General features: G+C 67.8%; 59 protein-coding genes and 1 pseudogene (1 of these 60 cut by a window edge). 48 read left to right on the top strand and 12 right to left on the bottom strand.

All coding sequences use genetic code 11. The annotated features are described in order from the left end of the window. The 30 genes from FHW73_RS08485 to FHW73_RS08340 form a co-directional block, all read left to right on the top strand. Nucleotides 1-576, top strand: a 576-nt coding sequence (locus tag FHW73_RS08485; RefSeq protein ID WP_255492850.1) for an EF-Tu/IF-2/RF-3 family GTPase, incomplete at its 5' end; no start/stop codon positions are given. A 444-nt stretch (nucleotides 577-1,020) separates the two neighbouring features. Further along, nucleotides 1,021-1,332, top strand: a complete 312-nt coding sequence (gene rpsJ / locus FHW73_RS08480; protein WP_047137645.1) for a 30S ribosomal protein S10 — start codon at nucleotides 1,021-1,023, stop codon at nucleotides 1,330-1,332. 11 nt (nucleotides 1,333-1,343) lie between these two features. Then, nucleotides 1,344-1,997, top strand: a complete 654-nt coding sequence (gene rplC / locus FHW73_RS08475; protein ID WP_183426254.1) for a 50S ribosomal protein L3 — start codon at nucleotides 1,344-1,346, stop codon at nucleotides 1,995-1,997. An 11-nt stretch (nucleotides 1,998-2,008) separates the two neighbouring features. Beyond that, on the top strand, nucleotides 2,009-2,614 hold the full coding sequence (rplD, locus tag FHW73_RS08470; RefSeq protein ID WP_183426253.1) for a 50S ribosomal protein L4: 606 nt from the start codon (nucleotides 2,009-2,011) through the stop codon (nucleotides 2,612-2,614). Further along, nucleotides 2,611-2,910, top strand: coding sequence for a 50S ribosomal protein L23 (rplW, locus tag FHW73_RS08465; protein ID WP_183426252.1), 300 nt, complete (start codon nucleotides 2,611-2,613; stop codon nucleotides 2,908-2,910). Before rplD ends, rplW begins: the two co-directional genes overlap by 4 nt. Before the next feature lie 10 nt (nucleotides 2,911-2,920). Further along, nucleotides 2,921-3,748: a 50S ribosomal protein L2 gene (rplB, locus tag FHW73_RS08460; RefSeq protein ID WP_047137641.1), complete on the top strand. Its 828-nt coding sequence runs from the start codon at nucleotides 2,921-2,923 to the stop codon at nucleotides 3,746-3,748. 6 nt (nucleotides 3,749-3,754) lie between these two features. Continuing rightward, nucleotides 3,755-4,027: a 30S ribosomal protein S19 gene (gene rpsS / locus FHW73_RS08455; protein ID WP_047137640.1), complete on the top strand. Its 273-nt coding sequence runs from the start codon at nucleotides 3,755-3,757 to the stop codon at nucleotides 4,025-4,027. A gap of 10 nt (nucleotides 4,028-4,037) precedes the next feature. Then, nucleotides 4,038-4,430, top strand: a complete 393-nt coding sequence (gene rplV / locus FHW73_RS08450; protein ID WP_047137639.1) for a 50S ribosomal protein L22 — start codon at nucleotides 4,038-4,040, stop codon at nucleotides 4,428-4,430. Continuing rightward, nucleotides 4,431-5,168 (top strand): 30S ribosomal protein S3, encoded by a 738-nt coding sequence (gene rpsC / locus FHW73_RS08445; RefSeq protein WP_047137638.1) that lies wholly within the window; start codon nucleotides 4,431-4,433, stop codon nucleotides 5,166-5,168. 2 nt (nucleotides 5,169-5,170) lie between these two features. Further along, nucleotides 5,171-5,584 (top strand): 50S ribosomal protein L16, encoded by a 414-nt coding sequence (gene rplP, locus FHW73_RS08440; RefSeq protein ID WP_183426251.1) that lies wholly within the window; start codon nucleotides 5,171-5,173, stop codon nucleotides 5,582-5,584. After that, nucleotides 5,584-5,772: a 50S ribosomal protein L29 gene (gene rpmC / locus FHW73_RS08435; protein ID WP_047137636.1), complete on the top strand. Its 189-nt coding sequence runs from the start codon at nucleotides 5,584-5,586 to the stop codon at nucleotides 5,770-5,772. The genes rplP and rpmC overlap by 1 nt, the downstream gene beginning before the upstream one ends. Before the next feature lie 10 nt (nucleotides 5,773-5,782). Further along, complete coding sequence (gene rpsQ, locus FHW73_RS08430; RefSeq protein WP_047137635.1) at nucleotides 5,783-6,043, top strand: 30S ribosomal protein S17; 261 nt, start codon at nucleotides 5,783-5,785, stop codon at nucleotides 6,041-6,043. Between the two features lie 13 nt (nucleotides 6,044-6,056). Then, nucleotides 6,057-6,425, top strand: coding sequence for a 50S ribosomal protein L14 (gene rplN / locus FHW73_RS08425; protein WP_047137634.1), 369 nt, complete (start codon nucleotides 6,057-6,059; stop codon nucleotides 6,423-6,425). Between the two features lie 15 nt (nucleotides 6,426-6,440). Next, on the top strand, nucleotides 6,441-6,758 hold the full coding sequence (gene rplX, locus FHW73_RS08420; protein ID WP_047137633.1) for a 50S ribosomal protein L24: 318 nt from the start codon (nucleotides 6,441-6,443) through the stop codon (nucleotides 6,756-6,758). A gap of 11 nt (nucleotides 6,759-6,769) precedes the next feature. Further along, complete coding sequence (rplE, locus tag FHW73_RS08415) at nucleotides 6,770-7,312, top strand: 50S ribosomal protein L5 (RefSeq protein ID WP_047137632.1); 543 nt, start codon at nucleotides 6,770-6,772, stop codon at nucleotides 7,310-7,312. Between the two features lie 9 nt (nucleotides 7,313-7,321). Next, nucleotides 7,322-7,627 (top strand): 30S ribosomal protein S14, encoded by a 306-nt coding sequence (gene rpsN / locus FHW73_RS08410; RefSeq protein ID WP_183426250.1) that lies wholly within the window; start codon nucleotides 7,322-7,324, stop codon nucleotides 7,625-7,627. Nucleotides 7,628-7,771: 144 nt separating this feature from the next. Then, nucleotides 7,772-8,167 carry a 30S ribosomal protein S8 gene (rpsH, locus tag FHW73_RS08405; RefSeq protein ID WP_183426249.1) on the top strand — a complete coding sequence of 132 codons (396 nt, stop codon included), beginning with the start codon at nucleotides 7,772-7,774 and terminating at the stop codon, nucleotides 8,165-8,167. Between the two features lie 15 nt (nucleotides 8,168-8,182). Continuing rightward, on the top strand, nucleotides 8,183-8,710 hold the full coding sequence (rplF, locus tag FHW73_RS08400; RefSeq protein WP_183426248.1) for a 50S ribosomal protein L6: 528 nt from the start codon (nucleotides 8,183-8,185) through the stop codon (nucleotides 8,708-8,710). Between the two features lie 134 nt (nucleotides 8,711-8,844). Continuing rightward, complete coding sequence (rplR, locus tag FHW73_RS08395; protein WP_183426247.1) at nucleotides 8,845-9,201, top strand: 50S ribosomal protein L18; 357 nt, start codon at nucleotides 8,845-8,847, stop codon at nucleotides 9,199-9,201. 165 nt (nucleotides 9,202-9,366) lie between these two features. Next, a complete protein-coding gene (rpsE, locus tag FHW73_RS08390; protein ID WP_183426246.1) occupies nucleotides 9,367-9,906 on the top strand; it encodes a 30S ribosomal protein S5 in 540 nt (179 codons plus the stop codon). Beyond that, a complete protein-coding gene (gene rpmD / locus FHW73_RS08385; RefSeq protein WP_047137627.1) occupies nucleotides 9,899-10,096 on the top strand; it encodes a 50S ribosomal protein L30 in 198 nt (65 codons plus the stop codon). Before rpsE ends, rpmD begins: the two co-directional genes overlap by 8 nt. Before the next feature lie 4 nt (nucleotides 10,097-10,100). Next, nucleotides 10,101-10,535, top strand: a complete 435-nt coding sequence (rplO, locus tag FHW73_RS08380) for a 50S ribosomal protein L15 (protein WP_183426245.1) — start codon at nucleotides 10,101-10,103, stop codon at nucleotides 10,533-10,535. Between the two features lie 6 nt (nucleotides 10,536-10,541). Next, on the top strand, nucleotides 10,542-11,891 hold the full coding sequence (gene secY, locus FHW73_RS08375; protein WP_183426244.1) for a preprotein translocase subunit SecY: 1,350 nt from the start codon (nucleotides 10,542-10,544) through the stop codon (nucleotides 11,889-11,891). 478 nt (nucleotides 11,892-12,369) lie between these two features. Further along, a complete protein-coding gene (rpsM, locus tag FHW73_RS08370) occupies nucleotides 12,370-12,726 on the top strand; it encodes a 30S ribosomal protein S13 (protein WP_183426243.1) in 357 nt (118 codons plus the stop codon). A gap of 12 nt (nucleotides 12,727-12,738) precedes the next feature. Continuing rightward, nucleotides 12,739-13,131, top strand: a complete 393-nt coding sequence (gene rpsK, locus FHW73_RS08365) for a 30S ribosomal protein S11 (RefSeq protein ID WP_047137623.1) — start codon at nucleotides 12,739-12,741, stop codon at nucleotides 13,129-13,131. 15 nt (nucleotides 13,132-13,146) lie between these two features. Continuing rightward, complete coding sequence (rpsD, locus tag FHW73_RS08360; protein WP_183426242.1) at nucleotides 13,147-13,779, top strand: 30S ribosomal protein S4; 633 nt, start codon at nucleotides 13,147-13,149, stop codon at nucleotides 13,777-13,779. Between the two features lie 55 nt (nucleotides 13,780-13,834). Beyond that, nucleotides 13,835-14,833, top strand: a complete 999-nt coding sequence (gene rpoA, locus FHW73_RS08355; RefSeq protein ID WP_047137621.1) for a DNA-directed RNA polymerase subunit alpha — start codon at nucleotides 13,835-13,837, stop codon at nucleotides 14,831-14,833. A 187-nt stretch (nucleotides 14,834-15,020) separates the two neighbouring features. Further along, nucleotides 15,021-15,398 (top strand): 50S ribosomal protein L17, encoded by a 378-nt coding sequence (gene rplQ, locus FHW73_RS08350; protein WP_183426241.1) that lies wholly within the window; start codon nucleotides 15,021-15,023, stop codon nucleotides 15,396-15,398. A 174-nt stretch (nucleotides 15,399-15,572) separates the two neighbouring features. Beyond that, on the top strand, nucleotides 15,573-16,097 hold the full coding sequence (locus tag FHW73_RS08345; RefSeq protein ID WP_183426240.1) for a disulfide bond formation protein B: 525 nt from the start codon (nucleotides 15,573-15,575) through the stop codon (nucleotides 16,095-16,097). 48 nt (nucleotides 16,098-16,145) lie between these two features. Continuing rightward, nucleotides 16,146-17,540, top strand: a complete 1,395-nt coding sequence (locus FHW73_RS08340) for a 3-deoxy-7-phosphoheptulonate synthase class II (RefSeq protein WP_183426239.1) — start codon at nucleotides 16,146-16,148, stop codon at nucleotides 17,538-17,540. A gap of 400 nt (nucleotides 17,541-17,940) precedes the next feature. Here FHW73_RS08340 and FHW73_RS08335 read toward each other — a convergent pair whose 3' ends face one another. The 3 genes from FHW73_RS08335 to typA are packed head-to-tail and all read right to left on the bottom strand — an operon-like array spanning nucleotide 17,941 to nucleotide 20,809. Next, entirely contained in the window at nucleotides 17,941-18,399 is a 459-nt protein-coding gene (locus FHW73_RS08335; RefSeq protein WP_183426238.1) for a DUF2127 domain-containing protein, read from the bottom strand. Beyond that, nucleotides 18,399-18,983 carry a 2'-5' RNA ligase family protein gene (locus FHW73_RS08330; RefSeq protein WP_183426237.1) on the bottom strand — a complete coding sequence of 195 codons (585 nt, stop codon included), beginning with the start codon at nucleotides 18,981-18,983 and terminating at the stop codon, nucleotides 18,399-18,401. The genes FHW73_RS08335 and FHW73_RS08330 overlap by 1 nt, the downstream gene beginning before the upstream one ends. Beyond that, nucleotides 18,980-20,809, bottom strand: a complete 1,830-nt coding sequence (typA, locus tag FHW73_RS08325; RefSeq protein WP_183426236.1) for a translational GTPase TypA — start codon at nucleotides 20,807-20,809, stop codon at nucleotides 18,980-18,982. The genes FHW73_RS08330 and typA overlap by 4 nt, the downstream gene beginning before the upstream one ends. 154 nt (nucleotides 20,810-20,963) lie before the next feature. On the opposite strand from typA, the gene FHW73_RS08320 reads away from it, so the two are divergent. The 5 genes from FHW73_RS08320 to prpE all read left to right on the top strand — a co-directional run bounded on the left by FHW73_RS08320 (nucleotide 20,964) and on the right by prpE (nucleotide 26,822). Then, the gene (locus FHW73_RS08320) at nucleotides 20,964-21,458 is read left to right on the top strand and encodes a peptidylprolyl isomerase (protein ID WP_183426235.1); all 495 of its coding nucleotides are present in this window, start codon (nucleotides 20,964-20,966) and stop codon (nucleotides 21,456-21,458) included. A gap of 52 nt (nucleotides 21,459-21,510) precedes the next feature. Next, on the top strand, nucleotides 21,511-22,290 hold the full coding sequence (locus tag FHW73_RS08315) for a hypothetical protein (protein WP_183426234.1): 780 nt from the start codon (nucleotides 21,511-21,513) through the stop codon (nucleotides 22,288-22,290). A 152-nt stretch (nucleotides 22,291-22,442) separates the two neighbouring features. Next, on the top strand, nucleotides 22,443-23,642 hold the full coding sequence (locus tag FHW73_RS08310) for an aminotransferase class I/II-fold pyridoxal phosphate-dependent enzyme (protein ID WP_183426233.1): 1,200 nt from the start codon (nucleotides 22,443-22,445) through the stop codon (nucleotides 23,640-23,642). Nucleotides 23,643-23,711: 69 nt separating this feature from the next. Then, nucleotides 23,712-24,698: a malate dehydrogenase gene (locus FHW73_RS08305; RefSeq protein WP_183426232.1), complete on the top strand. Its 987-nt coding sequence runs from the start codon at nucleotides 23,712-23,714 to the stop codon at nucleotides 24,696-24,698. 222 nt (nucleotides 24,699-24,920) lie between these two features. Then, entirely contained in the window at nucleotides 24,921-26,822 is a 1,902-nt protein-coding gene (gene prpE / locus FHW73_RS08300; RefSeq protein ID WP_183426231.1) for a propionate--CoA ligase, read from the top strand. Between the two features lie 68 nt (nucleotides 26,823-26,890). On the opposite strand, the gene FHW73_RS08295 is transcribed toward prpE, so the two are convergent. Next, nucleotides 26,891-28,105: a citrate synthase family protein gene (locus tag FHW73_RS08295; protein WP_345776164.1), complete on the bottom strand. Its 1,215-nt coding sequence runs from the start codon at nucleotides 28,103-28,105 to the stop codon at nucleotides 26,891-26,893. Nucleotides 28,106-28,209: 104 nt separating this feature from the next. Between FHW73_RS08295 and prpB the strand changes: the two genes are divergently transcribed. From prpB to prpF, 5 genes and pseudogenes are all read left to right on the top strand, one after another. After that, a complete protein-coding gene (gene prpB, locus FHW73_RS08290; protein WP_183426230.1) occupies nucleotides 28,210-29,097 on the top strand; it encodes a methylisocitrate lyase in 888 nt (295 codons plus the stop codon). Between the two features lie 33 nt (nucleotides 29,098-29,130). After that, entirely contained in the window at nucleotides 29,131-30,294 is a 1,164-nt protein-coding gene (gene prpC / locus FHW73_RS08285; RefSeq protein WP_183426229.1) for a 2-methylcitrate synthase, read from the top strand. A 98-nt stretch (nucleotides 30,295-30,392) separates the two neighbouring features. Next, the gene (gene acnD, locus FHW73_RS08280; protein ID WP_183426228.1) at nucleotides 30,393-33,005 is read left to right on the top strand and encodes a Fe/S-dependent 2-methylisocitrate dehydratase AcnD; all 2,613 of its coding nucleotides are present in this window, start codon (nucleotides 30,393-30,395) and stop codon (nucleotides 33,003-33,005) included. A gap of 147 nt (nucleotides 33,006-33,152) precedes the next feature. Continuing rightward, nucleotides 33,153-33,461, top strand: a pseudogene (locus tag FHW73_RS17365) (DUF559 domain-containing protein); the annotation flags it as partial. Nucleotides 33,462-33,551: 90 nt separating this feature from the next. Beyond that, nucleotides 33,552-34,751 carry a 2-methylaconitate cis-trans isomerase PrpF gene (prpF, locus tag FHW73_RS08275; RefSeq protein ID WP_221187490.1) on the top strand — a complete coding sequence of 400 codons (1,200 nt, stop codon included), beginning with the start codon at nucleotides 33,552-33,554 and terminating at the stop codon, nucleotides 34,749-34,751. Between the two features lie 25 nt (nucleotides 34,752-34,776). Here the strand turns inward: prpF and FHW73_RS08270 are convergent, their stop codons facing one another. From FHW73_RS08270 to FHW73_RS08245, 6 genes are all read right to left on the bottom strand, one after another. Beyond that, complete coding sequence (locus FHW73_RS08270) at nucleotides 34,777-35,391, bottom strand: glutathione S-transferase N-terminal domain-containing protein (RefSeq protein WP_183426226.1); 615 nt, start codon at nucleotides 35,389-35,391, stop codon at nucleotides 34,777-34,779. A 59-nt stretch (nucleotides 35,392-35,450) separates the two neighbouring features. Beyond that, a complete protein-coding gene (locus tag FHW73_RS08265; RefSeq protein WP_183426225.1) occupies nucleotides 35,451-35,936 on the bottom strand; it encodes a cell wall hydrolase in 486 nt (161 codons plus the stop codon). 487 nt (nucleotides 35,937-36,423) lie between these two features. Beyond that, nucleotides 36,424-38,472 (bottom strand): NADPH-dependent 2,4-dienoyl-CoA reductase, encoded by a 2,049-nt coding sequence (locus FHW73_RS08260; protein ID WP_183426224.1) that lies wholly within the window; start codon nucleotides 38,470-38,472, stop codon nucleotides 36,424-36,426. A gap of 137 nt (nucleotides 38,473-38,609) precedes the next feature. Continuing rightward, nucleotides 38,610-39,629, bottom strand: coding sequence for a zinc-binding alcohol dehydrogenase family protein (locus FHW73_RS08255; RefSeq protein ID WP_183426223.1), 1,020 nt, complete (start codon nucleotides 39,627-39,629; stop codon nucleotides 38,610-38,612). After that, complete coding sequence (locus FHW73_RS08250; RefSeq protein ID WP_183426222.1) at nucleotides 39,626-40,684, bottom strand: aldo/keto reductase; 1,059 nt, start codon at nucleotides 40,682-40,684, stop codon at nucleotides 39,626-39,628. The genes FHW73_RS08255 and FHW73_RS08250 overlap by 4 nt, the downstream gene beginning before the upstream one ends. Nucleotides 40,685-40,726: 42 nt before the next feature. Then, nucleotides 40,727-41,923: an MFS transporter gene (locus FHW73_RS08245; RefSeq protein WP_183426221.1), complete on the bottom strand. Its 1,197-nt coding sequence runs from the start codon at nucleotides 41,921-41,923 to the stop codon at nucleotides 40,727-40,729. A 99-nt stretch (nucleotides 41,924-42,022) separates the two neighbouring features. Here FHW73_RS08245 and FHW73_RS08240 point away from each other — a divergent pair, with 99 nt between their 5' ends. The 4 genes from FHW73_RS08240 to FHW73_RS08225 all read left to right on the top strand — a co-directional run bounded on the left by FHW73_RS08240 (nucleotide 42,023) and on the right by FHW73_RS08225 (nucleotide 45,910). Then, entirely contained in the window at nucleotides 42,023-42,967 is a 945-nt protein-coding gene (locus FHW73_RS08240; RefSeq protein ID WP_183426220.1) for a LysR family transcriptional regulator, read from the top strand. A 244-nt stretch (nucleotides 42,968-43,211) separates the two neighbouring features. Then, entirely contained in the window at nucleotides 43,212-44,285 is a 1,074-nt protein-coding gene (locus FHW73_RS08235; protein WP_183426219.1) for an OmpA family protein, read from the top strand. Nucleotides 44,286-44,579: 294 nt separating this feature from the next. Beyond that, entirely contained in the window at nucleotides 44,580-45,059 is a 480-nt protein-coding gene (locus tag FHW73_RS08230; protein ID WP_183426218.1) for a hypothetical protein, read from the top strand. After that, nucleotides 45,056-45,910, top strand: a complete 855-nt coding sequence (locus FHW73_RS08225; protein ID WP_183426217.1) for a pseudouridine synthase — start codon at nucleotides 45,056-45,058, stop codon at nucleotides 45,908-45,910. The genes FHW73_RS08230 and FHW73_RS08225 overlap by 4 nt, the downstream gene beginning before the upstream one ends. Nucleotides 45,911-45,941: 31 nt before the next feature. Here the strand turns inward: FHW73_RS08225 and kbl are convergent, their stop codons facing one another. Then, a complete protein-coding gene (gene kbl / locus FHW73_RS08220; RefSeq protein WP_183426216.1) occupies nucleotides 45,942-47,135 on the bottom strand; it encodes a glycine C-acetyltransferase in 1,194 nt (397 codons plus the stop codon). Between the two features lie 108 nt (nucleotides 47,136-47,243). Continuing rightward, entirely contained in the window at nucleotides 47,244-48,278 is a 1,035-nt protein-coding gene (tdh, locus tag FHW73_RS08215; protein ID WP_183426215.1) for an L-threonine 3-dehydrogenase, read from the bottom strand. 256 nt (nucleotides 48,279-48,534) lie between these two features. Here tdh and FHW73_RS08210 point away from each other — a divergent pair, with 256 nt between their 5' ends. The 4 genes from FHW73_RS08210 to folC all read left to right on the top strand — a co-directional run. After that, complete coding sequence (locus FHW73_RS08210) at nucleotides 48,535-50,619, top strand: S46 family peptidase (protein ID WP_183426285.1); 2,085 nt, start codon at nucleotides 48,535-48,537, stop codon at nucleotides 50,617-50,619. A gap of 125 nt (nucleotides 50,620-50,744) precedes the next feature. Then, on the top strand, nucleotides 50,745-51,353 hold the full coding sequence (locus FHW73_RS08205) for a hypothetical protein (protein WP_183426214.1): 609 nt from the start codon (nucleotides 50,745-50,747) through the stop codon (nucleotides 51,351-51,353). Nucleotides 51,354-51,492: 139 nt separating this feature from the next. Further along, a complete protein-coding gene (locus tag FHW73_RS08200; RefSeq protein ID WP_183426213.1) occupies nucleotides 51,493-52,137 on the top strand; it encodes a histidine phosphatase family protein in 645 nt (214 codons plus the stop codon). Further along, nucleotides 52,134-52,182, top strand: partial view of a bifunctional tetrahydrofolate synthase/dihydrofolate synthase gene (gene folC / locus FHW73_RS08195; RefSeq protein WP_183426212.1) — the start only. Its footprint extends 1,226 nt past the window's final position; 49 of the gene's 1,275 nt are visible here — the first part of the coding sequence; the start codon lies at nucleotides 52,134-52,136; its stop codon lies beyond the right edge, outside the window. The genes FHW73_RS08200 and folC overlap by 4 nt, the downstream gene beginning before the upstream one ends.

The raw sequence follows: 52,182 nt of genomic DNA, 5'->3' as shown, positions 1-52,182 counted from the left end.
GAGCGCGACATCGACAAGGCGTTCCTGATGCCGGTCGAGGACGTGTTCTCGATCTCGGGTCGCGGCACGGTGGTCACGGGCCGTATCGAGCGCGGCATCATCAAGGTCGGCGACGAAATCGAAATCGTCGGTATCCGTCCGGTGCAGAAGACGACCGTCACGGGCGTGGAAATGTTCCGCAAGCTGCTCGACCAGGGTCAGGCGGGCGACAACGCCGGTCTGCTGCTGCGCGGCACCAAGCGTGACGACGTCGAGCGCGGCCAGGTGCTGGCCAAGCCGGGTTCGATCAAGCCGCACACCGACTTCGAGGCCGAGGTCTACGTGCTGTCGAAGGATGAGGGTGGCCGTCACACGCCGTTCTTCAAGGGCTACCGTCCGCAGTTCTACTTCCGCACCACCGACATCACCGGTGCGGTCGAGCTGCCGGAAGGCACCGAGATGGTGATGCCGGGCGACAACGTGAAGATGGTGGTCACGCTGATCAACCCGGTGGCGATGGACGAAGGTCTGCGCTTCGCGATCCGCGAAGGCGGCCGGACCGTCGGCGCCGGCGTGGTGGCCAAGATCCTCAAGTAAGCGCAAGGCCCGCGCGCTCACGCGTGTCGGGCAGCGGCACGAGCGAGCGGACCGGCCCTGCCGGTCCGTTCGCTTTTCCGCAGGGCAGGGCTTGCGCCGGCCCAGCGGGACCCGCTAGAATGCAAGACCCTCGCGGGTTGGTCGATTCAAGGCCGCCCGCGAAATCGCGAAATGAGGTGCAGGATGCCCTCGTCTTCGCCAGACACGGAAATGTCGCGAGGCTGCGCTCCACCCGTTCCGAAGGTCTTCGGAGCACGATGGGATGGAGCGGGTCATTGCGTCTGCAATTCCAGGTCTGGGCGGATCGGGCAACCGGTCTGCCTTTCGTTTTTCCAGGGAAAGGCCCCGGGGCGCGGGTGAATGCTCCGGCCAGCCACGATTTCACAGGGGTTCCGCGCACCCAGCCGCGGGCCCGTCGCTCTTTTAACGAAGGATATTTCCGTCATGACGGACCAAAAGATCCGGATCCGCCTCAAGGCGTTCGATCATCGTCTGATCGACCGTTCGGCCAGCGAGATCGTCGAAACCGCCAAGCGGACGGGCGCCCAAGTGCGCGGCCCCATCCCGCTGCCGACCAAGATCGAGCGTTACACCATCCTGACGTCGCCGCACGTCGACAAGGATGCGCGTGACCAGTACGAGACCCGCACGCACAAGCGCGTGCTCGACATCGTCGACCCCAACGACAAGACCGTGGACGCGCTGATGAAGCTCGAGCTCGCGGCTGGCGTCGACGTCCAGATCAAGCTGACCTGAGGGCCGCCACCATGACCGCGAAGATTCATTCGTTGGGCATCGTCGGCCGCAAGGCCGGCATGAGCCGCGTGTTCACCGAAGACGGCAAGTCCGTGCCGGTGACGCTGATCGAAGCTACCCCCAACCGTATCACCCAGGTGAAGACCCCCGAGACCGACGGCTACAGCGCCGTGCAGGTCACCGCCGGCAGCAAGCGTGCCGTGCTGGTCAACAAGCCCGAAACCGGTCACCTCGCCAAGGCGAAGGTCGAAGCCGGCCGCGGCCTGTGGGAACTGCGCGTGGCCGACGACAAGATCGCCGACTTCAGCGTCGGCGGCGAGATCCGCGCCGACATCTTCGAAGTGGGCCAGCTCGTTGACGTCCAGGGCGTCACCAAGGGCAAGGGCTTCCAGGGCACGATCAAGCGCTGGAACTTCAAGATGGGCGACGCCACGCACGGCAACTCGCTGTCGCACCGCCAGCCCGGTTCGCTGGGCCAGCGCCAGACGCCGGGCCGCGTGTTCCCGGGCAAGAAGATGTCCGGCCACATGGGCGCCGATCAGCAGACCACGCAGCGCCTGCAGATCGTCAAGGTCGACGCCGAGCGCGGCCTGATCGCGGTCAAGGGCGCCGTGCCGGGCGCGCCGGGCGGCGACGTGATCGTGCGTCCGTCGAGCAAGGCATAAGGAGTAGCACGATGGAACTCGCAATCAACAACAGCAGCAACAAGCTGTCGGTCTCCGACGCCGTGTTCGGCCGCGATTTCAGCGAGGATCTGGTTCACCAGGTCGTCGTCGCCTATCGCAATGCCGGCCGCGCCGGCACCAAGGCCCAGAAGACCCGTTCGGAAGTCAACGGCACGACCAAGAAGTCGAAGAAGCAGAAGGGTGGCGGTGCACGTCACGGCGCCCTGACCGCTCCGATCTTCGTCGGTGGTGGCGTGACCTTCGCGGCCAAGCCGCGCAGCTTCGAGCAGAAGGTCAACCGCAAGATGTACCGCGCGGCGATGTCGGCGATCCTGTCCGAACTCAACCGCCAGGGCCGTCTGACGATCGTCGAGGCGTTCGACCTGACCGAGACCAAGACCAGCGGCATGGTCGCCAAGCTCAAGGAATTCGATCTGGGCAAGCGCCCGCTGATCGTGACCGAGGACGCGTCCGAGCACCTGTACCTGTCGGCACGCAACCTGCCGTACGTCGAGATCCGCGACGTGCAGGGCCTGGATCCGGTCGCGCTGGTCGGCGCCGATTCCGTGCTGATCACCACCGATGCGGTGAAGAAGATCGAGGAGTGGCTGGCATGAACGACGCCAAGCTCTATGAAGTGATCCGTGCGCCGCGCGTGTCCGAGAAGACCGCGCGCCTGCAGGAACTGTCCAACCAGTACGCGTTCGAAGTGTCGACGGTCGCCACCAAGGCCGACATCAAGGCCGCGGTCGAGAAGCTGTTCGACGTCAAGGTCGAGGCGGTCAACGTCGTCAACGTGAAGGGCAAGAACAAGTCCTTCCGTCAGCGTCAGGGCAGCCGCGGCGACTGGCGCAAGGCCTACGTGAAGCTGGCCGACGGCCAGTCGATCGACGTCATGAACGCGAAGGTCTGAGGAAGCCCCGATGCCATTGATGAAATTCAAGCCCACGTCCGCCGGTCGCCGCTCCGCGGTCCGCGTCGTGCACCCCGAGCTGCACAAGGGTGCGCCGCACGCCGCGCTGGTCGAGAAGAAGAGCAAGTCGGGTGGTCGCAACCACCACGGCCGGATCACCACGCGCCACATTGGCGGCGGTCACAAGCAGCACTACCGCATCGTCGACTTCAAGCGCGACAAGGAAGGCATTCCGGCGCGCGTGGAGCGTATCGAGTACGACCCCAACCGCACCGCGCACATCGCGCTGCTGGTGTACGTCGACGGTGAGCGCCGCTACATCATCGCCCCCAAGGGCCTGAAGGCCGGCGACCAGGTGATCGCGGGTTCCGATGCGCCGATCAAGACCGGCAACACGCTGCCGCTGCGCAACATCCCGGTCGGCTCGACGATCCACTGCATCGAGATGAAGCCGGGCAAGGGCGCGCAGATCGCGCGTGCCGCCGGCGCCGCCGTCCAACTGATCGCGCGCGAAGGTGTCTACGCCACCGTGCGTCTGCGTTCGGGCGAAGTGCGTCGCGTGCCGTCGGAGTGCCGCGCCACGATCGGCGAGGTCAGCAACGACGAGCACAGCCTCGAGAAGCTCGGCAAGGCCGGCGCCAAGCGCTGGCGCGGCGTCAAGCCCACCGTCCGCGGTGCGGCGATGAACCCGGTCGACCATCCGCACGGCGGTGGTGAGGCCCGCGCCGGACAAGGCAACCCGCACCCGGTCACCCCGTGGGGCGTGCCGACCAAGGGTTACAAGACCCGCCATAACAAGCGGACGCAGCAGTTCATCGTGCGCGACCGTAGGAGCTGATAGACCATGGCACGTTCACTCAAGAAGGGTCCGTTCGTCGACCACCACCTCATCAAGAAGGTCGAGGCCGCCGGCACCAACACCAAGAAGCCGATCAAGACCTGGTCGCGCCGCTCGATGGTCCTGCCGGAAATGGTCGGCTTCACGATCGCCATCCACAACGGCAAGAACCACATTCCGGTGCTCGTCAACGAGAACATGGTTGGCCACAAGCTCGGCGAGTTCGCCCTGACCCGGACGTTCAAGGGTCACGGCGGCGACAAGAAGTCGGGCAGGTAAGGAGCGCACAATGGACAAGGCAACGAAAGCCCGCCTCGAAGAGCAGAAGCGCGCTCGCACCGAGGTCAACAAGCGCACCGCGATCCTGCGGACCGCGCGCATCTCGCCCCAGAAGGCCCGTCTGGTCGCCGACCAGGTCCGCGGTCTGCCGGTCGAGCGCGCCGTCGGCCTGCTGAAGTTCTCGGACAAGAAGGCCGCGCACCTGATCAAGAAGGTCGTCGAATCGGCCATCGCCAACGCCGAGAACAACGCTGGCGCCGATGTCGACGAGCTGAAGATCGCCACCATCACGGTCGACGAAGGTCCGACGCTGAAGCGCTTCATGGCGCGCGCCAAGGGACGCGGTACCCGCATCCTCAAGCGCACCAGCCACATCACCGTCGTCGTGGGAGAGGGCAAGTAAATGGGTCATAAAGTTCATCCCACCGGTATCCGCCTGGGCATCGCCAAGGACTGGAACTCCAAGTGGTACGCCGGCAAGAAGGAATACGCCGAGTACCTGGCTGCCGACCTGAAGGTCCGCGAGATGCTGCGCAAGCGCCTGGCGCAGGCCGGCATCAGCAAGATCCTGATCGAGCGTCCGGCCAAGACCGCGCGCGTGACGATCCACACCGCCCGCCCGGGCGTGGTGATCGGCAAGCGCGGCGAGGACATCGAGAAGCTGCGTAAGGACGTGAGCCAGATGATGGGCGTTCCGGCGCACATCAACGTGACCGAGGTCCGCAAGCCGGAGCTCGACGCGCAGCTGGTCGCCGAGTCGATCGCCCAGCAGCTCGAGCGTCGCATCATGTTCCGCCGTGCGATGAAGCGTGCGGTCGGCAATGCGATGCGTCTGGGCGCGCTGGGCATCAAGGTCAACGTCGCCGGTCGCCTCAACGGCGCCGAGATCGCACGTTCGGAGTGGTACCGCGAAGGTCGCGTGCCGCTGCACACGCTGCGCGCCGACGTCGATTACGGCTTCGCCGAGGCCAAGACGACCTACGGGATCATCGGTATCAAGACCTGGATCTACAAGGGCGAGATCTTCGATTTCTCCCAGGTCGGCCAGGAGAAGCAGGACGACACGCCGCGCGGCGAGCGTGGTGACCGCGGAGACCGCGAGCGCCGTGGTCCGCGTCGTGAACGCGAGGCGAGGGACTAATCATGCTGCAACCCAAGCGAACCAAATACCGCAAGATGCACAAGGGCCGTAACGAAGGCCTGTCGTGGAGCGGCAACGCTGTCAGCTTCGGCGAGTACGGCCTGCGGGCGACCGCGACCGGCCAGCTGACCGCGCGTCAGATCGAAGCCGGTCGCCGGACCATCAGCCGTCACGTCAAGCGCGGCGGCAAGATGTGGATCCGCGTGTTCCCGGACAAGCCGATCACCAAGAAGCCGATCGAAGTCCGAATGGGCTCGGGCAAGGGCGGCGTGGAGTACTGGGTCGCCCAGATCCAGCCCGGCCGCATGATCTACGAGATCGAGGGCGTCGAGGAGACGGTGGCACGCGAAGCGTTCCGCCTGGCTGCCGCCAAGCTTTCGGTCACCACCCAATTCGTGACCCGGACGGTGCGCTGATGGCTACGACCAAGGAACTCCGCGAGAAGTCGGCAGAAGAACTGCAGTCGCATCTGCTCGAGCTGCACAAGGAGCGTTTCTCGCTCCGCATGCAGAAGGCGACCGGTCAGCTGACCAAGACGCACGAAGCCCGTCGGGTGCGCCGCGAGATTGCGCGCGTCAACACCCTGATCGGCCAGAAGAAGTAAGGACCCGACCATGAATACCGAGAAGAAGCAGCGCACGGTCCAGGGCCGCGTGGTCAGCAACAAGATGGACAAGACCGTCACGGTGCTGGTCGAGCGTCAGGTCAAGCACGCCCTGTACGGCAAGTACATCAAGCGTTCGACCAAGCTCCACGCCCACGACGCCGAGAACGCCTGCCAGGAAGGCGATCTGGTGAAGGTCGTCGAGATCGCGCCGATGTCCAAGACCAAGAACTGGCGTGTGACGGAAATCGTCGCGCGCGCGGCCGAATAACGAGGAGCTCGAAATGATCCAGATGCAGAGCCACCTCGACGTGGCCGACAACAGCGGTGCCAAGGAAGTGATGTGCATCAAGGTGCTCGGCGGCTCCAAGCGCCGCTACGCCGCGATCGGCGACATCATCAAGGTGTCCGTGAAGGAAGCGATTCCGCGCGGCAAGGTCAAGAAGGGCGAGGTCTATGACGCCGTCGTGGTGCGTACCCGCAAGGGTGTGCGCCGTCCCGACGGTTCGCTGATCCGCTTCGATGGCAACGCCGCGGTGTTGCTCAACAACAAGCAGGAGCCGATCGGCACCCGCATCTTCGGGCCCGTGACCCGTGAGCTTCGTTCCGAGAAGTTCATGAAGATCGTGTCGCTCGCTCCCGAAGTGCTCTGAGCGGAGAGAACGAACATGGCCAATCGAATCAAGAAGGGCGACCACGTCATCGTGATCGCCGGCAAGGACAAGGGCAAGCGCGGTGATGTGGTGCGCGTGGTCGGCGACAAGGTCGTCGTCTCCAACGTCAACCTCGTCAAGCGCCACACCAAGCCCAATCCGCAAGCCGGCCAGGCCGGTGGCGTGATCGAGCGCGAAGCTCCGATCCACGCTTCGAACGTGATGCCGTTCAACCCTGCCACTGGCAAGGGCGAGCGCATCGGAACCAAGAAGCTCGAGGATGGACGCACGCTGCGCGTGTTCCGCTCGAGCGGTGAGGCGCTCGACGCCTGAGGATGCCCAAAATGACGACCCGTCTGGAACAGTTCTACAAGGATGAAGTGGTGCCGAAGCTCATGGAGCAGTTCGGCTACGACAACATCATGCAGGTCCCGCGCCTGACCAAGATCACGCTCAACATGGGCGTGGGCGAGGCAGCCGCGAACAAGAAGATCCTCGAGAACGCCACCGCCGACATGGCCAAGATCAGCGGCCAGAAGCCGCTGGTGACCAAGTCGCGCGTGTCGGTCGCCTCGTTCAAGATCCGCGACGGCTGGCCGATCGGCTGCAAGGTCACGCTGCGCCGCAACCGGATGTACGAGTTCCTCGACCGTCTGGTGAACGTCTCGCTGCCGCGCGTGCGCGACTTCCGTGGCGTGTCGGGCCGTTCGTTCGACGGCCGCGGCAACTACAACATGGGCGTGAAGGAGCAGATCATCTTCCCGGAAATCGACTTCGACCAGGTCGACGCGATCCGCGGCATGGATATCGCCATCACCACCACCGCACGCACCAACGAAGAAGCCAAGGCACTGCTCGAAGCCTTCCGCTTCCCGTTCCGCAACTGAGGAAAGCACATGGCAAAGACGTCCATGGTCAACCGCGAGGTCAAGCGGACCAAGCTGGCCAAGCAGCACGCCGAGAAGCGTGCGGCGCTGAAGAAGATCATCAGCAGCCAGACCGCGAGCTACGAGGACAAGATCGAGGCCGCGACCAAGCTGCAGAAGCTGCCGCGCGACTCGTCGCCCTCGCGTCAGGTCAACCGTTGCGCCCTCACGGGCCGCCCGCGTGGCGTGTACAGCAAGTTCGGCCTGGGCCGCAACAAGCTGCGCGAAGCCACGATGCGCGGCGACGTGCCGGGTCTGCGCAAGGCCAGCTGGTAATCGAGCGGGCGGGGTACGGGTCTGGCGTTCCGGCGCCGGGCCTGTACAATACCGCCCCTCACGCTGTACCCCGGCCGGGCCACCGGTCGGTTCAAAACTAGAATTCGCGAAAGCGGATATCGGTGCACTCAGAAGGTAATCATCATGAGCATGACTGATCCCATCGCCGACATGCTGGTCCGCATCAAGAATGCGGCAGCGGTCGGCAAGCAGACGGTGAAGATGCCGTCCTCCAAGATCAAGGTCGCCATTGCCACCGTCCTCAAGGACGAGGGGTACATCGGCGATTTCCGCGTGACCGAGAACGGCGCCAAGGCCGAGCTCGAGATCGTCCTCAAGTATTACGAAGGCCGCCCGGTGATCGAGCGCCTGCAGCGCTTCTCGCGTTCGGGCCTGCGTCAGTACCGCGGCAAGGATGCGCTGCCCAAGGTCCTCAACGGGCTTGGCATCGCCATCATCTCCACGTCGAAGGGCATCATGACCGATGCGCAGGCGCGCCAGCAGGGCGTCGGCGGTGAAGTCCTGTGCTTCGTGGCCTAAGGGAGTAAGCGCACAATGTCCCGCGTCGCCAAGAAGCCCATCGCCCTGCCCAAGGGCGTCGAACTCAACATCCAGCCCGAGCTGGTCAGCGTCAAGGGCCCGAAGGGCACTCTGTCGCTCGCCAAGCCGGCGTCCATCGAGGTCAAGGTCGAAGACGGCACTGCGCTGCTGTCGGCCGCCGACCCGTCGCAGATCGCCCTGACCGGCACCCTGCGCGCGATCGTCGCCAACATGGTCCACGGCGTGTCGGAAGGTTTCGAGCGCAAGCTCGAGCTCGTCGGCGTCGGTTACCGTGCCGCAGTGCAGGGCAAGGACCTGAACCTCTCGCTCGGGTTCTCGCACCCGGTCGTGTTCCAGGCGCCCGAAGGCATCACCCTCAGCACCCCCACCCAGACCGAGATCCTGGTCCAGGGCGCGGACAAGCAGATGGTTGGCCAGGTCGCCGCGAAGATCCGCGGATTCCGTCCGCCGGAGCCCTACAAGGGCAAGGGCGTGAAGTACTCCGACGAAACCATCATCCGTAAGGAAGCCAAGAAGGCGTAAAGGCCGGGAATCGGGATGGGGAAATCCGGATGCATGCGAGCCACCGTCAGGTGCGCGCCTGCCCCGCCGCGGTTTCCCGGTCCTCACCCCCGACTTCTGTGTCCAGGCCGATCCGCTTCCACGAGGTCACCATCATGAGCATCAAGAACACCGCCCGCCTGCGTCGCGCCAAGTCGACCCGTGCGCGCATCCGCGAACTGGGCGTGCCGCGCCTGTCGGTGCTGCGCACCGGTCAGCACATCTACGCCCAGCTGTTCAACTCGGACGGTTCGAAGGTCCTGGCTTCGGCCAGCACCACCCAGAGCGACGTCCGCGAAGGTCTGAAGAACGGCAAGAACGCCGATGCCGCAGCCAAGGTTGGCCGCGCCATCGCCGAGAAGGCCAAGGCCGCGGGCATCGAGCGCGTTGCGTTCGACCGTTCGGGCTACCGCTACCACGGTCGCATCAAGGCGCTGGCCGACGCTGCGCGCGAAGGCGGCCTGCAGTTCTGATTCACGCTGTCGGCGTCGCGCGCGAGCGCGGCGTCGCCTGACGCGCCGGCACGCGATGTGTCGGACGCCCGCGGCCTTCTGCGCCGCGTCCGCGTTCCACCGCACCAGACCACAACTCCAAGCGGCCTGAAGCCGTACATCATTTCTCCACTACAGGCATCCAAGATGGCAAACGAAAGGGAAAACCGCGGGCGCGACCGTAATCGCGACCGCGAAGAACTCGACGACGGCATGATCGAGAAGCTGATCACGGTCAACCGCGTCAGCAAGACCGTCAAGGGCGGTCGCCAGTTCACGTTCACCGCGCTGACGGTGGTCGGCGACGGCAACGGCAAGGTCGGCTTCGGTTACGGCAAGGCGCGCGAAGTGCCGGTCGCGATCCAGAAGTCGATGGAGCAGGCCCGCAAGAACCAGAAGGCCGTCGATCTCAACGGCAGCACCCTGTGGCACACGGTCAAGTCGCGCCACGGTGCGGCGAACGTGTTCATGCAGCCCGCCTCCGAGGGTACCGGCGTGATCGCCGGTGGCGCGATGCGCGCCGTGCTCGAGGCCGTCGGCGTCAAGGACGTGCTGGCCAAGGCCGTGGGTTCGCGCAACCCGATCAACCTAGTGCGCGCGACGATCCGCGGCCTGTCGGAGATGCATTCGCCGGCGCAGATCGCGGCCAAGCGCGGCAAGAAGCTGGAGGACATCACCCATGGCTAAGAACGAAGCCGCTGGCGGCACCGTCAAGGTGCGCCTGGTGAAGGGTCTGCGCGGTTCGCAGGCCAAGCACCGTCTGTCGGTCAAGGCGCTGGGCCTCAACAAGCTCAACGACGTGCGCGAACTGAAGGACAGCCCCCAGGTCCGTGGCCTGATCAACAAGGTCCACTATCTGGTCCGGGTCGAGGAGTAATCACATGAAGCTCAACACTCTCAAGCCCGCACCGGGCGCCCGCACCGAGCGCACCCGCGTCGGTCGCGGTATCGGCTCGGGCCTCGGCAAGACCGCTGGCCGCGGCCACAAGGGTTCGTTCGCGCGTTCGGGCAAGGGCAAGATCAAGGCCGGCTTCGAAGGCGGCCAGATGCCGCTGCGCAAGCGTTTGCCGAAGGTCGGCTTCCGTTCGCGCCTGAAGAACGACACCGCCGAGGTTTTCCTGTACCAGCTCGAGAAGCTCGAAGGCACGGTCGATTTCGCCGCGCTGCGCGCCGCCAAGCTGGTCCCGGCGACCGCCAAGCGCGCCAAGATCGTCAAGAACGGCGAGATCGGCAAGGCGCTGACCTTCAAGGGCCTGCTGGCCACCGCTGGCGCCCGTGCGGCGATCGAAGCGGCCGGCGGCAAGGTCGAGGAGTAATCGCCGATGTCGCGGAGCGGCAGCGCAATGGGTGGGGTTGGCGCCGGGCTCGGTAAGTTCACCGAGCTCCGCCAGCGCCTGCTGTTCGTGCTCGGGGCCCTGATCGTCTATCGCATCGGGTGCTTCATCCCGGTCCCGGGCGTCAATCCCGAGGCCATGCTGCAGCTGATGGAGCAGCAGGAAGGCACGATCGTGGACATGTTCAACATGTTCTCCGGTGGTGCGCTGTCGCGCTTCAGCCTGTTCGCGCTGAACGTGATCCCGTACATCTCCGCGTCCATCGTCATGCAGCTGCTGGTGCAGGTGGTGCCGAGCCTGAAGGCCATCCAGAAGGAAGGCGAGTCGGGCCGGCGCCGCATCACCCAGTGGTCGCGCATCGGTGCGATCCCGCTGGCAATCTTCCAGTCGGCGGGTATCGCGGTGGCGCTGCAGAGCTCGGGCGCCAACAACGGCATCCCGGTCGTCTATTCGCCGGGCATGGGCTTCGTGCTGACCGCGATCGTCGCGCTCACCGCCGGCACCATGTTCCTGGTCTGGCTGGGCGAGCAGGTCACCGAGCGCGGTATCGGCAACGGCGTGTCGCTGATCATCTTCGCGGGCATCGTTGCTGGCCTGCCGGGTGCGGTGTTCGGCACGATCGAGTCGCTGCGCAATGGCGACATGAGCCCGATTGCGGCGATCCTGCTGGTGGCGGTGGTGCTGGCGGCGACGTTCTTCGTGGTGTTCGTCGAGCGTGGCCAGCGTCGGATCACGGTCAACTACGCGCGCCGCCAGGGCGGTCGCAATGCGTACATGAACCAGACCTCGTTCCTGCCGCTCAAGCTCAACATGGCGGGCGTGATCCCGGCGATTTTCGCGTCGTCGATCATCATGTTCCCGGCGACGGTCTCGACCTGGTTCGGTGAGGCCGGATCGGCGACCTGGCTGCAGCGCCTGGCACAGGCGATGTCGCCCGGCGAGCCGCTGTACGTGCTGCTGTTCGGTGGTCTGATCGCCGGTTTCGCGTTCTTCTACACCGCGCTGGTGTTCAACTCGCAGGAAACCGCCGACAACCTGAAGAAGTCCGGCGCGCTGATCCCGGGCATCCGTCCGGGCAAGGCGACCGCAGACTACATCGATGGCGTGCTGACCCGTCTGACCGCGGTCGGCGCCGGCTATCTGGTGCTGGTCTGTCTGCTGCCGGAGTTCATGCGCGCCGAGTTCGGCAGCTCCTTCCACTTCGGCGGCACGTCGCTGCTGATCGTGGTGGTGGTGGTGATGGACTTCATCGCCCAGGTGCAGTCGCATCTGATGTCGCACCAGTACGAGAGCCTGCTCAAGAAGGCCAACCTCAAGGGCGGCTCGCGCCCCCGCTGACGGTTCGGCGTTCGGCGCCGCCCCGCAGTCCGGGGCGGTGCGTGGTACCGCCCTGCGCCGATGGCGTGCGGCGGGCGCCACTTGGTGGTATGCTGTTCTGCTGCCGCCGGTTGCCTCGTGCGCCGGCACAGAATTCTTCGCGGTCCGGGACTCTCCCCGGTATCGCACGTCTCGCCCGGCAGGGTGGGGCACGGGGTCCGGACACACGCGCCGGACACCAGGATGGGCGACTCGCGCGGCGGTCTCGGGCGCGAGTGGTACAGGGTGATCCGCACGCCAGAGTAGCGCGCGGGGCTTTCGGGGAGTCGTCCCCGGTTGCCGCCCCGGTACCGTCGCCGGAGCATGGGCACACTCCCCATGCCGGGTCGAGCCGCTTGTTCGGGGCGCGACTGCAAGCTGTCCGAGGCCTTGCTATCATTTCATGTTCCCTTTTGTCGGGATTGAACCCCCGGCAGCCCCAACAGTTGGAGATCCGCGCATGGCGCGTATTGCAGGCGTGAACCTGCCTGCCCAGAAGCATGTCTGGGTCGGGCTTCAGAGCATCTACGGCATCGGCCGTACCCGGTCGAAGAAGGTCTGCGAATCCGCGGGCGTCGAGGCCACCACCAAGATCCGCGACCTGTCGGAGCCGGAAGTCGAGCGCCTGCGCGCCGAAGTCGGCAAGTTCGTGGTCGAGGGCGACCTGCGTCGTGAGGTCGGTATCGCGATCAAGCGTCTGATGGACCTGTCGTGCTACCGCGGCCTGCGCCATCGTCGCGGCCTGCCGCTGCGCGGCCAGCGCACCCGGACCAATGCTCGTACCCGCAAGGGTCCGCGCAAGGCCATCAAGAAGTAAGGAATCCTATTCATGGCCAAGCCGTCCGCAACCAAGACCAAGAAGAAGATCAAGCGCGTCGTCACCGACGGCATCGCGCATGTCCACGCTTCGTTCAACAACACGATCGTCACGATCACCGACCGCCAGGGCAATGCGCTCTCGTGGGCGACCTCCGGCGGTGCCGGCTTCCGCGGTTCGCGCAAGTCGACCCCGTTCGCAGCCCAGGTGGCTGCCGAGAAGGCCGGCAAGGCCGCGCTCGACTACGGCGTCAAGTCGCTGGAAGTTCGCATCAAGGGCCCGGGTCCGGGTCGTGAGTCGGCCGTGCGTTCGCTCAACAACGTGGGCTACAAGATCATCAACATCATCGACGTGACGCCAATCCCGCACAACGGGTGCCGTCCGCCGAAGAAGCGTCGCGTCTAAAGGAGCGATCAAGAAATGGCTCGTTATATCGGTCCTACCTGTAAGCTCGCGCGCCGCGAAGGCGCCGACCTGTCGCTCAAGAGCCCGACGCGCGCGTTGGATTCCAAGTGCAAGCTCGAGCAGAAGCCCGGCCAGCACGGCGCCGGCAACACCCGTCGCGGCAAGCTGTCCGACTACGCCACTCAGCTGCGCGAGAAGCAGAAGGTCAAGCGTATCTACGGTCTGCTGGAGCGTCAGTTCCGCAACTACTACAAGAAGGCCTCGACCAAGAAGGGCAACACGGGTGAAAACCTGCTGCAGCTCCTCGAGACCCGCCTCGACAATGTCGTCTACCGCATGGGCTTCGCCGTCACCCGCCCGGCCGCGCGCCAGCTGGTGTCGCACCGCGGCGTCACGGTCAACGGTCAGCCGGTCAATCTGCCGTCGTACCAGGTCAAGGCCGGCGACGCGATCGCGCTGTCGGAGAAGGCCCAGAAGCAGCTCCGCGTCCAGGAGGCTCTGACCGTCTCCTCGTCGATGGACCTGTCGCCGTCGTGGGTCGAGGTCGACTCGAAGAAGTTCAGTGGTGTGTTCAAGGCAGTGCCCGATCGTGGCGACCTGCCGGCGGACATCAACGAAGCGCTGATCGTCGAGCTGTACTCGAAGTAATTCATTCAGGCCTCCGCGCCCCCCGGCGCGGACGGTCTCCAGGAGACACACAAACATGACGGCTACCGCCAACCAGGTACTGCGTCCCCGTGGCCCGCAGATCGAACGCCTTGCCGGCAACCGTGCAAAGGTCGTGATCGAGCCGCTGGAGCGCGGTTACGGGCATACGCTGGGCAACGCCCTGCGTCGCGTGCTGCTGTCGTCGATTCCGGGCTTCGCGATCACCGAAGTCGAGATCGACGGCGTGCTGCACGAGTACAGCACCATCGAGGGCCTGCAGGAGGACGTGCTCGAAGTCCTGCTGAACCTGAAGGACGTCGCGATCCGCATGGGCACCGGCGAGAGCGCGACGCTGTCGCTGTCGAAGTCGGGTCCGGGCGTGGTGACTGCTGCCGACATCAAGACCGACCACAACGTCGAGATCCTCAACGGCGAGCACGTGATCTGCCATCTGACCAAGGATGCGTCGATCAACATGCGCCTGAAGATCGAGCGCGGTTTCGGCTACCAGCCGGCCGCCGCCCGTCGTCGTCCCGACGAGGAGACCCGTGCGATCGGTCGTCTGATGCTCGATGCGTCGTTCTCGCCCGTCCGCCGCGTCGCCTATGAGGTCGAGGCCGCTCGCGTCGAGCAGCGCACCGACCTCGACAAGCTGGTCATCGATATCGAGACCAACGGTACGATCGATGCCGAGGAAGCCGTGCGCACCGCCGCCGACATCCTCACCGAGCAGTTGTCGGTGTTCGGCGACTTCACGCACCGCGACCGCGGCGCCGCCAAGCCGCAGACCCCGGGCGTCGATCCGATCCTGCTGCGCCCGATCGACGATCTGGAGCTGACGGTGCGTTCGGCCAACTGCCTCAAGGCCGAGAGCATCTACTACATCGGCGACCTGATCCAGAAGACCGAGGTCGAGCTGCTCAAGACCCCGAACCTGGGCAAGAAGTCGCTCACCGAGATCAAGGAAGTGCTCGCGCAGCGCGGCCTGGCCCTGGGCATGAAGCTCGAGAACTGGCCGCCGGCCGGCGTCTCCAGCCACGGCATGCTTGGCTGATGCAACACGTGGAAGGCGCGTCCTCGCAGGACGCGCCTTTCGCACATCGCCAGACGGGCTTCGAAGCCCGCGGCGATCGCCGGTGACGGATCACCGGTTTTTTCGGACCACCCGCAGTCCAAGCCACAACGCCAGGATGGCGACAACGATGTCCAACGACCCACCATTCCACTGAAGGATCCATCCCATGCGCCACCAGAAAGCCGGTCGCAAGTTCAACCGCACCAGCGCCCATCGCGAAGCGATGTTCCGCAACATGGCCGCCTCGCTGATCAAGAACGAACTGATCAAGACCACCCTGCCCAAGGCCAAGGAACTGCGCCGCGTCGCCGAGCCGCTGATCACGCTGGCCAAGGTCGATGGCGTCGCCAACCGCCGCCTGGCGTTCGCGCGTCTGCGCGACAAGGAAGCGGTCGGCACCCTGTTCACGACGCTGGGGCCGCGCTACCAGTCGCGTCCGGGTGGCTACCTGCGCATCCTGAAGGCGGGCTTCCGCGCCGGCGACAACGCGCCGATGGCCTATGTCGAGCTGGTCGATCGCCCGCAGGCCGACGCGGCCGAGTGATTCCGACCGGTCGGGCATCGCCCGATCCGTGTCTTCCAGAGACCCCGGCCCAGGCCGGGGTTTTCTGCGTCTGGGATGCGCTCGGGTGCCCAAGGTCGGGTGCCTTGCGCAGCAGGCCTTTGGCTTTCGCCGCTGCGGCGGGATAATCGTCGTCTCTCTTTCTGGCCCATGTCCATGAATCCACTGCGCTGGTCGTTCCGCACTCTGATGCTCGTCGGCGGTGTTGCCTGCTTTGCGCTGATCGGCTTTGCGATCTACTCGCAGTTGCAGTGGGGATTGCAGCCATGCCCCTTGTGCATCTTCCAGCGCATCGCGTTCGCGGCGCTTGGCCTGGTGTTGCTGATCGCCGGGGTGCATGCGCCCAAGGGGCAGGGCGGGCGGCGCGTCTATGGCGTGCTGGGTCTGGCCGCCGCTGCGGTCGGCATCGGCATCGCCGGGCGGCATGTCTGGCTGCAGATGCATCCGCCGGGCTTCGTGAGCTGCGGCGCGCCATTCGCCTTCATGCGCCAGACCATGGACACGCCGACCCTGATCCAGAAGGTCCTGACCGGCAGCGGCGATTGCGGCACGATCGACTGGACCTTGCTGGGCCTGTCGATGCCCGCCTGGAGCCTGCTGTGGTTCGTGTTGCTGGGTGCGGTCGCGGTGTATGCCGCGTGGCGCCCACAGCGCAACACGCGTTCGCGCAGCCGAAATTGACGCAGCGCAGCAAGCTGCGATGATGTGCGCTCGCACGAGGATGTTCCGATGCCCGCTTCCGCCGAACGCAGTCTGCGCCCTGTGACCCTGCCCGAAGACTGGACCCCCGAGAGCTGGCGCAGCCGTCCCGCCGCGCAGTTGCCGGTGTATCCCGATGCCGAGGCGCTGGGCGAAGTGCAGGCCGAGCTCCGTGCATTGCCGCCGTTGGTGACCTCCTGGGAGATCCTGAGCCTGAAGCAGCAGTTGGCCGAAGCCCAGGACGGCCAGCGCTTCGTGTTGCAGGGCGGCGATTGCGCCGAGCACTTCGGCGACTGCACGTCGGAGATCATCTCCAACCGCCTGAAGGTGCTGCTGCAGATGAGCCTGGTGCTCGTGCACGGCATGCGCCTGCCGGTGGTGCGGGTCGGCCGGTTCGCAGGCCAGTACGCCAAGCCGCGCTCGGCCGACACCGAGGTGCGCGATGGCGTCGCCTTGCCGAGTTATCGCGGCGATGTGGTCAATGCACCGGCGTTCACCGCGCAGGCGCGGACCCCGGATCCGCGCCGCATGATCAAGGCGCACGCGCGCTCGGCGATGACGATGAACTTCGTCCGCTCGTTGATCGATGGTGGTTTTGCCGATCTGCATCACCCCGAGTACTGGGGGCTGGATTGGGTGGGGCATTCGCCGCTGGCCGAGGAGTATCAGCGCATGGTCTCGGGACTCGGCGATGCGGTGCGTTTCATGGAAACCCTGGCCGGCACCCAGGTGCACACGCTCAAGCGTGTCGATTTCTACACCTCGCACGAAGCGCTGCTGCTGCCTTACGAGGAGGCACAGACGCGCCAGGTGCCGCGCCAGTGGGGCTGGTTCAATCTCAGCACGCATTTCCCTTGGATCGGCGTGCGTACCGCAGCGCTCGACGGCGCGCATGTCGAATACTTCCGCGGCCTGCGCAATCCGATCGGGGTCAAGGTCGGCCCGACCTCGACCCCCGACGAACTGCTGCGCCTGATCGAGCTGCTCAATCCCGACGACGAACCGGGCCGCCTGAGTCTGATCCATCGCATGGGCGCGACCAAGATCGCCGAGCGCCTGCCGGCGCTGCTCGAAGCGGTGAAGCGCTCCGGCCGTCGCGTGCTGTGGATCTGCGACCCGATGCACGGCAACACCGAGTCGACCCACAACGGCTTCAAGACCCGGCGCTTCGACAACATCCGCAGCGAGATCGAGCAGGCGTTCGACCTGCATGCCGCGGCCGGGACCCGCTTAGGGGGCGTGCATCTGGAGCTGACCGGCGAGGACGTCACCGAGTGCATGGGCGGCGCGCGGGCGCTGACCGAGGTCGATCTGGAGCGCGCCTACAAGAGCCAGGTCGACCCGCGGCTCAACTACGAGCAGGCGCTGGAGACGGCGATGCTGATCGTGCGCAAGCATGCGCAGGTCGGGCGCGCGGCGGGATGAGTCGCGTTGGCGGCTGCAAGTCGAGCTGGCTCCGGGCGGGCATCGGCCTGCCGGCCGGAAGCCGCTTTTCCCTCGGTCAAGGCATCCTGCCTTGACTCGGGCGCGCGCCATCCATGGCGCGCTCGGCGCGACCACCGGCCGCCAGTCCGCTGCCTCGAACTTTCAGATCGCGCCTTCGTCCGAACAAGTGCATCGCCCGCTCGATAGAAGTCGCGACCTTCAAGCCGCAGTGCGTTGTGCCGGCCGGGGGTTGCGCAGAGCGGGCCATGGATGGCCCGCGGCGGCGAGTCAGCCATGGATGGCTGCCGAGCCGAGGAGTAACCCCCGGCCGGCGCAACGCTGTTTCCGAAGTCCAGTGCGGGACGCGGCCGCAGCAATCAGTCCGCGCTGCGAGGTTGCTTCAGCCGCCCGCACGCCGCCGGTACAGATCGCGGGCCAGCACCAACACGATCAGCAGATTGAGCAGGAACACACCCCAGGTCATCCAGTCGGGGTGGTGCCAGAGCGCGTAGATCTCGAACGGCAGATACGCGGCCGCGCCGATGACGCCGAGCCACGAGGCCCACGCCCGGTGCCACCACAGGCCCCAGGCTTCGAGCAGGCGCATGGCCGCATAGATCAGCGCGACGGCAATCGCGATATGCAGCGTCTGCGGTGTGATCGCGTCAAGCAGATCCGTGCCGAAGCGATCGGCATTCGCGCCAAACCGCGCGAGCACGCGCTCAACCTGATGCTGCAGCGCATCGGGCCCGATTGCTGCGAGGCCGCCGGCGACGAGCAAGGCGATGACGCCCTTGCCGGCCTCGAACAGTGCGATCGCGCGCAGGCCGTTGTGTGCAGGGGTGAGGTCATCGGCCATCAGAACAACGCATCCTGGCGCGGCGGCGGGGGCAGGGGAGCGCCGGTCAGCGGCCAACTGCCGAGCGCTTCGTAGCGACCACCGGGATTGAACAGCAGTTCGAAGGTGTCGACCGTCAGCGGACCGATGTCGCAGTCGACCGCGTCGAGCCAGGGCTGCGCGTCGAGTCCCTTCGGCAGATAGGCCAGGGTCACATGCGGTTGGGTCGTCACCTGCGCCGGCGTGATGCCGCAGCGGCGGATCGCATCACGCGTCGCATCGCACAGCGCCTGCAGGGCCAAGCAGTTGTGCGGCAACGCGACGACCGCTCCCGACTGACGCCAGTAGACAAGACGTTCGAGATCGCACGTGTGCGGCGGGATGTGGGCGGCAGCCGCTGCGAACGCATCGAGCAGCGCGGGCGTTGCGAGATGGCCGACGTCGTGGCCGATGAAGCAGAGCGTGGCATGCCATTGATCGGCGCGCCGCAGTTGCAAAGAAGGCGCGTCCGATGGACGCGCCTCCTGCAGGCGTTGCGACAGCGTCGCGAGCGCCGCCCGACCGGCGGTGTCGGGCCGCCAACCCGGGAACAGCGCCTGGCTCACGCGGCGCGGGAGGCGCGCTTGCGGTCGCTCTCGGTCAGCAGCTTCTTGCGCAGACGGATTTCCTTCGGGGTGACTTCGACCAACTCGTCGTCCTCGATGAAATCCAGCGCCTGTTCCAGCGAGTACTTCAGCGCCGGGGTCAGCTTGATCGCGTCGTCCTTGCCCGAGGCGCGGACGTTGGTCAGCGGCTTGCCCTTGATGACGTTGACCGTCAGGTCGTTGTCCTTGGAGTGGATGCCGACCAACTGGCCCTCGTAGACGTTGTCGCCTTCGGCCGCGAACAGCCGGCCGCGTTCTTCCAGCGGGCCGAGCGAGTAGGCCGGCGTCATGCCTGGCGCATTGGCGATCATCACGCCGTTGTTGCGCTTGGCGATCGGGCCGGTCTCCTTCGGACCGTAGTGGTCGAAGACGTGGAACAGCAGACCCGAGCCCTGGGTCAGGGTCTTGAACTCGTTCTGGAAGCCGATCAGACCGCGCGCCGGGATCATGTAGTCCAGGCGCACGCGGCCCTTGCCGTCGGGCTCCATGTTCTTGAGCTGGGCCTTGCGGGTGCCGAGCTTCTCCATCACGCCGCCCTGGTGCTGCTCTTCGATGTCCACCACGAGCTGCTCGACCGGCTCCATCAGCTGGCCGTCGATCTCCTTGATGATCACTTCCGGGCGCGACACGGCCAGCTCGTAGCCCTCGCGGCGCATGTTCTCGATCAGCACCGACAGGTGCAGCTCGCCGCGGCCCGAGACCAGGAACTTGTCGGCGTCTGCGGTCTCCTCGACCTTCAGCGCGACGTTGTGCAGCGTCTCGCGCTCCAGGCGCTCGCGGATCTGGCGGCTGGTGATGAACTTGCCGCCGCTGTGCTCCTTGCTGCCGGCGAACGGCGAGTTGTTGACCTGGAAGGTCATCGAGATCGTCGGCTCGTCGACGGTCAGTGCCGGCAGCGCCTCGGGGGTGTCCAGCGCGCAGACCGTGTCGGAGATCGACAGATCCTGCACGCCGGCGATCGCGACGATGTCGCCGGCCTGGGCCTCCTCGACTTCCACGCGCTCCAGGCCCAGGAAGCCCAGCACCTGCACGACCTTGCCCTGGCGCTTCTTGCCTTCGCGGTCGACGACGCTCACCGGCATGTTCTTCTTCAGCTTGCCGCGCTGGATGCGGCCGATGCCGATCAGGCCGACGAAGTTGTTGTAGTCGAGCTGGCTGATGCGCATCTGGAACGCGCCGTCAATGTCGACTTCGGGGGCCGGCACGTGCTGCATGATCGCCTCGTAGAGCGGGGTCATGTCGCCCGAGCGGACGCTGTCGTCCAGGCTCGCGTAACCGTGCAGCGCCGAGGCGTAGACGATCGGAAAGTCGAGCTGCTCGTTGGTCGCGCCGAGCTTGTCGAACAGGTCGAACACCTGGTCGATGACCCAGTCGGGGCGCGCGCCGGGGCGGTCGATCTTGTTGACGACGACGATCGGCTTGAAGCCCATCGCGAACGCCTTCTGGGTCACGAAGCGGGTCTGCGGCATCGGCCCGTCCATCGCGTCGACCAGGATCAGCACCGAGTCGACCATCGACAGCACGCGCTCGACCTCGCCGCCGAAGTCGGCGTGTCCGGGGGTGTCGACGATGTTGATGCGGTTGCCCTGCCAGTTGATGGCGGTGTTCTTGGCCAGGATCGTGATGCCACGCTCCTTTTCCTGGTCGTTGCTGTCCATCACGCGCTCAGCGAGCACGGTGCGTTCGGACAGGGTGCCCGACTGCTTGAGCAGCTGGTCGACGAGGGTGGTCTTGCCGTGGTCGACGTGGGCGACGATGGCGATGTTGCGCAGGCGTTCGAGAGACATGGGCAAGGCCGCACCTGGCTTTGACCTGGCGCGCTAGGGCAGTGGAGGAAGCCGGCTATCATACCCTGTCGCGCGCCGCGCGCGACAGGCGGCTTGAAATCGGCCATTGGGGCCGCATCCAGCCTGTCGGACCACCCCAACCCAGGATGCACCGATGTCCCTGCACGCCGTATTCGATACCGACCGTGGCCAGATCCAGGTCGAGCTGTTCGCCGACAAGGCCCCGCTGACCGTCGCCAACTTCGTCAACCTGGCCAAGCGCGGCTTCTACGACGGGCTGAACTTCCACCGCGTCATCGCCGACTTCATGGTCCAGGGCGGCTGCCCCGAGGGCTCGGGCCGCGGCGGCCCAGGGTATCGTTTCGAAGATGAAACGAACAATGGCGTCAAGCATGAACGCGGCGTGCTGTCGATGGCCAATGCCGGTCCCAACACCAACGGCAGCCAGTTCTTCATCACCCACATCAAGACCGACTGGCTGGACGGCAAGCACACCGTGTTCGGCAAGGTCACGCAGGGCCTGGACGTGGTGGACGCGATCAAGCAGGGCGACGTCATCAAGTCTGTGAAGATCGAAGGCGACGCCGAGGCCGTGCTGGCCGCCAAGGCCGATCGCGTGGCGGAGTGGAACAAGACCCTCGCGGCGTGATGCAATCGGCAGGCCGGCGCATCGCCGGCCTGCCTGCTGCCGAGGGACGCCAATGACATCGCCTGTCCGCCTGCGATCCCTCGCGCTGCTGCCGGCCCTGCTGCTGGGCCTGGTCGCATGCGAGCGCCCGTCCGAGGGCGCGCAATTGGCCCCGTCCACACCGTCCCCAGCGGCATCGCAGCCCCAGGACCCGGCGTTCGAGCAGAGCCTGGAGGGCATCTGGAGCACCGGCGGCGCGCAGGGCGACGATGCGCAGACGGTCTACGCCATCGAATACCAGGCCGGCGCGGGCCTGCGGATGCTGCGCGACGGGGCCTGGCTCGACGGCACGGTCGAGGACGTGGACCTCGACAACCAGACCCTGGCCTTCCGCATCGACCGTCAAGACGGGCCCGACGAGACCGCCACATGGCGCAAAGTGCGCGATGAGGCTGCCGACGGCTTCACCTTGCGCCTGACCTGGGCGCAGGGGCAGACCGAGGAACTGGGCTTCGTGCGCCGCCTTACCCCGCGCGATCGTCAGGAGATCACGCTCGCCGTCTCGCAGGCCGACCGCGTTCCCGCGGTGACCTGCGACACCGATGCCGCCCAGGGCAGCCTGCGGGCGACGCTCGCCTGCAACCACGATGACTTCGCCGCGCTCGACCGCAACCTGCACGCGCAACTGGTCGAGCTGTCGGCGCGCTACCCCGACGGCGACCGCACCGCGGCGGTGGTGGTCCAGCAACTCGACGCCTGCACCACGCCGGCCTGCCTGCGCGAGGTCTACGCAAAGTGGCAAGCCTACTTCGACGAGAACTACGACCTGGGCGACGTGCTGGACTATCTGTAGGCGCCAATGCCCGGGCCTGACGCCCGCGCACCGCGCGTGCAGCCGGCAGGACGGCCGCATGGCGCGGTCGCAACGGGGCGCCGTGATACCATTTCGCGCCGGAAAAACCGCTCTCCAGCTGCCGGCCAGCCCTCCCCAAACGAGGTTGTGCGATGCTCCAGCTCGCTGCGCGCACCGGTCGCGCCAAGCCCAGCGCCATCATGCAGGTCGCCGAGAAGGCCAAGCGCCTGAAGGCCGAGGGGCGGGACATCATCAGCTTCTCGATCGGCGTGCCGAACTTCCTGCCCGGCCCGCACGTCTACGCCGCCGCGCGCGACGCGCTCGAGCGCGACAGCGGCCAGTACGGCAGCAACCGGGGCGGCGATGCGCTGCTCGACGCCTTCATCGACCATCTCGACCGCATCGGCCTGCTGGGCTATACGCGCGCCCACTGCGCGAGCGGCATCGGCGCCAAGCACATCCTCTACACGCTGGCCGAAGTGCTGCTGGACGAAGGCGACGGGTTCGCGTTCGCCACGCCGTACTGGACGACCTATCTCGACATCGCGCAGATCGTCGGCGCCGACATCCGGCTGCTGCCGTGCCCGCCGGAACAGGACTACAAGCTGACGCCGGCCCAGCTCGACGCCGCACTGGCGCAACGGCCCAAGGTCTTCCTGTTCAACAACCCGTCCAACCCGACCGGCATGGTCTACACGCAAGGCGAGATCGCCGCGTTGGCGGACGTGATGGCGCGCCATCCCGACACCTGGATCGTCACCGACGACATCTACAACGCGATGGTGTTCGACGGCATCGGCTACCACCACGTCACGCAGGCGCGCCCCGAACTGCGCGAGCGCACGATCTTCGTCGACTCCTTGTCCAAGACCTACGGCATGCCGGGGTGGCGCGTCGGCCTGCTGGCCGGTCCCGAGCGCGTGGCGACCGCGTTTGCGACGATGAACTCCAATCACATCACCAACGTGCCGGAAGTCGTGACCGCGGCTGCGGTTGCCGCGCTGTCCGGGCCCCAGGACGTGCCCAGGGCCAAGTGCGCCGAGTTCCAGGCGCGTCGCGACGTGGTGATGGCCGCGCTGGCGGAGATTCCGGGCGTGGTCTGCCCGAAGCCTGCCGGCGCCTTCTACGTGTTTCCCGACATCAGCGTCGCGTTCGGCAAGTCGCATGGGCAGCTGCGCATCGACAACGACGTCGACCTGTGCAATGCGCTGCTCGAGGCCAAAGGCGTGGCCTGCGTGCCCGGCTCGGCCTTCGGCGAGCCGCGGGCGCTGCGTATCAGCTACACCTGCCCGGAGGCGCAACTGCTGCCTGGGCTGACCCGCATCCGCGAGTTCTTCGCGGAATTGACCTGAGCCGACGGTACCGCCGCCCGGTTCGCCCCCACCCACGTAACCGTTCGACTTGATACGAGAGGATTGACGATGAAGAAGCCCGTCCGTGTTGCCGTGACCGGCGCCGCCGGCCAGATCGGCTATGCGCTGCTGTTCCGGATCGCCTCCGGCGAGATGCTGGGCAAGGACCAGCCGGTGATCCTGCAGCTGCTCGAACTGCCGATCGACAAGGCGCAGGCCGCGCTCAAGGGCGTGATCATGGAGCTGGAGGACTGCGCGTTCCCGCTGTTGGCCGGCACCATCGGCACCGACGATCCGGAAGTCGCGTTCAAGGACGCCGACATCGCGCTGCTGGTCGGTGCGCGTCCCCGCGGCCCGGGCATGGAGCGCAAGGACCTGCTGCTGGAGAACGCCAAGATCTTCACCGCCCAGGGCGCCGCGCTGAACAAGGTCGCCTCGCGCGACGTCAAGGTGCTGGTCGTCGGCAACCCCGCCAACACCAATGCCTACATCGCGATGAAGTCCGCGCCCGACCTGCCGGCCAAGAACTTCACCGCGATGCTGCGCCTGGACCACAATCGCGCACTGAGCCAGCTGTCGACCAAGGCCGGCGTGGCCGTGGGCGAGATCGAGAAGCTGATCGTCTGGGGCAACCACAGCCCGACCATGTACCCCGATTACCGCTTTGCGACCGTCGGCGGCGCGTCGCTGAAGGACAAGATCGGCGACGACGCCTGGAACGCCGAGACCTTCATCCCGCAGGTCGGCAAGCGTGGCGCGGCGATCATCGAGGCCCGTGGCCTGTCGTCGGCCGCCTCGGCCGCCAACGCCGCCATCGATCACGTGCGTGACTGGGTGCTCGGTTCCAACGGCAAGTGGACCACGATGGGCATTCCCTCCGACGGGTCCTACGGCATCCCCGAGGGCGTGATCTTCGGCTTCCCGGTGACCACGCAGAACGGTGAGTACACGATCGTCCGCGACCTGCCGATCGACGATTTCAGCCAGAAGGCGATCGACAAGACCCTGGCCGAGCTCGAGGAAGAGCGGTCGGGCGTCGCCCACCTGCTGGGCTGACCGGCACCGTCGTGTGTCTCGCAAGACCGGCCCTCGGGCCGGCCTTGTCGCATCCGCCGCAGGCGGCGTCTGCCCGGCAGTGCAACGCTGCGCGATGCGCCGCAACAGCGCGATCCGGGCGGTTGCCAGGCGGCGGATGCGCGCGCACTAGACCAACGTCGTAGCGCGGCCGGCGTGCTCCACGGTCTAGCCTTCGGGATCCTCCCATCCGTAGGCAGGGCCATGCGTTACGACGACTTCCATCGCCGCTCCATCGAAGACCCCGAAGGTTTCTGGGGCGAGCAGGCGCAGGCGATCCACTGGCACAAGGCACCCGAGCGAATCCTGGATGATTCGAAGCCGCCGTTTCGCAAGTGGTTCGTCGGTGGCCTGACCAATCTCTGCTACAACGCGGTCGACCGCCATCTCGAGACCGGCGGCGATCGGCTTGCGCTGGTGGCGATCTCGACCGAGACCGGCGAAACGCGCGAGCTCAGCTATCGCCAACTGCATCGCGAGGTCGTCGACTTCGCCGCGGTCCTGGTCGCGCTTGGCGTCGGGCGCGGCGATCGCGTGGTCATCTACATGCCCAACATGGCCGAGGCGGTGTTCGCAATGCTCGCCTGCGCACGCATCGGTGCGGTGCATTCGGTGGTCTTCGGCGGCTTCGCGGCGCACAACCTCGCGCTGCGCATCGATGACGCCAAGCCTGCGCTGCTGATCGCGGCCGATGCCGGCAGCCGCGGCGGCAAGGTCATTCCCTACAAGCCACTGGTGGATGCGGCCCTGGCGCAAGCGACCTCGCCGCCGCCGCGCGTGCTGATCGTCGACCGTGGGCTCGCGCCTGGCGGGTCGCGGGTCGAGGGGCGCGACGTCGACTACGCCACACTGCGTGCGGCGCATGCCGGGACCGACGTGCCGGTCGCATGGCTGGAATCCAACGAACCCAGTTACCTGCTCTACACCTCGGGCACGACCGGCAAGCCCAAGGGCGTGCAGCGCGACGTCGGCGGCTATGCGGTCGCGATGGCGCTGTCGATGTGGGCGATTTACGACGTGCGTCCGGGCCAGGCGATGTTCTCGACCTCCGACGTCGGCTGGGCGGTCGGCCACTCCTACAACGTCTACGGTCCGCTGATCGCCGGCGCCACCGCGATCCTCTACGAAGGCCTGCCGACGGCGCCCGACGCGGGTATCTGGTGGAAGATCTGCGCCGACTATGGCGTGCGTACGATGTTCTCCTCGCCCACCGCGATCCGCGTGCTGAAGAAGCAGGACCCGAAGTTCCTGCGCCAGTACGACCTGTCGGCGCTGCGGTATCTGTTTCTGGCCGGCGAGCCGCTCGACGAGCCGACCGCAAGCTGGATCAACACAGGCCTGGGCGGCACGACGATCATCGACAACTACTGGCAGACCGAGACCGGCTGGCCGGTGCTGGCGCTGATGCCCGGCGTCGAAATGAAGCCGGTGAAGTTCGGCTCGCCCGGGCTGCCGATGCCTGGATACGATCTGCGCGTGATCGACGAGGCGACCGGCGAGCGGGTGCCGCCGGGCACCAAGGGCGTGCTGGTGATCCAGCCACCGTTGCCGCCGGGCTGTATGACCACGGTGTGGAACGACGATGCGCGCTTTGTGTCGAGCTACTTCTCGCATTTCAAGGCGCTGGTCTACAGCTCGCTGGACTGGGCGATCCAGGACGAGGACGGCTACACCTTCATCCTCGGGCGCACCGACGATGTCATCAATGTCGCCGGCCACCGCCTGGGGACACGCGAGATCGAGGAGTCGGTGGCCAGCCACCCGGCGGTCGCCGAGGCTGCGGTGATCGGCGTGGCCGACGAGATCAAGGGACAGGTGCCGATCGTGTTCGCGACGCTCAAGCAGGCGGCATCCGATGCCCAGGCTCAGCACGCCACTGCCGGGGAGATGATGCGCACGGTGGCCGACCAGCTCGGCGCCGTCGCGCGGCCCGCGCGTGTGTACGTGGTCAGTGCGCTGCCGAAGACGCGCTCGGGCAAGCTGCTGCGGCGCTCGTTGCAGGCCTTGGCCGAATCGCGCGACCCGGGCGACCTGTCGACCCTGGACGATCCGAACGCGCTGGAGGAGGTGCGCCGGGTGCTCGCACGCGGCGCCGATGCCGGATGAGCCTGGCCGCGCTCTTTCTTCGACGTTGAAGCGGCGTGCGGCCGGGGTCAGCCCCGGCCGCAGTGCGCTCACTCCGGCTCGACGCCGGTGTAGCGCGCACGGGGGCGGATCAGTCGACCCAGTGCCTGCTGTTCCAGCGCGTGCGCCAGCCAGCCCGACAGTCGCCCGGCGGCGAACATCGCCAGTGCAGGGGTCGCCGGCAGGTCGTGGACGAAGCAGATCGCCGCCAGCATGCCGTCGATGTTGGGCGGTCGACCGCTGGTCTCGGCGGCCGCGGCGATGACCGCCTCGACCTGGCGCATCCGCGGCGTGTCGCCGCACGTGGCGCGCAGCCGCGCGAGCACATGCGCCGCGCGCGGGTCGCCGTCGGGATACAGCGCATGATGGAAGCCGGGCAGGTCGTCGCCGCGCTGCCAGCGCTCGGCGATGTAGCCGGCCGGCGAGGGCGCATCGCAGGCTTCGCGCATCAGCGCATGTGCACGCGCGGTCGCGCCGCCGTGGCGCGGCCCCGACAGCGCCGCCAGGCCTGCGCAGACCGTGGCATGCAGGTGCGCGCCGGTGGAGGCGACCACACGCGCGGCAAACGCCGAGACATTGAGTTCGTGATCGGCGCACAGCACCAGGGCGGTCCGGACCAGATCCGCGAAGACCGCATCGCCCGGCCGCCAGGCGTCCGCGAGCACCACGTGGACGGGCCGCGCATCGGGCTGGCCTGCGACCAGCAGCGCCGCGTTCTGCCGCAGCAGGGTCGCCGCGATGCCGCGCTTGGCGGCCGGTGCCGCGCTCAGCGAATGTCGCAGGTCGGGCGCGAGCAGCGGCAGGACCGCCATCGCACGTTCGATCGGCGGCAGCGTCGCATCGCCGGCGATGGCGGCGACGCGCGCCGGCCAGGGGGCGACGGCGGCATCGAACGGGTCGCTGTCGCCGCAGTCCCAGAGCCATCGCGCCGTGTCCTCGAGCGTCGCCCCGGCCTCGACCATCGCCACCGCCGAGCGCCCGCGGTAATAGGGGCTGTCGGGCCGGATCAGCGAGATCCGCGTCTCCATCACCGGCAGGCCGCGGTCGAGGCTCTGCGCCGCGCCGCGGGCCGCGCCGCGTCCGGCACGCTTGCGCTGGCCCAGGCGCTCCACGTCCTGGCGCAGATAGACGCGGCTGCGGTGGTCCGGCCCGGGACGCGATTCCAGCAGGCCGCGGCTGACATAGGCATACAGGGTCGCGGTGCTGATGCCCAGTGCCGCGCAGGCCTCGGCGGCAGACATCAGATCGCCATCGTTCTGATTCACGGTGAATTCCGATGTATTGATTGATTCGATCAAGATTGATCAACCAGTCGCAGAGTGCCAGATTGTGCGTCGTCGCGGTACACCGCAGTCCCGGAGTCGCATCGATGAGCATCCTGTCCGCTGGCGCCCGGTTCCGCGCCGCCCTGTCCGCCGAATCGCCGTTGCAGGTGATCGGTGCGATCAACGCCAACCATGCGCTGCTGGCCAAGCGCGCCGGATTCCAGGCGATCTACCTGTCGGGCGGCGGCGTCGCCGCGGGTTCGCTCGGCCTGCCGGATCTGGGCATCAACACGCTCGAGGACGTGCTGATCGACGTGCGCCGGATCACCGATGTCTGCGATCTGCCGTTGCTGGTCGACATCGACACCGGCTTCGGGCCGAGCGCGTTCAACATCGAACGCACGGTCAAGTCGCTGATCAAGGCGGGCGCTGCGGCCTGCCATATCGAGGACCAGGTCGGCGCCAAGCGCTGCGGCCATCGGCCGGGCAAGGAGATCGTGTCGCAGGGCGAGATGGTCGACCGGGTCAAGGCAGCGGCCGATGCCAAGACCGATCCCGATTTCTTCCTGATCGCGCGCACCGATGCGATCCAGGTCGACGGCGTGGAGGCCGCGATCGAACGCGCGATCGCCTGCGTCGAGGCTGGCGCCGACGGCATCTTCGCCGAGGCCGCCTACGATCTGGAGACCTATCGGCGGTTCGTCGATGCGGTGAAGGTGCCGGTGCTGGCCAACATCACCGAGTTCGGCAAGACGCCGTTGTTCACGCGCGACGAGCTGGCTTCCGCCGGCGTCGCCATCCAGTTGTTCCCGCTGTCGGCGTTCCGCGCGGCCAACAAGGCGGCCGAAAACGTCTACGCCGCGGTGCGCCGCGACGGTCACCAGCAGAATGTCGTCGATGCGATGCAGACCCGCGAGGAACTCTACGAGCGCATCGGCTACCACGCCTTCGAGCAGCGGCTCGACGCGCTGTTCGCATCCAACAAGCAGTAAGCGATCCATCCAGGCATTCACCGGAGATCCCAGATGAGCGAGACCACCGCCACCACCGCCCCCGGCTTCAAGCCGAAGAAGTCCGTCGCGCTGAGCGGCACCGCCGCCGGCAACACCGCGCTGTGCACGGTCGGCCGCAGCGGCAACGACCTGCACTACCGCGGCTACGACATTCTCGACCTCGCGCGCACTAGCGAGTTCGAGGAAATCGCCTATCTGCTGGTCCACGGCAAGCTGCCCAACGAGGCCGAGCTGCGTGGCTACAAGGCCAAGCTCAAGTCGCTGCGCGGCCTGCCGGCGGCGGTCAAGGCGGCACTGGAAGAACTGCCGCCGTCGGCGCATCCGATGGACGTCATGCGCACCGGCGTGTCGGTGCTCGGCTGCGTGCTGCCCGAGAAAGATGACCACAACCATCCGGGTGCACGCGACATCGCCGACAAGCTGATGGCCAGCCTCGGCTCGATGCTGCTGTACTGGTACCACTGGAGCCACAACGGCCGGGTCATCGACGTGGAGACCGACGACGACTCGATCGGCGGGCATTTCCTGCATCTGCTGCACGGCGTTCCGCCGCGCGAGTCGTGGGTCCGGGCGATGCATACCTCGCTGATCCTCTACGCCGAGCACGAGTTCAACGCCTCGACGTTCGCCAGCCGCGTGATCGCGGGCACCGGCAGCGACCTGTATTCGTGCATCGCCGGCGGCATCGGCGCGCTGCGCGGGCCCAAGCACGGCGGCGCCAACGAAGTCGCGTTCGAAGTGCAGAAGCGCTACGACACGCCGGACGAGGCCGAGGCCGACATCCGGGCGCGCGTGGAGAAGAAGGAAGTGATCATCGGCTTCGGCCACCCGGTCTACACCGTCAGCGATCCGCGCAATGTGGTCATCAAGGACGTCGCGCGGGAACTGTCCGACGAGGTCGGCAGCCGCAAGATGTACGACATCGCCGAGCGCCTGGAGACGGTGATGTGGGACATCAAGAAGATGTTCCCCAACCTGGACTGGTTCAGCGCGGTGAGCTACCACATGATGGGCGTGCCGACGGCGATGTTCACCCCGCTGTTCGTCATCGCCCGCACCGCGGGCTGGAGCGCGCACGTCATCGAACAGCGGATCGACGGCAAGATCATCCGCCCGAGCGCGCACTACACCGGTCCCGAGGACCAGCCGTTCGTACCGCTGGCCGAGCGCAAGTAAGCGCCCCATCCGCCTTCGGCACCTTCCCCCCTTGAAGGGCGCAATGCGCCGCAAGCGGGGGAAGGGCATGTCAACGTCCTTCTTCGAAGCAGCCAGCCATGAACAGCCAGCACCGCAAGCCCCTTCCCGGTACCGACCTCGACTGGTTCGACGCGCGCGAGGCGGTCGAGGCGCTGTCGCCCGGCGCCTACGCCCGCATGTCCTACACCGCTCGGGTACATGCCGAGAACCTTGTGCGGCGCTGCGATCCGGCGCTGCTCGACGATGCATTGCGGCAGTTGATCGAGCTGCGTCGCGACCTCGATTTCCCGTGGTATCCGGCGCGCGTGGTCTGTCACGACATCCTCGGCCAGACCGCGCTGGTGGATCTGGCGGGCCTGCGCGACGCGATCGCCGAGCAGGGCGGCGACCCGGCCAAGGTCAATCCGGTGGTGCCGGTGCAGTTGATCGTCGATCACTCGCTGGCGGTGGAGTGCGGCGGCTTCGACCCTGATGCGTTCACCAAGAACCGGGCGATCGAGGACCGGCGCAATGCCGACCGTTTCGACTTCATCGACTGGACCAAGCGTGCGTTCCGCAACGTCGAGGTGATTCCGCCGGGCAACGGGATCATGCACCAGATCAACCTGGAGAAGATGTCGCCGGTGATCTACACCCAGCACGCCGCACAAGGGCGTGGCGTCGCGTTTCCCGACACGTGCGTGGGCACCGACAGCCATACGCCGCATGTCGATGCGCTGGGGGTCATCGCGATCGGGGTCGGCGGGCTGGAAGCGGAGAACGTCATGCTCGGGCGCGCGTCGTGGATGCGCACGCCCGAGATCGTCGGCGTGGAATTGGCGGGCCGGCCGGGCCCGGGCATCACCGCGACCGACGTGGTGCTGGCGCTGACCGAGTTCCTGCGCAAGTCGAAAGTGGTCGGCGCGTATCTGGAGTTCCGCGGCCCGGGCGCCGCTGCACTGACCATCGGCGACCGCGCGACGATCTCCAACATGGCGCCCGAGTACGGCGCGACCGCGGCGATGTTCTTCATCGACGACAACACGCTCGACTATCTGCGCCTGACCGGCCGCGACGATGCCCAGGTGCAGCTGGTGGAAACCTACGCCAAGGCGGCCGGCCTGTGGGCCGATGCGCTCGAGGGCGCGCAGTACGAGCGCGCGTTGCACTTCGATCTGTCGAGCGTGGTGCGCAACATGGCCGGCCCCTCGAATCCGCACAAGCGGGTCGCCACCCGTGACCTCGCCGCCAACGGCATCGCCGGCGCGTGGGAGATGCCGCTTGAGGGCAAGATGCCCGATGGCGCGGTGATCATCGCGGCGATCACCAGCTGCACCAACACTTCCAATCCGCGCAACGTGATCGCGGCCGGCCTGCTGGCGCGTAATGCGAACGCGCGCGGTCTGCTGCGCAAGCCGTGGGTCAAGAGCTCGCTGGCGCCCGGATCGAAGGCGGTCGAGCTGTATCTGCGTGAAAGCGGCCTGCTGCCCGAGCTCGAGCAGCTGGGCTTTGGCATCGTCGCGTTCGCCTGCACCACCTGCAACGGCATGAGCGGCGCGCTGGATCCGGCGATCCAGCAGGAGATCATCGATCGCGATCTCTATACCACCGCCGTGCTCAGCGGCAACCGCAACTTCGACGGCCGCATCCATCCCTACGCCAAGCAGGCGTTCCTGGCCTCGCCGCCACTGGTGATCGCCTACGCGATCGCCGGCACCGTGCGCTTCGACATCGAACAGGATGTGCTCGGGATCGACGCCGACGGCCATGCGGTCACGCTCAAGGACATCTGGCCAAGCGACGAGGAAATCGACGCGGTGGTCAAGGCCAGCGTCAAGCCCGAGCAGTTCCGCAGCGTCTACGGACCGATGTTCAAGCTGCACGTCGATACCGGCGAGCGCGTTGCGCCGCTGTACGACTGGCGGCCGATGAGCACCTACATCCGGCGCCCGCCGTACTGGGAGGGCGCATTGGCCGGCGAGCGTACGCTGCGCGGCATGCGTCCGCTGGCGGTGCTGGGCGACAACATCACCACCGACCATCTGTCGCCGTCCAACGCGATCCTGGCCAGCAGCGCGGCCGGGGAATATCTGGCGAAGATGGGCGTGCCGGAAGAGGACTTCAATTCCTACGCCACCCACCGCGGCGACCACCTGACCGCGCAGCGGGCGACGTTCGCCAATCCGAAGCTGATCAACGAGATGGCCGTGGTCGACGGCCAGGTCAAGCAGGGCTCGCTGGCGCGGATCGAACCCGAGGGCCAGGTCGTGCGCATGTGGGAGGCGATCGAGACCTACATGGCGCGGCGCCAGCCGCTGATCATCGTCGCCGGTGCGGACTACGGCCAGGGCAGCTCGCGCGACTGGGCCGCCAAGGGCGTGCGCCTGGCCGGCGTGGAGGCGATCGTGGCCGAAGGCTTCGAGCGCATCCATCGCACCAACCTGATCGGCATGGGCGTGCTGCCGCTGGAGTTCCAGCCCGGGACCACACGGCTGACCCTGGGCATCGACGGCACCGAGACCTTCGATGTGATCGGCGAGCGCACTCCGCGCGCGATGCTGACCCTGGCGATCCATCGCAAGGACGGCACACAGCTCGCGGTCCCGGTGACCTGCCGTCTCGACACCGCCGAAGAAGTCTCGATCTACGAAGCCGGCGGCGTGCTGCAGCGCTTCGCGCAGGATTTCCTGGAATCCAACAAAGCGGCATGAGGCGCCCTCTCCGCCGACCCCTCTACCCCGGCGGGCACGTACTCCCGCAGGGGAGCGGGGAGACAAGCGTAGGACTCCGCAGGGACACATGAATCGCAGGATCAAAGCCCCTCTCCCCTAGCGGGAGAGGGGTTGGGGAGAGGGGGCATGGATCAACGCGCGTTTGCCAGACAATTGCGTCGAAACATGACCGAAGCCGAGCACGTGCTTTGGCGTCATCTCCGCGCCCACCGATTCGATGGACAGAAGTTCCGCCGTCAGCAGCCGATCGGTCCGTACGTCGTGGACTTCGTGCATTTCGGTGCACGCCTGATCGTCGAGGCGGACGGCAGCCAGCACGCCGATTCGCCGAAAGACGCAGTTCGCGACGCGTGGTTGAATGAGCAGGGCTTCCGGGTCCTGCGCTTCTGGAATGACGACATCCTCAAGCGTCCCGAGTCGGTGTTCGAAGCGATTTGGAACGCGTTGCGGGAAGCGCCCCTCTCCCCCGACCCCTCTCCCACAAGGGGAGAGGGGAGACAAGCCAAGACAGAGCGAGCGAACGACATGACCTACGCCCCCCAACTCCGCATCCCCGCCACCTATATGCGCGGCGGCACGTCCAAAGGCGTGTTCTTCCGGCTCGAGGACCTGCCGGCCGCGGCGCAGGTGCCGGGCGCGGCGCGCGATGCGCTGCTGATGCGGGTGATCGGATCTCCCGACCCGTATGCCAAGCACACCGACGGCATGGGTGGCGCGACGTCGTCGACCAGCAAGTGCGTGATCATTTCGAAGTCCACGCGGCCCGATCACGACGTCGACTACCTCTATGGCCAGGTGGCGATCGACAGCGCATTCGTCGACTGGAGCGGCAACTGCGGCAACCTGAGCACGGCGGTCGGCCCGTTCGCGATCGCCAACGGCTTCGTCGATCCTGCGCGCATCCCCGAAGACGGCACCGTCGCGGTGCGCGTGTGGCAGGCCAACATCGGCAAGACCATCGTGGTCCACGTGCCGGTCGCCGGCGGTCAGGTGCAGGAGACCGGCGATTTCGAACTCGACGGGGTGACCTTTCCGGCGGCCGAGATCGTGCTGGAGTTCGTCGATCCCGCCGACGAGGGCGAAGGGGAGGGCGGCGGTGCGATGTTCCCGACCGGCCACCTCGTCGACGATCTCCAGGTCCCGGGCATCGGCACGCTGCGTGCGACGATGATCAATGCCGGCATTCCGACGATCTTCATCGACGCCGCAGCGATCGGCTACACCGGCAGCGAGTTGCAGGACGCGATCAACGGCGACGCGAAAGCGCTGGCGATGTTCGAGACGATCCGCGCCCACGGCGCGCTGCGCATGGGGCTCATCGGCGATCTCGCCGAGGCGTCCAAGCGCCAGCACACGCCCAAGGTCGCGTTCGTGGCGCCGCCGCGCGATCACGTGGTGTCGAGCGGCAAGGCGATCGCTGCGGGCGACATCGACCTGCTGGTACGCGCGCTGTCGATGGGCAAGTTGCATCACGCGATGATGGGCACGGCGGCCGTCGCGATCGCCACGGCCGCCGCGATTCCCGGCACGCTGGTCAGCGACGCGGCCGGCGGCGGCGCGCGCACCTCGGTGCGCTTCGGGCACCCGTCGGGCACCCTGCGGGTCGGCGCCGAAGCGGTGCAGGTCGATGGCCGCTGGACAGTGGCCAGGGCGATCATGTCGCGCTCGGCGCGGGTGTTGATGGACGGTGCGGTCCGCGTGCCCGCCGACACGCTGCCCGGCTGACCCCGGGCAGCACCAGGGCCGGAGGCTAGAGAATGCCCTCGGCCGCCAGGGCGGCGCGCACGCCTGGATCGGCCAGCATCCGCGCATCGAAGGCCTGCAGGCGGTCGAGGCCGCCCAGGTCGAGCTTCAGGCGCTTGGCCCATTGCAGGGTCACGAACAGGTAGGGGTCGGCGATCGAGCGGGCGCCGGCGAGGAAGTCGCGACCTTCGAACTGCGCATCAAGGCGTTCATAGAGGCCGCGGATCTTCTGCATGGCCTGCTTGCGCGTGCGATCGATGGCGTCGGGATCGTCGAGGTACTTGGTGCTGCCAAACAGCGGGTGGAACGCGGGGTGCAGGTCGGCATTGAGCAGTCCGAGCCAGCGATTGACCTCGGCCCGGCCCTCAGGTGTGCCGTCACCGCCCAGCCCGGCTTCGGGAAAGCGGTCGGCCAGGTAGTTCAGGATGGCCGCGTTCTGAGTCAGTACCCAGTCGCCATCGACCAGCACCGGGACTGCGCCGGCGGGATTGAGCGCCAGGAAGGGCGGCGCCTTCATCAAAGTCGCGTCGACGACGCGCACGTCGAACGGCGTGCCGATCCAGCGCAGCGCGATGTGGTCGGCCAGCGAACAGGCGCCGGGCTTGGTGTAGAGCGTGAGCATGCAACCTCCGGACTCGGGACGGGCGGCCATCATGCGCCCAGCGCGAGCGGCGGCAAACCTCAACCCCGGGCGGTCGTCGCCGTGGGGGCAGCGGGCTGGGGACGCAGCGGTTGGACGCGCAGGAACGTGTGGTCGCCGATCGTCGCGACCGGTGGCGCATGGCGCCAGGCGGGGGCGGCGATGCCGTGGGCCATGAAGTGACTCGCGCCGGGCACGATCTCGCGGCGCTCGGCGCGCGGCAGCGACCAGTTGCGCTCCGAGGCCAGGGCCACGTTGACCGCCCGGGTCCACGCGTTGGTGTTCGCCAGCCGGGTCTGAGGCGACAGGATAGTCGGTGCGAACTGCTTGCGCGCGGTGACCACCTCGCACATCGAGTCGCCCCACAGCCCGCTTTCCTGCCGGCGCAATGCGACTTCAGCGACGGCTTCCTGTCCGCGGACCGATTGGTCGCGGGCTTCGAGATAGACCGTCGTGCTCAGACAGAGCGAATCGGCGGCCGGCGGTGGCAGCACGGAGGCCAGCCACATCACCCATTCCAGTTTCATCGTTGACTCCTTGCTCCGTTGCGCCGTGTCGCGCTGCGCGATGCCGGTCAGGCAGGCACGGCGGCGACGTCGGCATGGCGTCTTGGGGAGGGCGGCGACTCTATGGCGCTTTCGCCCGGGCTCCGAGCCGCGCGGTCGCGGCTGGGCCGGTGTTCCGCCAAAGGCGGGCGGAACGATGTGGCGGCACGGTATCGGTGGTTTTTCGAATCGAACGTGAATGCGCGGCACTGGTGCCGGCGGTCGATCTGTGGCTGGAAACGGCCAAAATGGGCTCGTATTCAGTTCAAGGCGGGATCACCAGCGGGATCGCGTAGCACGTGGCTTTATGAATATCTGTTCAGTTTCATTGCGATGTCGCGGTGCAGGGAGGGCCCACATTCAGTCCGGCGCATCGGCGCACCTGTTTTGAGCAACGACCTGCGGTGCAACCGCCAGCGTCCGCCAGCCGGCAGTGCCGAGCGGAATGCGGCGCCATCGCGCAGGTGCGCTACAGGCGCGCCGCCAGCGCGCTGGCCTGGGCGATCGCGCGCTTGGCGTCGAGTTCGGCAGCCACGTCCGCGCCGCCGACCAGATGCACGACACGTCCGGCCGCCTGCAATGCGTCCAGCAGGTCCCGTCGCGGCTCCTGGCCCGCGCACACCACCACGTGATCGACCGGCAGCAGCTGTTCGCTGTCGTCCACCCGGATGCGCAGGCCCGCGTCATCGACACCCAGATACGCGACCCCGCCCAGCATCTGGACGCCCTTGGCCTTCAGCGTGCTGCGGTGGATCCAGCCGGTGGTCTTGCCGAGCCGGGCGCCCGGGCGTCCGGGACTGCGTTGCAGCAGCCAGACCTCGCGCGCTGGCGGCGACGGTGCGGCCGTGACCAGGCCGCCCGGTCGCTCGAAACTCGGGTCCACGCCCCATTCGCGCATCCACGCCGCCGGATCGAGGCTGGGCGACGGGCCGTGGCCCTCGACCAGGAACTCGCCGACATCGAAGCCGATGCCGCCGGCACCGATGATCGCCACCCGCGCACCCGGCACGACTCGACCCTCGAGCACATCGACATAGCCGACCACCTTGGGGTGGTCGTGTCCGGGGATGTCGATCGCGCGCGGGCGTACGCCGGTCGCGAGCACGACGACATCGAAGCCGGCGAGGTCGTCCGCCGTCACCGGGGTCGAGAGCCGCAGGTCGACTCCGGTCTCGGCGATGCGCTGGCCGAAGTAGCGCAGCGTCTCGTTGAATTCCTCCTTGCCGGGAATGCGCCGCGCCAGGTTGAACTGGCCGCCGATCGCATCGGCCGCGTCGAACAGCACCACGCGGTGGCCGCGCTGGGCGGCGACCGTCGCACACGCCAGCCCGGCCGGGCCGGCGCCGACCACTGCGATACGCAGCGGCGCGGCCGCCGGGAAGTAATTGAGCTCGGTCTCCGCGCACGCGCGCGGATTGACCAGGCAACTGGCGGTGCGGTTCGCGAACACGTGGTCCAGGCACGCCTGGTTGCAGGCGATACAGGTATTGATGCGTGCGGGTGTGCCGGCCCGTGCCTTGGCGACCCAGTGCGGGTCGGCCAGCAGCGGCCGCGCCATCGACACCATGTCCGCGCCGCCGGCGGCGAGCACGCGCTCGGCGACGTCGGGCATGTTGATGCGGTTGGTCGCGACCAGTGGCAGCTTCACATGCGGGCGCAGTTTGGCGGTCACGCCGGCGAAGGCCGCACGCGGGACCGAGGTCGCGATCGTCGGTACCCGCGCCTCGTGCCAGCCGATCCCGGTGTTGAGCAGCGTTGCGCCGGCGGCCTCGATCGCGCGCGCCTGCTGCACGATCTCGTCCCAGCCCGAGCCGTCCGGCACCAGTTCAAGCATCGACAGACGGTAGATCAGGATGAAGTCGTGTCCAGCGGCCTCGCGCACGCGGCGCACGATCTCGGTCGCAAAGCGCATGCGTTGCAGCACATCGCCGCCCCAGCGGTCCTGGCGACGATTGGTACGCGCGCTCAGGAACTGGTTGATCAGATAGCCCTCGCTGCCCATGATCTCGACGCCGTCGTAGCCGGCCTCGCGCGCGAGCTTGGCGGCGTGGGCATAGGCGTCGATCGTACGTTCGACCCCGCGTGCGCGCAGCGCCCGGGGCGTGAACGGATTGATCGGGGCTTTCAGGCGGCTCGGCGCAACCTGCAGCGGGTGGTAGGCGTAACGGCCGGCATGCAGCAGCTGCAAGCAGATCTTCGCGTCATGGGCATGCACCGCGTCGGTGACCGGGCGATGGCGCCGCGTCTCCCATCGCCACGACAGCTTGCCGCCGAACGGCTTGAGCCAGCCGGCGATGTCGGGCGAAAAGCCACCGGTGACGATCAGCGCCACACCGCCTTCCGCGCGCTCGGCGAAGTAGCGCGCCAGCTTCGGGAAGTCGGCGGCGCGATCCTCCAGGCCGGTGTGCATCGAGCCCATCAGCACCCGGTTGCGCAGCGTCGTGAAGCCGAGGTCGAGCGGGGCGAGCAGATGCGGATAGAGCGTGGGGTCGGCGGGCTGGCCCATGACTGGCGACATGACCTGGATACGCTGGCGTATGGATGCCGCAGGGTGCCGCGACCGGCGCCGCGGCGCAAGCGCCGCGGTTTCTCAGGTGCAGGCCGGACGAGGCCGGCCGGTCCCCAGCGCCCGGGGCTGGGCGCCGGCGATCGCGATCAGCGCCAGCCGGCGACGGCGACCTTGCCGATGGTCGCGCCCGACTCGAGCAGCCGGTGCGCTTCGCGCAGGGTGTCGGCATCGATCGGCGAGAGCGTGCGGCCGAGCGTACCCCGCAACTGCCCGGCGTCGACGAGCGCGGCAACGCGCGCGAGGATGCGGCCCTGCGCCTCCATGTCGGCGGTGCGGAAACGCGGCCGCGCGAACATGAATTCCCAATGGATGCCGATGCACTTGGCCTTGTAGGGATCGCCGATCTTCAACGCGCCGGCCGGTTCGACGATCAGGCCGACATGCCCCTGCGGCGCGAGCAGTTCGCCCAGCGCGTCCCAGTAGCGATCGGTGTCGGCAAGATTGAGCGCCGCGTCGACCTGGGTGTAGCCGAGCGTCTGCAACTGCGGCGCCAGCGGCTGGCGGTGATCGATGACATGGTCGGCGCCGAGGTCCCGGCACCAGGCGATGCTGTCCTCGCGCGAGGCGGTGGCGATCACAGTGAAACCGGCGAGCTTGGCCAACTGGATCGCGATCGAACCCACGCCACCGGCACCGGCGATCACCAGCAGTGTCTTGCCCGCGCCGCCGTCCTCGAAGGCGTAGGGCATGCGTTCGAACAGTAGTTCCCAGGCGGTGATCGCGGTCAGCGGCAGGGCGGCGGCCTGGGCGAAGTCCAGCGTGTCGGGCTTGCGCGCGACCAGCCGCGCATCGACCAGTTGGAACTGCGCATTGCTGCCGGGGCGCGTGACATCGCCGGCGTAGTAGACCGCGTCGCCGATCGAGAACCCGCTGACCTGATCACCGACCGCGTCGACCACGCCGGCCGCGTCGTAGCCGAGCACGCGATGCGGTGCGCCTTCGGGCAACGGCGCGCGACGCAGTTTGGTGTCGACTGGATTGACCCCGACCGCCTCGATGCGCACGCGCAGGTCGTGCGGGCCGGGCGCTGGAATGTCGAGCTCGAGTTCGACCAGCGCGTGCGGATCGTCGATCGGCAGCGGGCGGGTGGTGGCGATGGCTTTCATGCGGGACTCTCCTGATCGGGGGCGGGGACTGGCGCCGGGCTGCGCTCGGCGAACTGCCCGTTCCAGTAAGGGTAGTAGGGATAGGGCGTCGGCACCGCGCTCGCGGCATCCAACTGCGCCATGTGCACCGGGTCCAGCGACCAGTCGGCCGCGCCCAGGTTCTCGCGCAACTGCGCCTCGTTGCGCGCGCCCACCAGCACCGTCGAGACCCCGGGGCGCTGCAGCAGCCAGTTCAGCGCGATCTGCGGCACGCTGCGCCCGGTATCGGCGGCGACCTCATCGAGCGCGTCGACGATCCGGTACAGCCGCGCGTCGTCGACCGGCGGGGCGAAGGCGGCGGTCGCGTGCAGCCGGCTGGTCGTCGGCAGCGGCTGGCCGCGACGGATCCGGCCGGTCAGCCGGCCCCACGCCAGCGGGCTCCACACCACGGCGCCGACGCCCTGGTCGAGGCCGAGTGGCATCAGCTCCCATTCGTAGTCGCGACCGGCCAGCGAGTAATACGCCTGGTGCGCGACATAGCGCGTCAGTCCGTCGCGGTCGGCGATCGCCAGTGCCTTCATCAACTGCCAGCCGGCGTGGTTGGACGCGCCGAGGTAGCGCACCTTGCCGGCACGGACCAGGCCGTCGAGCGTCGACAGCGTTTCCTCCAGCGGCGTCATCGCATCGAACGCGTGCAACTGCAGCAGGTCGATGTGGTCGGTATCGAGCCGGCGCAATGCGCTGTCGACGGCGGCGAGCAGATGGGTGCGCGAGGCGCCGACCGCATTCGCATCCGCGCCCACCCGCAGGCCGACCTTGGTCGACAGCAGCACCCGGTCGCGTCGACCGCGGATCGCCGCGCCGAGGATCGTCTCCGATGCGCCGTCGGAGTAGGCGTCTGCGGTATCGAAGAAGTTGGCGCCGGCATCAAGGCACAGGTCGACGAGGCGACGCGCCTGTACGGCGTCGGTGTCGCCCCAGGCGCCGAACAGCGGGCCGCGGCCGCCGAAGGTGCCGACGCCGAAGCCGAGCACGGGAACGCGCAGGCCGGAGCGGCCGAGGAAGCGGGTGTCCATGGGAATGTCCTTGGGAGATGAGGAAGGCGATGCCGCAGCACGTCAGCAGGGCTGGATGGCGGCCGGGCGTACGCGGCGGAGCGCGAGTGCCGACACGGCGACACCGGCCAGCGTGATCAGCGCCCCGGCCGTGCCCAACCGCGCCAGGCCGCCGCCATGGCCGACGACGAGGCCGCCGAGCCAGGCGCCCGCTGCATTGCCGAGGTTGAACGCGCCGATGTTGAGGCTCGAGGCGAGGTTGCGGCCGTCGTCGCCGGCGCGTTGCAGCACCCAGGCCTGCAGCGGCGCGACGGTCGCGAACGCGGCGACGCCGAGCAGGCCGGTGGCGACCACCATCGCCGGCGCCTGGTGCATTGCTGCGCCGAGCAGTGCAAGTACGGCGGCGAGCGCGAGCAGCGTCGCCGGGATCGCGGCCGTCGGTGCGCGATCGGCGAACCGGCCGCCGAGCAGGTTGCCGGCGATCATGCCGACCCCGAACACCAGCAGCACCGGTGAGACCGCACGATCGGGCAAGCCGCTCACCTGGACCAGGACCGGCTGGATGAAGGTGTAAACCGTGAACACGCCGGCATAGCCCAGCGTCGTCGTCAGCAGGCCGAGCATGACCGGGGGGCGCGACACCGCTGCGAGCGCACGGCGGACGCTGCCGGCTGCGCTGGTCGCGCGGTCGGCCGGCACCAGCAGCGCGATCACCATGGTCGCCAGTCCCCCGATCGCGGTCACCGCCCAGAACGTGGCACGCCAGCCCGCATGCAGGCCCAGCCACGCGCCGGCCGGCACGCCGAGCAGGGTGGCGACGGTCAGACCGGTGAACATCACCGAGATCGCGCGCGCGCGCCGTTCCGCCGGGACCAGGCCCGCGGCGACCACCGCGCCGACGCCGAAGAAGGTGCCGTGGGCGAGCGAGGTGATCACGCGCGCGGCCATGAGCCAGCCGTAGTCGGGTGCCAGCGCGCAGGCCAGGTTGCCGAGCGTGAACACCATCATCAGGCCGATCAGCACCGCCTTGCGCGGCAGCCGGTCGGTCGCGAGCGTGAGCAGCGGCGCGCCGACGAACACGCCCAGCGCATAGCCGGAGATCAACAGGCCGGCTGCGGGCAGGCTCACCTGCAGATCGGCCGCGACCTGGCGCAGCAGGCCCATGATCACGAATTCGGTGGTGCCGATGCCGAATGCGCCTGCGGTCAGCGCATACAGCGCTGCTGGCGTGCGGGAGGACGGAGCGCAAGAGCGGGGCATGGTCGCGACCGGTGCGGGAGGGCGGCCATTCTCGAAAGCGACGATCCGGAGGAACAGGTTTAGGATCGACAATCACTTTCAAGCGGATATTGAAGATCGATGACCCGGCTCGATGACATCGCCCTGTTCCTGCGCGTGCTCGATCTGGGCTCGATCAGCGCGGCCGCGCGCGCTCTGGACCTGTCGCCGGCCGTGGCCAGCCAGCGCCTCAAGCGCCTGGAGAGCGCGCTCGGCGTGCGGCTGCTGCATCGGACCACGCGCCGGCTGCATCCCACCGCCGAGGGCCGCGCGCTGGCCTTGGGTGGGCGCGCGCTGGTCGACGATCTCGACAGCCTCGCCGCAGGTCTGCGCGAAAGCGGCGGGCGCGGGATTGCGGGCACGTTGCGGGTGACGATGTCGGCCTCGTTCGGGCGCCAGCACGTCTCACCGCTGTTGCCGAGGTTTCTGGCCCGGCATCCCGCGCTGCGGCTGAGCGTGCACATGAGCGACCAACTGGTCGATCTGGTCCGGGAGGGCTTCGACCTGGCGATCCGGATCGGCGAACTGGACGACTCGCGCCTGGTCGCACGCCCGATCGCCGCCAACGAGCGCGTGCTCGTCGCCTCGCCCGACTACCTGCATCGGCGCGGTCACCCGCGCGTGCCGGCCGACCTGGCCGATCACGCGTGCCTGCTGCTGGTCGGTAGCCGCGGGCGCCAGGACCACTGGCCATTGCTCGACCGCGATGGCGTCCGCACCGAGGTCGCGGTGTCGGGGCGCATGGAAAGCACGCTGGGCGAGATCCTGCGCGACGCTGCGCTGGCAGGCGAGGGCATCGCGATGCATTCGGTGTGGCATGTCGCCGACGATCTGCGTGCGGGGCGGCTGGTCCGCGTGCTGCCGGGATACGCCCCGCCAACGACCGGTATCCATGCCGTCATGCCCGAGCGCCGGCTGGTGCCGCCGCGCACGCGCGCATTCGTGGATTTCCTGGTCGAGGAGCTGGGCCGCTCGCCGCCCTGGGCGGCCGCTGCGGAGTACGCCGCGGCGCTGGATACCGAGTAAGCGTTAAGCGCGTCTTGACGCCACGACGACGTCGAATCCAGACAATGCGCGCCGTTGGGAGTTCCCGCCATAGCCCAAGGCTGGATGAACGGTAAGGCGTCGTTCTGTTGGAATCTTTCAACCGTTAGCTTAGTGTTAACGACGCCTTCACACAGCTGACTTTAGGCTATGTCCAAGGCGTGTGCGTTTGACGCCTCAAACCGATGCCATGACGCATTCCCCCTAGAACAGGAGCTGATACAACATGAATAAGAAACTCCTCTGCGCCGCGCTGCTCGGCGGCCTCGGCTTGGTGCAGGCCGCCAATGCCCAGGAGTTCGACGACCGCTGGTATCTGACCGGCTCCGTCGGCTACAACTTCCAGGCCGAAGATCGCCGCACCGACGACACCCCGTTCGGCACCATCGGTTTCGGTCGTTTCATCAGCCCGAACTGGTCGATCGACGGTGAGCTGAACTATCAGAACCCCGGTTTCGACAGCAGCGTCGAGGGTGCGAACCCCGACCTGAACTGGAGCCAGTACGGCGCCTCGATCGACTTCCGTTACCACTTCATCTCCGAAGGCCGTGGTTGGAACCCCTACCTGCTCGCAGGTGTCGGCTACCAGCGTTCGGAAGAAGAGTTCAACGCGTTCCCGAGCCCGAACTCGCCTGGCGAGCGTAAGGACGGCAACTTCGCTGCCAAGGTCGGTGCCGGTCTGCAGACCACCTTCGACAAGCGCGTCGCCGTGCGCGCCGAAATCGCCTACCGCGCTGATTTCGACGACAGCAGCATCGCCGCCAACGGTTCGCGTGACTGGGCCGGCTATCCGCACAACGCCAACGAGAGCTACTTCGGCGACGTGCTGGCCTCGGTCGGTGTTGTGGTGCCGCTCGGCCCGCCGCCGGCGCCTCCGGCTCCCCCGGCTCCGCCGCCGCCGCCGCCGGCTCCCGCCCCGGCTCCGCCGCCGCCGGCTCCGATCACCATCGATCTGAACGGCGTGAACTTCGACTTCGATCGTTCGACGCTGCGTCCTGACGCGGTGGCGATCCTGAACGAGGCCGTCGAGATCCTGCGTCGCTACCCCGAGCTGCGCGTTGAAGTTGCAGGCCACACCGACTCGAAGGGTACGGATGCCTACAACCAGCGCCTGTCGGAGCGCCGTGCGAAGGCCGTGTACGACTTCCTGACCAGCAACGGCATCACCGCCGATCGCCTGGTGGGTCCGGTCGGCTACGGCGAGAGCCGTCCGATTGCGCCGAACACCAACCCGGATGGTTCGGACAACCCGGAAGGCCGTGCGCGCAACCGCCGCACCGAGCTGAACGTCCAGAACTAATTCTGGCGCCAGCGAAGCAACACGAAGAAGCCCGGCTGATGCCGGGCTTCTTTTTTGCGTTTTGCGAGCAGAGCGATGTTTGCGTGTGGTCGTTCCGATTGTGGCATCGACATCCAGGCATGAGGTGCACCAGCTGGGTGGAGGACACGATTGCTGGCCGGGGTTTGGATGACGTGAAGAAGCCGGCCAACAGCGACGTCGATGCATGAATAGGCGGATCCAGAAATTTCCCTTGTCGGACGGTAACTTGGCGCATACACTTCAGGCCAATTCGACTCCCGGGATCCTTTGCCCATGCGCGCTATCGTGTTGACGACCCTGTTGGCCCTTCCGCTCGCAGGTCACGCGGCAGAATGCGCCGATCTCGACACCCGCGCCGCGCGCCCGCTGCAGACCACGGCCCTAATGCCGCTGTCGCCGGAACTGGCCGCGCCCAGCTATCGGCTCGGGACCACCGCTGTGCTTTCGCGCGCCTACGACGACGCGCAGTCGGTCGACCAGGTGCTGCTGCGCATGGAGATCGCGCGCTGCCAGAACGTCGCCATGGCGGCAGCCGCTGCTGGCGTTGTCAGCCCGGGCGATCCGGCGGCCTACGTCAAGCAGACCGAGTTCGACAACACGCCGTATCGATTCAATATGACCCAGGGCGGCAAGCGCATGACCGCCGACGATTTCGACGCCTGGCTCAAGGCCAATGGCTACAGCGTCGGGCGTCGCGTCGATCCCAATGCACCGGTGGAAGCGGCCGCGACGCCGGCGACGCCGAGCGAATGACCGACCGTCCCCGACGTGTCGATGATGACGGCCCGCGCAAGCGGGCCGTTCGTCCTTCTGGCAGCGACGGACCGAGCCGTGGCAGCCGAGCGCCGCGAGCGCAGGCGGCGCCGCGCTATGGCGTGGCGCGCATTCTGTCCAAACGCGGGCTGTGCTCGCGCAGCGAAGCCGAGCGTTGGGCGCGCGAGGGGCGCGTGCGTGTGGCCGGTCGTGTGATCCGCGATCCCGAACATCCGGTTGCGCTCGACGAAGCACGCATCGTGGTCGATGGCGTGACCATGGCGGCGACGGCGCATCGCTATCTGATGCTCAACAAGCCGCGGGGTCTGGTGACGACCGCCCACGACGAACGCGGGCGCGACACCGTCTACCGGTGTTTCGACGGTGCCGGGCTGGGATGGATCGCGCCGGTCGGCCGACTCGACAAGGCCAGCGAGGGCCTGTTGCTGTTCACCAGCGACCCGGCATGGGCGGCGGCGATCGCCGACCCCGAGCGCGGCCCCAGCAAGACCTATCACGTGCAGATCGATACGCGGCCCAACGCCGCGCTGCTGGCCGGCCTGCATGCCGGCATCGAAGACGCCGGCCAGCATCTGCGTGCCGCGTCCGCGCGGATGCTGCGGGAGGGCGGGCGCAACGCGTGGCTGGAGATCGTGCTCGACGAAGGCCGCAACCGCCAGATCCGCCGGCTGCTGGCCGCGCACGAGGTCGGCGTGCTGCGGCTGGTGCGTGTCGCGATCGGGCGCGTGGGCCTGGGCGAACTGGCCAAGGGCGCGTGGCGCGAACTCGCGCCCCACGAAGTCGAACGTCTGGCGCCGCGCTCGGCGCCCGCGGCCGTCAAGCCGGTCTAGTGACGGCGAGGCGCCAGACGCGCGCCGCGGCTCAGGCCGGCAACACGCCCAGTTCGCGGCCGATGCGGGTGAACGCGTCGATCGCCTGGTCCAGATGCGCACGCGTGTGCGCGGCACTGATCTGGGTGCGGATCCGGGCCTGGTCCTTGGGCACTACCGGGAAGAAGAACCCGATCGCGTAGATGCCTTCCTCGAGCAAGCGCTCTGCAAAGCGCTGCGCCAGCTTGGCGTCGTAGAGCATGACCGGGCTGATCGGATGGGTGCCGGGGCGCAGGTCGAAACCGGCCGCGGTCATCTGCTCGCGGAAATAGCGGGTGTTCTCCACCAGGCGTTCGCGCAGTTCGCCGGCCGCGTCCAGCATCTCGAAGGCCTTGATGCCGGCGGCGACCACGTGCGGCGGCAGCGAGTTGGAGAACAGGTAGGGACGCGAGCGCTGGCGCAGCAGTTCGATGACCTCCGCCTTGGCGGTCGTAAAGCCGCCCAGCGCGCCGCCCATCGCCTTGCCGAGCGTGCCGGTGATGATGTCGATCTTCTCCAGTACGCCCTTGACCTCGGCCGAGCCGCGGCCGGTGGCGCCGAGGAAGCCGGTCGCATGGCATTCGTCGATGTGCACCAGCGCGTCGTACTTCTGCGCCAAGGCGGTGATCTCGTCGAGCGGCGCGATGAAGCCGTCCATCGAGAACACGCCATCGGTGGTGATCAGGATGGTCTTCGCGCCGTCGGCGCGCGCCTGCTTGAGCTGCGCCTCCAGGTCGGCCATGTCGCAGTTGGCGTAGCGGTAGCGCTTGGCCTTGCACAGCCGCACGCCGTCGATGATCGAGGCGTGGTTGAGCGCGTCGCTGATGATCGCGTCGTCCTCGCCGAGCAGGGGCTCGAACAGCCCGCCGTTGGCATCGAAGCAGGCGGCATAGAGGATCGTGTCCTGCTTGCCGAAGAACTCGGCGATGGTCCTCTCGAGTTGTTTGTGCAGGTCCTGCGTGCCGCAGATGAAGCGCACCGAGGCCATGCCGAAGCCGTGGGTGTCGAGCGCATCCTTGGCCGCGGCGATGATCTCCGGGTGGTCGGCCAGGCCCAGGTAGTTGTTGGCGCAGAAGTTCAGCACCGTGCGCCCGTCGGCCAGCGTGATCTGCGCCGACTGCGGGCCGGTGATCACGCGTTCGGACTTGAACAGGCCGGCGTCACGGATCTCGTCGAGGGTGTCGGCGTAGCGCTGGGTAGTGGACATGGCGGCGTTCCGGAAGGCGAAGGCCGCATTCTACTTGGCCGCGCGTGCCGGCCCGGACGGCCGGCGAGGCGTGGGGGCCATTGACCGCCCGCGGGCGGGGCGCCGCTCTCAAGTCCAGTTGAGGACGACCTTGCCCGACTTGCCCGATTCCATCAGGTCGAAACCCTTCTGGAACTCATCGACCGGCAACTGGTGGCTGAGCACCTTGCCCAGCGGAAAGCCCGACAGCACCAACTGGGTCATCTTGTACCAGGTCTCGTACATCTTCCGGCCGTAGATGCCTTGGACGGTCAGGCCCTTGAAGATGATCCGGTCCCAATCGATGCCCGCGCCCTTGGGCAGCAGGCCGAGCAGGGCGACCTTGCCGCCGTGGTACATGCAGTCGAGCATGTCGTTGAACGCGCGCGGGTTGCCGCTCATCTCCAGGCCGACGTCGAAGCCCTCCATGTGCAGGTCGGCCATGACATCCTTGAGCGAGGTGTTGCTGACGTTCACCACGCGCGTGGCGCCCATGTCGGCGGCCAGCTTCAGGCGGTAGTCGTTGACGTCGGTGACCACGACGTTGCGCGCGCCGATGTGTTTGCAGATGCCCGCGGCCATCACGCCTATCGGGCCGGCGCCAGTGATCAGCACGTCCTCGCCGACGACGTCGAACTCCAGCGCGCAATGCGCGGCGTTGCCGTAGGGGTCGAAGAATGCCGCCAGCTCGGACGGGATCTGGTCGGGGATCGGCCACAGGTTGGTGGCCGGCATCGCGATGTACTCGGCGAACGCGCCATCGCGGGTCACGCCGATGCCGACGGTGTTCGGGCACAGGTGCGGCTTGCCGGCGCGGCAGTTGCGGCAGTGGCCGCACACCAGGTGGCCCTCGGCCGACACGCGCTGGCCGACCGTGTAGCCGGTCACCGCCGACCCCAGTTCGACAATGCGGCCCACGAACTCGTGGCCGATGACCAGGCCGGGCTTGATGGTGCGCTGGCTCCACTCGTCCCACAGGTAGATGTGCAGGTCGGTGCCGCAGATTGCGGTCTTCTCGAGTTTGATGAGCACGTCGTTCGGGCCCGGGGCTGGCACCGGCACCTCTTCCATCCAGATGCCTTTGGTGGCTTCGCGCTTGACCAGCGCCTTCATCGTCCGGGTCATCGTCGTCGTGCCTGCTGGCAGAAAAGAGCCGCGATTATACGGGCCGGATGATGACCGCCCCTGCTGCACCGCATCGTCGCCGGGGGCGCCATCGGAGCCGGCGGCCGGGGCCAGGGGTTGGCCCCGCGGCGGCGCCACGTTCTAGACTTGGCGCCCCGAAACGACCGACAGGACCACCATGCGCCATCCGCTTCTGGCCGCGACGCTGCTGGGCGTCTTCCTCAGCTGCAGTCACTCGTCCGTCGCCGGAGAGGGGATGTGGGTCCCGCAACAACTGCCCGAGATCTCGCCGGCGCTGCGCAAGGCGGGTCTGCGACTCGATGCCAACCGACTGGCGGACCTGACCGGCGACCCGCTGGGCGCGGTGGTGTCGCTGGGCGGCTGCACGGCCAGTTTCGTTTCACCGCAGGGGTTGGCGATCACCAATCACCACTGCGCCTACGGCGCGATCCAGCTCAATTCCACGCCCGAGAAGAACCTGATGCGCGACGGCTTCAACGCCGCAGCGCTGGGCGACGAGATCTCGGCCGGCCCCAACGCCCGCATCTACGCGCTCGACAGCATCCAGGACGTCACCGCCGAGGTGCGGGCGGCGATTGATGCAGCCGCCGACGGGCTGGGTCGGACCACGGCGTTGGATGCGATCGAGAAGTCGCTGGTTGCGCGCTGCGAGGCCGAGCCCGGCTACCGCTGCCGGCTCTACAGCTTTCTGGGCGGCAACAGTTACCGGTTGTTCCGCAATCTGGAAATCCGCGACGTGCGGCTGGTCTACGCGCCGGCCGGCGGCATCGGCAGCTTTGGCGGCGATGTCGACAACTGGATGTGGCCGCGCCATACCGGCGACTTCGCGTTCTACCGCGCCTACGTCGGTCGCGACGGGCGCCCGGCCGAGTACGCGCCCGACAACGTGCCGTACACCCCGCGGCGTTTCCTGCGCCTGGCCGACAAGTCGCTGCGCGAGGGCGATTTCGTGATGGTGGCCGGCTATCCGGGGCGCACCAGCCGATATGCATCGGCCGGCGAGTTCGCCGAGACCGTCGCCTGGCGCTATCCGCAGGTCAGCCGCCATTACCGTGCGCTGATCGATTTGGTCGAAGCGCAGGGCAAGCAGGACCCCGAGATCGAGGTGCGCTATGCCAGCGCGGTGCGCGGTTGGCAGAACACGCTGAAGAACTACGAGGGCCAGTTGCAGGGCTTCGAGCGCATCGGCGCGCTTGCCCGCAAGCAGGAGGAAGCGGCCGCCGTCCAGGCCTGGCTGCAGAGCCTCGGCGAGGCAGGGCGGCCGGCGCTCGAGGCGCAGGCGCGCATCGCCGCGCTCGAGGCCCAGGCGCAGGCCACGCGTGAGCGCGACCTGGTGCTGTCGTTGCTCGACAACAGCGGCGTGCTGTCGACCGCGGTGCGCCTGTACCGGCTGGCGATCGAGAAGGAACGGCCCGACGCGATGCGCGAGCAGGGGTACCAGCAGCGCGATCTGCCGGTGATCGAGGGCAGCCTGCGACAGATGGACCGGCGCTATGTGCCGGCGATGGACCGCGCGCTGACCCGCTACGCCCTGCAGCAATACGTGCAGTTGCCGGCAGGCCAGCGAGTCGCAGCGATCGACCAGTTCCTGGGCGGCCGCGACGCGGCGGCGATCGAGCGCGCGCTCGATCGGCTCGAGCGCAGCCGCCTGGGCGACAGCGAGGAGCGCCTGAAGTGGTTTGCCGCCGACCGCCATGCATTCCTGCGCAGCAACGATCCCGCGCTGCAGTACGCGGCCGGGGTGGTCCCGGAGCTCGTGCGGATCGAACAGGAGGCCAAGGCGCGCGCCGGCGACCTGCTGGTGCTGCAGCCGACCGTCCTGCAGGCGGTTGCCGACTATCGCGCCAGTCGCGGCGAGGCGGTCTATCCGGACGCCAACTCCTCGCTGCGCATCACCTTCGGCAACGTCGTCGGCTACACCGACCGCGCAGGCCGTACGCAGACCCCGTTCACCCGCCTCGAGGAGATTCCGGCCAAGGCGACGGGGACCGAGCCGTTCGATGCGCCCAGGGCGCAGCTCGACGCGATCGCCGCCGGCCGCCACGGCGGTCTGGCCGACCGGCGCCTGCGCTCGGTGCCGGTGAATTTCCTGGCCGATCTCGACGTGACCGGCGGCAATTCCGGCTCGCCCGTCCTCGATGCCGACGGCCGGCTGACCGGGCTGCTGTTCGACATGACCTGGGACGCGGTGGTGTCGAACTGGGTGTTCGACCCGACGATGACGCGCACGATCTCGGTCGACCAGCGCTACATCCGCTGGGTGATGCAGGAGGTCGATCCGGCGCCGCGGCTGCTTCGGGAAATGGGCGCCGCGCGCTGAAGACGCGAAGGCTCTCCAGGCGGCCGACCGGCCGACTGCGTCGGCGGTCCGGCCTGGGACGATGGCGCGTGCGCAGCGCGCGACCGGCGGCCGCGCGATAGCACGGAAGATCAAGGCAACGAGTGATGCGCTCGTCTTCGACCATTCCCATCAAAGCCTTCACCCGCTGGCACCAGTGGTCGACCCCGCTGGGCTTCGTGCTGGCATCGACGGCCTTCGTCGGCATCGTGTTCGGGTTGAACCAGCCGCTGTTGGCGATCGGGGTGGCGGTCGTCGCGCTCGTTGTGCCGCCGCTGGTCGCCTTTCTGGGCTTTCCCACCCGCGACGACGTGCGGATCGAGTCGGACGGCCTCGTCTTTGCGCGCCGCGCGGCCGTGCGTTTCGCCGACATTGCCCAGTGGGGCACGGACGACTACCTGAAGCTGGTCCGACGCGGCGCGCCCACCGTCCTGGTGAGCGCGCTCGACGGGCCAGGACGGGATCGCCTGCTCGGGGAGTTCCAGGCCGCGTTCGGGGCCTGGCAGGCGCGCCGCCCCGTGGTCGAACGCGCGGCCGTGCGCACGCATTTCTATGGCGGCGCGCGGGGGCGGCTGGTGGGGGTGCTGATCCTGGCGCTCGGGATCACCTGCGTGGTGATGGCGTTGCGGTTGCGCGAACCGAGCGCCGCGCTCGCCTTCACCGGTGGCCTGGGCGGTCTGTTCGGCTTGGTCATGCTGCTCGGAAGACGGGGCTGAGCGCTGCGCGTCGCCGCGGGTTGCGGCACGATCGCCTGCGCATTCCGAGTGCCGGGCGTGCGCGTGGTGCCCGCCTCGGCGGGTAGACTGTCGCGCCGCGCCCAGCCGTGCAGGCGCGCCGCATTGTCGAGGACCGCGCATGAGAATCCTGCTTGCCCGCCATGGCGAAACGCCGTGGAACGCCGAAGGCCGCTACCAGGGGCAGGAAGATATCCCGCTCTCGCCGGTCGGCGAGCGCCAGGCGACCTTGCTCGGTGCGCGGCTGGCGGATGTCCGCATCGACCGGGCGGTCAGCTCGCCGCTGTCGCGGGCCAACCGCACCGCGCGTCTGGCCCTGGGCGTGGATCGCGCCTCCCTGCTGACCACCGATCCCGGCCTGGCCGAGATCGCGCACGGCACCTGGGAGGGCTTGCTCGCGGCCGAGATCGGCGAGCGCGACCCCGAGCGTCTGGCAGCGTGGCGCGACGCGCCCGACACGGTGCAGATGCCGGGCGGCGAATCGCTGCAGCAGGTGCTCGATCGTGCGTGGCCGGCGTTCGCACGCGCGCTCGCAGGCCTGGGCCCGGACGACACCGCCCTGATCGTCGCGCATGACGCGGTCAACCGGGTGATCCTGTGCCGCGTGCTCGGCCTGCCGCTCGCGCGGCTGTGGACCTTCCGCCAGGCGCCGACCACGCTCAATCTGCTCGAAGGGCCCGATGTCGATCGTCTCGACGTGGTCCGTCTGAACGATTGCGCGCACCACACCGCGTTCTTCGGCGAGGCGGTCCACCGCGCGCTATGACCGCATCCGCATCGCTCGCCGACTGGCTGGCGCGCCTGGAAGCGC

It is taken from the genome of Luteimonas sp. RC10 (assembly GCF_014192745.1).
Classification (GTDB): domain Bacteria; phylum Pseudomonadota; class Gammaproteobacteria; order Xanthomonadales; family Xanthomonadaceae; genus Luteimonas.
Note: the sequence above shows the minus strand (reverse complement) of the source record. Positions and strands in the feature narration are given on the sequence as shown.

What these genes read in the sequence shown, in the direction of transcription:
- rpsJ (WP_047137645.1), top strand. Translation starts at nt 1,021, where the DNA reads ATGACGGACCAAAAGATCCGGATCCGCCTCAAGGCGTTCGATCATCGT.
- rplC (WP_183426254.1), top strand. Translation starts at nt 1,344, where the DNA reads ATGACCGCGAAGATTCATTCGTTGGGCATCGTCGGCCGCAAGGCCGGC.
- rplD (WP_183426253.1), top strand. Translation starts at nt 2,009, where the DNA reads ATGGAACTCGCAATCAACAACAGCAGCAACAAGCTGTCGGTCTCCGAC.
- rplW (WP_183426252.1), top strand. Translation starts at nt 2,611, where the DNA reads ATGAACGACGCCAAGCTCTATGAAGTGATCCGTGCGCCGCGCGTGTCC.
- rplB (WP_047137641.1), top strand. Translation starts at nt 2,921, where the DNA reads ATGCCATTGATGAAATTCAAGCCCACGTCCGCCGGTCGCCGCTCCGCG.
- rpsS (WP_047137640.1), top strand. Translation starts at nt 3,755, where the DNA reads ATGGCACGTTCACTCAAGAAGGGTCCGTTCGTCGACCACCACCTCATC.
- rplV (WP_047137639.1), top strand. Translation starts at nt 4,038, where the DNA reads ATGGACAAGGCAACGAAAGCCCGCCTCGAAGAGCAGAAGCGCGCTCGC.
- rpsC (WP_047137638.1), top strand. Translation starts at nt 4,431, where the DNA reads ATGGGTCATAAAGTTCATCCCACCGGTATCCGCCTGGGCATCGCCAAG.
- rplP (WP_183426251.1), top strand. Translation starts at nt 5,171, where the DNA reads ATGCTGCAACCCAAGCGAACCAAATACCGCAAGATGCACAAGGGCCGT.
- rpmC (WP_047137636.1), top strand. Translation starts at nt 5,584, where the DNA reads ATGGCTACGACCAAGGAACTCCGCGAGAAGTCGGCAGAAGAACTGCAG.
- rpsQ (WP_047137635.1), top strand. Translation starts at nt 5,783, where the DNA reads ATGAATACCGAGAAGAAGCAGCGCACGGTCCAGGGCCGCGTGGTCAGC.
- rplN (WP_047137634.1), top strand. Translation starts at nt 6,057, where the DNA reads ATGATCCAGATGCAGAGCCACCTCGACGTGGCCGACAACAGCGGTGCC.
- rplX (WP_047137633.1), top strand. Translation starts at nt 6,441, where the DNA reads ATGGCCAATCGAATCAAGAAGGGCGACCACGTCATCGTGATCGCCGGC.
- rplE (WP_047137632.1), top strand. Translation starts at nt 6,770, where the DNA reads ATGACGACCCGTCTGGAACAGTTCTACAAGGATGAAGTGGTGCCGAAG.
- rpsN (WP_183426250.1), top strand. Translation starts at nt 7,322, where the DNA reads ATGGCAAAGACGTCCATGGTCAACCGCGAGGTCAAGCGGACCAAGCTG.
- rpsH (WP_183426249.1), top strand. Translation starts at nt 7,772, where the DNA reads ATGAGCATGACTGATCCCATCGCCGACATGCTGGTCCGCATCAAGAAT.
- rplF (WP_183426248.1), top strand. Translation starts at nt 8,183, where the DNA reads ATGTCCCGCGTCGCCAAGAAGCCCATCGCCCTGCCCAAGGGCGTCGAA.
- rplR (WP_183426247.1), top strand. Translation starts at nt 8,845, where the DNA reads ATGAGCATCAAGAACACCGCCCGCCTGCGTCGCGCCAAGTCGACCCGT.
- rpsE (WP_183426246.1), top strand. Translation starts at nt 9,367, where the DNA reads ATGGCAAACGAAAGGGAAAACCGCGGGCGCGACCGTAATCGCGACCGC.
- rpmD (WP_047137627.1), top strand. Translation starts at nt 9,899, where the DNA reads ATGGCTAAGAACGAAGCCGCTGGCGGCACCGTCAAGGTGCGCCTGGTG.
- rplO (WP_183426245.1), top strand. Translation starts at nt 10,101, where the DNA reads ATGAAGCTCAACACTCTCAAGCCCGCACCGGGCGCCCGCACCGAGCGC.
- secY (WP_183426244.1), top strand. Translation starts at nt 10,542, where the DNA reads ATGTCGCGGAGCGGCAGCGCAATGGGTGGGGTTGGCGCCGGGCTCGGT.
- rpsM (WP_183426243.1), top strand. Translation starts at nt 12,370, where the DNA reads ATGGCGCGTATTGCAGGCGTGAACCTGCCTGCCCAGAAGCATGTCTGG.
- rpsK (WP_047137623.1), top strand. Translation starts at nt 12,739, where the DNA reads ATGGCCAAGCCGTCCGCAACCAAGACCAAGAAGAAGATCAAGCGCGTC.
- rpsD (WP_183426242.1), top strand. Translation starts at nt 13,147, where the DNA reads ATGGCTCGTTATATCGGTCCTACCTGTAAGCTCGCGCGCCGCGAAGGC.
- rpoA (WP_047137621.1), top strand. Translation starts at nt 13,835, where the DNA reads ATGACGGCTACCGCCAACCAGGTACTGCGTCCCCGTGGCCCGCAGATC.
- rplQ (WP_183426241.1), top strand. Translation starts at nt 15,021, where the DNA reads ATGCGCCACCAGAAAGCCGGTCGCAAGTTCAACCGCACCAGCGCCCAT.
- FHW73_RS08345 (WP_183426240.1), top strand. Translation starts at nt 15,573, where the DNA reads ATGAATCCACTGCGCTGGTCGTTCCGCACTCTGATGCTCGTCGGCGGT.
- FHW73_RS08340 (WP_183426239.1), top strand. Translation starts at nt 16,146, where the DNA reads ATGCCCGCTTCCGCCGAACGCAGTCTGCGCCCTGTGACCCTGCCCGAA.
- FHW73_RS08335 (WP_183426238.1), bottom strand. Translation starts at nt 18,399, where the DNA reads ATGGCCGATGACCTCACCCCTGCACACAACGGCCTGCGCGCGATCGCA.
- typA (WP_183426236.1), bottom strand. Translation starts at nt 20,809, where the DNA reads ATGTCTCTCGAACGCCTGCGCAACATCGCCATCGTCGCCCACGTCGAC.
- FHW73_RS08320 (WP_183426235.1), top strand. Translation starts at nt 20,964, where the DNA reads ATGTCCCTGCACGCCGTATTCGATACCGACCGTGGCCAGATCCAGGTC.
- FHW73_RS08315 (WP_183426234.1), top strand. Translation starts at nt 21,511, where the DNA reads ATGACATCGCCTGTCCGCCTGCGATCCCTCGCGCTGCTGCCGGCCCTG.
- FHW73_RS08310 (WP_183426233.1), top strand. Translation starts at nt 22,443, where the DNA reads ATGCTCCAGCTCGCTGCGCGCACCGGTCGCGCCAAGCCCAGCGCCATC.
- FHW73_RS08305 (WP_183426232.1), top strand. Translation starts at nt 23,712, where the DNA reads ATGAAGAAGCCCGTCCGTGTTGCCGTGACCGGCGCCGCCGGCCAGATC.
- prpE (WP_183426231.1), top strand. Translation starts at nt 24,921, where the DNA reads ATGCGTTACGACGACTTCCATCGCCGCTCCATCGAAGACCCCGAAGGT.
- prpB (WP_183426230.1), top strand. Translation starts at nt 28,210, where the DNA reads ATGAGCATCCTGTCCGCTGGCGCCCGGTTCCGCGCCGCCCTGTCCGCC.
- prpC (WP_183426229.1), top strand. Translation starts at nt 29,131, where the DNA reads ATGAGCGAGACCACCGCCACCACCGCCCCCGGCTTCAAGCCGAAGAAG.
- acnD (WP_183426228.1), top strand. Translation starts at nt 30,393, where the DNA reads ATGAACAGCCAGCACCGCAAGCCCCTTCCCGGTACCGACCTCGACTGG.
- prpF (WP_221187490.1), top strand. Translation starts at nt 33,552, where the DNA reads ATGACCTACGCCCCCCAACTCCGCATCCCCGCCACCTATATGCGCGGC.
- FHW73_RS08270 (WP_183426226.1), bottom strand. Translation starts at nt 35,391, where the DNA reads ATGCTCACGCTCTACACCAAGCCCGGCGCCTGTTCGCTGGCCGACCAC.
- FHW73_RS08265 (WP_183426225.1), bottom strand. Translation starts at nt 35,936, where the DNA reads ATGAAACTGGAATGGGTGATGTGGCTGGCCTCCGTGCTGCCACCGCCG.
- FHW73_RS08260 (WP_183426224.1), bottom strand. Translation starts at nt 38,472, where the DNA reads ATGTCGCCAGTCATGGGCCAGCCCGCCGACCCCACGCTCTATCCGCAT.
- FHW73_RS08255 (WP_183426223.1), bottom strand. Translation starts at nt 39,629, where the DNA reads ATGAAAGCCATCGCCACCACCCGCCCGCTGCCGATCGACGATCCGCAC.
- FHW73_RS08250 (WP_183426222.1), bottom strand. Translation starts at nt 40,684, where the DNA reads ATGGACACCCGCTTCCTCGGCCGCTCCGGCCTGCGCGTTCCCGTGCTC.
- FHW73_RS08245 (WP_183426221.1), bottom strand. Translation starts at nt 41,923, where the DNA reads ATGCCCCGCTCTTGCGCTCCGTCCTCCCGCACGCCAGCAGCGCTGTAT.
- FHW73_RS08240 (WP_183426220.1), top strand. Translation starts at nt 42,023, where the DNA reads ATGACCCGGCTCGATGACATCGCCCTGTTCCTGCGCGTGCTCGATCTG.
- FHW73_RS08235 (WP_183426219.1), top strand. Translation starts at nt 43,212, where the DNA reads ATGAATAAGAAACTCCTCTGCGCCGCGCTGCTCGGCGGCCTCGGCTTG.
- FHW73_RS08230 (WP_183426218.1), top strand. Translation starts at nt 44,580, where the DNA reads ATGCGCGCTATCGTGTTGACGACCCTGTTGGCCCTTCCGCTCGCAGGT.
- FHW73_RS08225 (WP_183426217.1), top strand. Translation starts at nt 45,056, where the DNA reads ATGACCGACCGTCCCCGACGTGTCGATGATGACGGCCCGCGCAAGCGG.
- kbl (WP_183426216.1), bottom strand. Translation starts at nt 47,135, where the DNA reads ATGTCCACTACCCAGCGCTACGCCGACACCCTCGACGAGATCCGTGAC.
- tdh (WP_183426215.1), bottom strand. Translation starts at nt 48,278, where the DNA reads ATGACCCGGACGATGAAGGCGCTGGTCAAGCGCGAAGCCACCAAAGGC.
- FHW73_RS08210 (WP_183426285.1), top strand. Translation starts at nt 48,535, where the DNA reads ATGTGGGTCCCGCAACAACTGCCCGAGATCTCGCCGGCGCTGCGCAAG.
- FHW73_RS08205 (WP_183426214.1), top strand. Translation starts at nt 50,745, where the DNA reads ATGCGCTCGTCTTCGACCATTCCCATCAAAGCCTTCACCCGCTGGCAC.
- FHW73_RS08200 (WP_183426213.1), top strand. Translation starts at nt 51,493, where the DNA reads ATGAGAATCCTGCTTGCCCGCCATGGCGAAACGCCGTGGAACGCCGAA.